The sequence below is a fragment of the Phaeodactylibacter luteus genome, assembly GCF_007993045.1.
GTDB lineage: Bacteria > Bacteroidota > Bacteroidia > Chitinophagales > Saprospiraceae > Phaeodactylibacter > Phaeodactylibacter luteus.
Genome location: NZ_VOOR01000010.1, coordinates 57,672 through 115,342, shown reverse-complemented (window position 1 = coordinate 115,342; position 57,671 = coordinate 57,672). Strand labels below are relative to the sequence as shown.

General features: G+C 54.6%; 43 protein-coding genes, 2 tRNA genes and 1 other RNA gene (1 of these 46 only partly in view). 19 read left to right on the top strand and 27 right to left on the bottom strand.

The genetic code is table 11. The features are described from left to right. Positions 1 to 98: the final stretch of a hypothetical protein gene (locus tag FRY97_RS06885; protein ID WP_147166709.1), read on the top strand. It extends 358 nt beyond the left edge of the window; only the last 98 of its 456 coding nucleotides appear in the window; the start codon falls outside the window, past its left edge; its stop codon occupies positions 96 to 98. Between the two features lie 144 nt (positions 99 to 242). On the opposite strand, the gene FRY97_RS06880 is transcribed toward FRY97_RS06885, so the two are convergent. The 7 genes from FRY97_RS06880 to FRY97_RS06850 form a co-directional block, all read right to left on the bottom strand. Continuing rightward, positions 243 to 1,196 carry an endonuclease/exonuclease/phosphatase family protein gene (locus FRY97_RS06880; RefSeq protein ID WP_147166708.1) on the bottom strand — a complete coding sequence of 318 codons (954 nt, stop codon included), beginning with the start codon at positions 1,194 to 1,196 and terminating at the stop codon, positions 243 to 245. A gap of 64 nt (positions 1,197 to 1,260) precedes the next feature. After that, positions 1,261 to 2,196, bottom strand: coding sequence for a restriction endonuclease (locus tag FRY97_RS06875; RefSeq protein ID WP_147166707.1), 936 nt, complete (start codon positions 2,194 to 2,196; stop codon positions 1,261 to 1,263). Between the two features lie 840 nt (positions 2,197 to 3,036). After that, positions 3,037 to 3,109, bottom strand: a tRNA-Gly gene (locus tag FRY97_RS06870). A 154-nt stretch (positions 3,110 to 3,263) separates the two neighbouring features. Then, positions 3,264 to 3,339, bottom strand: a tRNA-Gly gene (locus FRY97_RS06865). Between the two features lie 484 nt (positions 3,340 to 3,823). After that, the gene (locus tag FRY97_RS06860; protein ID WP_147166706.1) at positions 3,824 to 5,383 is read right to left on the bottom strand and encodes a DUF4836 family protein; all 1,560 of its coding nucleotides are present in this window, start codon (positions 5,381 to 5,383) and stop codon (positions 3,824 to 3,826) included. Positions 5,384 to 6,021: 638 nt separating this feature from the next. After that, positions 6,022 to 8,895: a cytochrome c biogenesis protein CcsA gene (gene ccsA / locus FRY97_RS06855; protein ID WP_147166705.1), complete on the bottom strand. Its 2,874-nt coding sequence runs from the start codon at positions 8,893 to 8,895 to the stop codon at positions 6,022 to 6,024. Positions 8,896 to 8,986: 91 nt separating this feature from the next. Beyond that, positions 8,987 to 9,382 (bottom strand): cytochrome c maturation protein CcmE domain-containing protein, encoded by a 396-nt coding sequence (locus FRY97_RS06850; RefSeq protein ID WP_147166704.1) that lies wholly within the window; start codon positions 9,380 to 9,382, stop codon positions 8,987 to 8,989. A 261-nt stretch (positions 9,383 to 9,643) separates the two neighbouring features. Here FRY97_RS06850 and FRY97_RS06845 point away from each other — a divergent pair, with 261 nt between their 5' ends. Further along, positions 9,644 to 10,333, top strand: coding sequence for a cell division ATP-binding protein FtsE (locus tag FRY97_RS06845; protein WP_147166703.1), 690 nt, complete (start codon positions 9,644 to 9,646; stop codon positions 10,331 to 10,333). A 23-nt stretch (positions 10,334 to 10,356) separates the two neighbouring features. Here FRY97_RS06845 and FRY97_RS06840 read toward each other — a convergent pair whose 3' ends face one another. From FRY97_RS06840 to FRY97_RS06810, 7 genes are all read right to left on the bottom strand, one after another. Next, positions 10,357 to 11,841 carry a cryptochrome/deoxyribodipyrimidine photo-lyase family protein gene (locus FRY97_RS06840; RefSeq protein ID WP_147166702.1) on the bottom strand — a complete coding sequence of 495 codons (1,485 nt, stop codon included), beginning with the start codon at positions 11,839 to 11,841 and terminating at the stop codon, positions 10,357 to 10,359. A gap of 773 nt (positions 11,842 to 12,614) precedes the next feature. Beyond that, positions 12,615 to 15,488 carry a WD40/YVTN/BNR-like repeat-containing protein gene (locus tag FRY97_RS06835; protein ID WP_147166701.1) on the bottom strand — a complete coding sequence of 958 codons (2,874 nt, stop codon included), beginning with the start codon at positions 15,486 to 15,488 and terminating at the stop codon, positions 12,615 to 12,617. Between the two features lie 372 nt (positions 15,489 to 15,860). After that, positions 15,861 to 16,385, bottom strand: a complete 525-nt coding sequence (locus FRY97_RS06830) for a DUF4252 domain-containing protein (protein WP_147166700.1) — start codon at positions 16,383 to 16,385, stop codon at positions 15,861 to 15,863. A 90-nt stretch (positions 16,386 to 16,475) separates the two neighbouring features. Further along, entirely contained in the window at positions 16,476 to 17,036 is a 561-nt protein-coding gene (locus tag FRY97_RS06825; RefSeq protein ID WP_170254535.1) for a DUF4252 domain-containing protein, read from the bottom strand. 287 nt (positions 17,037 to 17,323) lie between these two features. Beyond that, positions 17,324 to 17,875, bottom strand: a complete 552-nt coding sequence (locus FRY97_RS06820; RefSeq protein WP_147166698.1) for a DUF4252 domain-containing protein — start codon at positions 17,873 to 17,875, stop codon at positions 17,324 to 17,326. Positions 17,876 to 17,936: 61 nt separating this feature from the next. Beyond that, positions 17,937 to 18,449: a TraB/GumN family protein gene (locus FRY97_RS06815; protein ID WP_147166697.1), complete on the bottom strand. Its 513-nt coding sequence runs from the start codon at positions 18,447 to 18,449 to the stop codon at positions 17,937 to 17,939. Continuing rightward, positions 18,434 to 18,940, bottom strand: coding sequence for an RNA polymerase sigma factor (locus FRY97_RS06810; protein ID WP_147166696.1), 507 nt, complete (start codon positions 18,938 to 18,940; stop codon positions 18,434 to 18,436). Before FRY97_RS06810 ends, FRY97_RS06815 begins: the two co-directional genes overlap by 16 nt. A gap of 793 nt (positions 18,941 to 19,733) precedes the next feature. Between FRY97_RS06810 and FRY97_RS06805 the strand changes: the two genes are divergently transcribed. Genes FRY97_RS06805 through FRY97_RS06795 form a run of 3 tightly spaced genes read left to right on the top strand, consistent with a single transcriptional unit; the run spans position 19,734 to position 23,084 of the window. Beyond that, on the top strand, positions 19,734 to 21,389 hold the full coding sequence (locus FRY97_RS06805) for an LptF/LptG family permease (RefSeq protein ID WP_147166695.1): 1,656 nt from the start codon (positions 19,734 to 19,736) through the stop codon (positions 21,387 to 21,389). Between the two features lie 28 nt (positions 21,390 to 21,417). Next, positions 21,418 to 22,068 carry a phosphatase PAP2 family protein gene (locus FRY97_RS06800; protein ID WP_170254534.1) on the top strand — a complete coding sequence of 217 codons (651 nt, stop codon included), beginning with the start codon at positions 21,418 to 21,420 and terminating at the stop codon, positions 22,066 to 22,068. Positions 22,069 to 22,100: 32 nt separating this feature from the next. Next, on the top strand, positions 22,101 to 23,084 hold the full coding sequence (locus tag FRY97_RS06795; RefSeq protein ID WP_147166693.1) for a GNAT family N-acetyltransferase: 984 nt from the start codon (positions 22,101 to 22,103) through the stop codon (positions 23,082 to 23,084). 71 nt (positions 23,085 to 23,155) lie between these two features. Here the strand turns inward: FRY97_RS06795 and FRY97_RS06790 are convergent, their stop codons facing one another. Further along, positions 23,156 to 24,697, bottom strand: coding sequence for an alanine/glycine:cation symporter family protein (locus FRY97_RS06790; RefSeq protein WP_147166692.1), 1,542 nt, complete (start codon positions 24,695 to 24,697; stop codon positions 23,156 to 23,158). A 359-nt stretch (positions 24,698 to 25,056) separates the two neighbouring features. Between FRY97_RS06790 and FRY97_RS06785 the strand changes: the two genes are divergently transcribed. Both FRY97_RS06785 and FRY97_RS06780 read left to right on the top strand, forming a co-directional pair. Beyond that, entirely contained in the window at positions 25,057 to 25,635 is a 579-nt protein-coding gene (locus tag FRY97_RS06785) for an RNA polymerase sigma-70 factor (RefSeq protein WP_147166691.1), read from the top strand. 200 nt (positions 25,636 to 25,835) lie between these two features. Beyond that, positions 25,836 to 26,717 (top strand): FecR family protein, encoded by an 882-nt coding sequence (locus tag FRY97_RS06780; protein ID WP_147166690.1) that lies wholly within the window; start codon positions 25,836 to 25,838, stop codon positions 26,715 to 26,717. On the opposite strand, the gene FRY97_RS06775 is transcribed toward FRY97_RS06780, so the two are convergent. The 4 genes from FRY97_RS06775 to cysC form a co-directional block, all read right to left on the bottom strand. Further along, positions 26,707 to 27,807, bottom strand: coding sequence for a lectin-like domain-containing protein (locus tag FRY97_RS06775; RefSeq protein WP_170254533.1), 1,101 nt, complete (start codon positions 27,805 to 27,807; stop codon positions 26,707 to 26,709). The genes FRY97_RS06780 and FRY97_RS06775 overlap by 11 nt on opposite strands. A gap of 322 nt (positions 27,808 to 28,129) precedes the next feature. After that, entirely contained in the window at positions 28,130 to 29,389 is a 1,260-nt protein-coding gene (gene cysN / locus FRY97_RS06770) for a sulfate adenylyltransferase subunit CysN (RefSeq protein ID WP_147166688.1), read from the bottom strand. Between the two features lie 55 nt (positions 29,390 to 29,444). Then, positions 29,445 to 30,353, bottom strand: coding sequence for a sulfate adenylyltransferase subunit CysD (gene cysD, locus FRY97_RS06765; RefSeq protein WP_147166687.1), 909 nt, complete (start codon positions 30,351 to 30,353; stop codon positions 29,445 to 29,447). Positions 30,354 to 30,400: 47 nt separating this feature from the next. Continuing rightward, on the bottom strand, positions 30,401 to 30,997 hold the full coding sequence (gene cysC / locus FRY97_RS06760; protein ID WP_147166686.1) for an adenylyl-sulfate kinase: 597 nt from the start codon (positions 30,995 to 30,997) through the stop codon (positions 30,401 to 30,403). 506 nt (positions 30,998 to 31,503) lie between these two features. Between cysC and FRY97_RS06755 the strand changes: the two genes are divergently transcribed. The 3 genes from FRY97_RS06755 to FRY97_RS06745 all read left to right on the top strand — a co-directional run bounded on the left by FRY97_RS06755 (position 31,504) and on the right by FRY97_RS06745 (position 36,717). Beyond that, positions 31,504 to 32,688, top strand: coding sequence for a trans-sulfuration enzyme family protein (locus FRY97_RS06755; protein ID WP_147166685.1), 1,185 nt, complete (start codon positions 31,504 to 31,506; stop codon positions 32,686 to 32,688). Between the two features lie 74 nt (positions 32,689 to 32,762). Next, positions 32,763 to 34,169 (top strand): glycosyl hydrolase family 18 protein, encoded by a 1,407-nt coding sequence (locus tag FRY97_RS06750; RefSeq protein WP_170254532.1) that lies wholly within the window; start codon positions 32,763 to 32,765, stop codon positions 34,167 to 34,169. A 22-nt stretch (positions 34,170 to 34,191) separates the two neighbouring features. After that, positions 34,192 to 36,717 (top strand): PIG-L family deacetylase, encoded by a 2,526-nt coding sequence (locus tag FRY97_RS06745; protein ID WP_147166683.1) that lies wholly within the window; start codon positions 34,192 to 34,194, stop codon positions 36,715 to 36,717. Between the two features lie 102 nt (positions 36,718 to 36,819). On the opposite strand, the gene FRY97_RS06740 is transcribed toward FRY97_RS06745, so the two are convergent. The 3 genes from FRY97_RS06740 to FRY97_RS06730 form a co-directional block, all read right to left on the bottom strand. After that, positions 36,820 to 37,695 carry a UDP-2,3-diacylglucosamine diphosphatase gene (locus tag FRY97_RS06740; RefSeq protein WP_147166682.1) on the bottom strand — a complete coding sequence of 292 codons (876 nt, stop codon included), beginning with the start codon at positions 37,693 to 37,695 and terminating at the stop codon, positions 36,820 to 36,822. 210 nt (positions 37,696 to 37,905) lie between these two features. Beyond that, positions 37,906 to 38,325: a hypothetical protein gene (locus tag FRY97_RS06735; RefSeq protein ID WP_147166681.1), complete on the bottom strand. Its 420-nt coding sequence runs from the start codon at positions 38,323 to 38,325 to the stop codon at positions 37,906 to 37,908. Between the two features lie 410 nt (positions 38,326 to 38,735). Next, positions 38,736 to 39,599: an AraC family transcriptional regulator gene (locus tag FRY97_RS06730; RefSeq protein ID WP_147166680.1), complete on the bottom strand. Its 864-nt coding sequence runs from the start codon at positions 39,597 to 39,599 to the stop codon at positions 38,736 to 38,738. 521 nt (positions 39,600 to 40,120) lie between these two features. Here FRY97_RS06730 and FRY97_RS06725 point away from each other — a divergent pair. Further along, positions 40,121 to 41,287: an MFS transporter gene (locus tag FRY97_RS06725; protein WP_170254531.1), complete on the top strand. Its 1,167-nt coding sequence runs from the start codon at positions 40,121 to 40,123 to the stop codon at positions 41,285 to 41,287. Positions 41,288 to 41,305: 18 nt separating this feature from the next. On the opposite strand, the gene ggt is transcribed toward FRY97_RS06725, so the two are convergent. Together ggt and FRY97_RS06715 are read right to left on the bottom strand one after the other, a co-directional pair. Then, positions 41,306 to 43,042, bottom strand: coding sequence for a gamma-glutamyltransferase (ggt, locus tag FRY97_RS06720; protein WP_147166678.1), 1,737 nt, complete (start codon positions 43,040 to 43,042; stop codon positions 41,306 to 41,308). A 482-nt stretch (positions 43,043 to 43,524) separates the two neighbouring features. Continuing rightward, a complete protein-coding gene (locus tag FRY97_RS06715; RefSeq protein ID WP_147166677.1) occupies positions 43,525 to 44,334 on the bottom strand; it encodes a hypothetical protein in 810 nt (269 codons plus the stop codon). Positions 44,335 to 44,446: 112 nt separating this feature from the next. Between FRY97_RS06715 and FRY97_RS06710 the strand changes: the two genes are divergently transcribed. From FRY97_RS06710 to fsa, 6 genes are all read left to right on the top strand, one after another. Beyond that, a complete protein-coding gene (locus FRY97_RS06710) occupies positions 44,447 to 46,588 on the top strand; it encodes a heavy metal translocating P-type ATPase (protein WP_147166676.1) in 2,142 nt (713 codons plus the stop codon). 74 nt (positions 46,589 to 46,662) lie between these two features. After that, the gene (locus FRY97_RS06705; RefSeq protein WP_147166675.1) at positions 46,663 to 47,589 is read left to right on the top strand and encodes a DUF4249 domain-containing protein; all 927 of its coding nucleotides are present in this window, start codon (positions 46,663 to 46,665) and stop codon (positions 47,587 to 47,589) included. A 101-nt stretch (positions 47,590 to 47,690) separates the two neighbouring features. Beyond that, entirely contained in the window at positions 47,691 to 48,371 is a 681-nt protein-coding gene (locus tag FRY97_RS06700; protein WP_147166674.1) for an oxidoreductase, read from the top strand. A gap of 128 nt (positions 48,372 to 48,499) precedes the next feature. Further along, positions 48,500 to 48,853, top strand: coding sequence for a gliding motility protein GldC (gene gldC, locus FRY97_RS06695; protein ID WP_147166673.1), 354 nt, complete (start codon positions 48,500 to 48,502; stop codon positions 48,851 to 48,853). A gap of 58 nt (positions 48,854 to 48,911) precedes the next feature. Then, an RNA gene (gene ffs / locus FRY97_RS06690) (signal recognition particle sRNA small type) lies at positions 48,912 to 49,007 on the top strand. A gap of 222 nt (positions 49,008 to 49,229) precedes the next feature. Beyond that, positions 49,230 to 49,886, top strand: a complete 657-nt coding sequence (gene fsa / locus FRY97_RS06685) for a fructose-6-phosphate aldolase (protein WP_147166672.1) — start codon at positions 49,230 to 49,232, stop codon at positions 49,884 to 49,886. A gap of 435 nt (positions 49,887 to 50,321) precedes the next feature. Here fsa and FRY97_RS06680 read toward each other — a convergent pair whose 3' ends face one another. From FRY97_RS06680 to FRY97_RS06670, 3 genes are all read right to left on the bottom strand, one after another. Next, positions 50,322 to 51,386, bottom strand: coding sequence for a sensor histidine kinase (locus tag FRY97_RS06680; RefSeq protein ID WP_147166671.1), 1,065 nt, complete (start codon positions 51,384 to 51,386; stop codon positions 50,322 to 50,324). Between the two features lie 158 nt (positions 51,387 to 51,544). Beyond that, positions 51,545 to 52,228, bottom strand: a complete 684-nt coding sequence (locus FRY97_RS06675) for a response regulator transcription factor (protein ID WP_147166720.1) — start codon at positions 52,226 to 52,228, stop codon at positions 51,545 to 51,547. Positions 52,229 to 52,383: 155 nt separating this feature from the next. Continuing rightward, the gene (locus tag FRY97_RS06670) at positions 52,384 to 54,801 is read right to left on the bottom strand and encodes a heavy metal translocating P-type ATPase (protein ID WP_147166670.1); all 2,418 of its coding nucleotides are present in this window, start codon (positions 54,799 to 54,801) and stop codon (positions 52,384 to 52,386) included. Positions 54,802 to 55,192: 391 nt separating this feature from the next. Here FRY97_RS06670 and FRY97_RS06665 point away from each other — a divergent pair, with 391 nt between their 5' ends. Together FRY97_RS06665 and nhaA are read left to right on the top strand one after the other, a co-directional pair. Continuing rightward, complete coding sequence (locus FRY97_RS06665) at positions 55,193 to 56,011, top strand: serine O-acetyltransferase (protein WP_147166669.1); 819 nt, start codon at positions 55,193 to 55,195, stop codon at positions 56,009 to 56,011. A 163-nt stretch (positions 56,012 to 56,174) separates the two neighbouring features. Continuing rightward, positions 56,175 to 57,509 (top strand): Na+/H+ antiporter NhaA, encoded by a 1,335-nt coding sequence (nhaA, locus tag FRY97_RS06660; protein ID WP_147166668.1) that lies wholly within the window; start codon positions 56,175 to 56,177, stop codon positions 57,507 to 57,509. Positions 57,510 to 57,671 lie beyond the last annotated feature (162 nt).

Here is a 57,671-nt window from a genome sequence, read left to right as displayed (position 1 = left end):
GCGATTATGTCTCCCCGAGTATCGACAGCCTCCGTGCATTGGGGAGCACAGCAGTCAGCCAGGATGATGAGGGCTGGCGGGTGGTGGTGTTTTTATAGCAGGAGTGCTTCGCCCCTTTGTGCAGGACAGGGGGGGCGTACTTAGACAGCAATACTTTTCAGTACCGGGCTAGGGCTGCCGCTATGTGAACATAGGGATTTGACGCAGGTCAAACGGATACCAGCACACAGCAAGCGTAATGGCTATAATCGAAACGCTGCCCACAAAGGGTAATGGTCTGACAGCATATAAGAGAACTGCAGCTTGGTTTCCGAATCGGCATCCCATAGGGTAGGGACGAAATCAAAATTCCCTCCATCGGAGAAGGTCATGGACAGATGGTCTTTTTCCCCTTTCTTAAACCAGGCAATCTGGTCGTAGTACTTCTCCTCATCAAAGATAGACCTTGTGATCTTCTTGTCGCTCAGGCTTGGGGGGATGTAAAGCCCCTCTGACAGGAAGGTCTGCTCCAGCAAGTCACCTCTGGCATCGATGTTGAAGTCGCCCAGAGCGATCAGGTTCTGGTCAAACGCATTCAAGTTTGTCGCCCACTCTTTGATCCACTTGGCGATAGCCCTCAGTTCGGAAATCCGGTCATCAGATGATTGCCCGTACTTGATGTGCAGCGTCAATAGGATAAACGTACTGGACTCAGATTTGAAGCTCACAGCATAAGGCGACCTCACAAACTGACTGATCAGCTGGCCTTGTTCGATTTGGCCGTGCCATTCGTTGGGGACGACCAATTCGCAGGCCAGCCCGGACAGCTTTACCCTCCGGGTATCAAAAAGGTAAGCCATGCGCTCATCATTGCCAGAGGCCCCCCGGTTGACATCCGTGAGCACAAAGCTCCAGTTTTCCCCTAAAATTTTCAGCGTATCCCGCAATGCCCTGATGTTTGATTTAACCTCCTGCAGGGCAATCACATCAAATCTGGAAATAATTTCAGCAATGTACTGTATTGAAGACAGGTTTCGTCGGGGGCTGTCCTCTGAGGAGGTTTGCCACTTCCTGGTCAGGCTGCCAAAGGCCCTGATGTTCCAGGTAGCGATGAGCAGGTTCCTGCCCAATATTTTCGGGGGGATTTTGTCATTCAGCTCGCTTTTCAGCTGGCTCAGCTTCTGCACGGATGGCTCGGGCATAGAGGGGATAGACATAGTAATAGGTTGTTGGTTAGGAGCTGTCCTAAGGATTGGGGTAAGTTCATGTAAAACAACTTTCTCACCCCTCAAAATAATCCAAATCCACCCGCTTCACTTCAAAAACTTTATGCGGCGAAACGCCCACGTTATGCTCAATCATAAACTGCCCCAGCTGCTCTCCGTCGATCAGTATGATCTTGGGTTCGATGGACTGAATGTACTCGTAGGCAGATTTGGGGTAACTGGAGGTGGTGATGAAGACGCCTTTGCGGGCTTTTTTGCCCAGCAGCGCCCCGGCGAAGTCGCGTACCTCGCGTACGGGCACGGTATTCTCCCAGCGTTTGGCCTGAATGTAGATAATATCGAGCCCCAGGCGGTCTTCTTTGATGATGCCGTCCACACCGCCATCGTTGGAGCGCCCGATGGCGCGGCCGGCATCGGCGCGGGTGCCGCCGTAGCCCATGGCTAGCAGAAGATCGACTACCAGTTGTTCGAAGAATTGCGGGGAGGCATCTAATACGGCTTGCAACAACTCCTGAGCCAGTTCTTCCTGCAATTTTTGATGAGCAAATTCCAGCTGTTCTTCGGGGTTTTGGCCGGCATCGACTTCTTTGGAGTTGTCCGATGCGCCGCCATCTGTTTTTGTAGCCTTCTGCTTGCCTTTCCGGAAAGCAACAAACTCCGGGAACTGGTCCAGAAATGCGACATCAATCCGATCGGGTTTAGTTTCTAGGGTTGATCTTCCCCGCTCCGTGATTTGCAAGGTGCCCCGCTTTTTAGATTCAAGCAGCCCGGCTTTCTTGAGGTAAGTGGAGGCCCATCCTACTCGGTTAGCAAACAAAGTCGCATAACCACTGGGCAGCATCTCTTTCAGCTCTGCCCGGCTCAAAGCAAACCGCTGGGCCAGTAGATCAACGGCATCTCTCAAGCGGTAGGTTGTACCATCACCGGCTAGCTCCAAAAGGGGCAGCATGATGGATTGGTAATCGGGTATATTGGAGGTGGTATCTGGCATTGATTTTTCTTGGCTGAGCACCTAAGATATCCAATTTAGCATGAATTTGATGTAAATAACTCGTCTAACATTGGATGGGCACCCTTTTAAAATCACCTTCCTTCCTCCGACAGCAGATCCAGTAGCCTCTGATTTAAGTAATAATTCCGGCGCCCTTTTTTGATTTTCTCCAAGAGCTGTATCTCCACTATTTGATTAGGCGGCGCGTTTGGTTTTTGAGCCATCAGATTGGCTTCTCCACTTTTTGCAGCGCTAGAAAACAAAAGCGGCCCTGCTTGCGCAGGGCCGCTTTTTGGTACCCGGAGCGGGGCTTGAACCCGCACGGCCACAATGGCCACAGGATTTTCTTACCAGCTACAGCTTTCGCTGCCCCTGACGGATACGGTCAGGCTTTGTGGTCTGGACTTTCTCTTCGCCTTGCTCTTCAAGAAGAGGGTAGGCGCTTCCCGTCAAGTCTCTACACCTTCCCCGGCTAAGGCCAGGGCTTGGCTCGGGATTACCATTCCGATAAAGGAGAAGGCTTCCCCGAATTTGAGAAGTTCTACATCCGGCGTTTCCGCCAGCGCACTCAAATTGCTTTAAGTCCTGCGTGTCTACCAATTCCACCATCCGGGCATTGGATACAGCTTAGCGCCTGTCGGGGCGGGCTTCTAGGCGAAAATCGGCCCCGCTATTTTGCGGGACAGCCCGATTGCTAAAGTCCAAACAGGTGCTAAATGAAAAGGGGCGTGCTAAAGTCAAGGCCTGCTCCGTTGAGCGGCATTTTGTTTAGCGCTTTCAAGATAGCTCAAACGGAGCTACCTACAAACAAAAAAGCCTTCTGCGTACAGAAGGCTTTTGAGCGGATGACGAGACTCGAACCCGCGACCTCAACCTTGGCAAGGTTGCGCTCTACCAACTGAGCTACATCCGCTTGTAAAATGTGCAGCGCTCTATCCCGCAGACTTGCGGGAAGCTACATCCGCTTGTAAATATGCAGCACTACAGCTCCAAAACTAACCAAAACAGCTTGAAGAAGCGGCTCTGCAACAGATAAAATTTAAAATGAACAACGTTTTGCTCCAAATTGGAGCGGATGACGAGACTCGAACCCGCGACCTCAACCTTGGCAAGGTTGCGCTCTACCAACTGAGCTACATCCGCTTGTAAAATGTGCAGCGCTCTATCCCGCAGACTTGCGGGAAGCTACATCCGCTTGTAAAATGTGCAGCGCTCTATCCCGCAGACTTGCGGGAAGCTACATCCGCTTGTAAAATGTGCAGCGCTCTATCCCGCAGGCTTGCGGGAAGCTACATCCGCTTGTAAAATGTGCAGCGCTCTATCCCGCAGACTTGCGGGAAGCTACATCCGCTTGTTGCCATTTCAATTTGAGAAGACGTTTCTTCTCCTCTCTTTTTCTAAGAGCGATGCAAATATAGCGTAATGCTATCCAAAAAAGCAAGCCTTTTGCGGTGATTTTTTCTTTCTATCCTTCAAGTAGTTGAACCACAGCGAGAAAAAAAACAGGCAGCGAAAACCGCTGCCTGCCGGTCTGCTGCGACAGCATAGCGGGCTAAATAAAAATTTAGACAGAAAGCCAGTTCCGTAAAGCATTGATTTGCAATAGGAACGAGCTCCAGGCATTCGCTTACAGTTCGCTCTCTGTTTTTTTGCGCTCAGCAGCCTCTATCAGCTGCCTCAGGCTGTTCTGCCCGGTCTTGTCCAGCTCCACCCGGAAGCTCAGCCCATCACGGTCGGCAGAGGCATCCACAGACTGGAATTTTTTGAGGTCGTCATCCCATTCTGCCAAGGGGAGGGGCGTCCCCAAGGCTGTGAAGATGTGTTTGTTCACCAGGCCCGAAGCCCGGTTGGCCAACTGCCCCCGTATGCCTTGCTCGCCACGCTCCACACGGTCGAGCAGCTCAGGGGTAGTGCTCAGGAATAATAGGCCGTCCTTGATCAGGATCTGAGCATCAATATTGACACCGCTTTCCAATATCTGCCCCAGGGTATCTTTTTTCGCTGCTGTTTTTACCTTCAGAAAGCGGTAACGCCCCGGAGAAAGCTCCTGCAGCCCTTGCTCTTCCTGCGCCTTCGCCAAGTGCTCCATCAGCAAGCTTTCGTCATCCAGCTTTGCCCCGAAAACCATCTGCTCAAAATCATAAGCCGCCAGCATGATGTCGCCATCTAAAACCTCCAGCACGTCGGCTGTAGGCACACCGTAGCCCTCCAACAGCTCGCCTACCAGCCCTTTGCTGTACTTTTCGATCAACAGCTGATTGATGCCGTTCATGTCAAAAGCTGCTGTCATGAAAAATACGGGCTCGCCTGCAGGCGCCATTGAGACAAAGTCCGTGGCTACTTCGTCCCTGAAAAACATATCCAGGTCGTTTTTCAGCGGGCCAGACAGCTCCAGCCCTATTTTGCTGCTGATTGCGCCTTCTTCAAAGGTGATCGTCTGTGTGATGTACTGCCCCCTCAGGTCTGCCTCCTTGTAGTTGAGCATCTTGCCAGACAAAAGCGCCGCCTCATTGCCCAGTATGAAATCGGAAGAGTACCAGGCCATGATGTCATAAGACTCGCCCGCTAAGCTTTTGCGCAGCGACTTGTTCTCTGCCACAGAATTCGCGGGAGGGGTGTCCAAGAGGCGCTCCAAGCGGGCTTTCGCATCCGGCCCGCCCTGAGACAGCCCCACCAGGGCGACTTCCTTGTTCCAAGCTACGGCAGCCTCGCCCAAGCCTCCCGCTATGCGGAAGCCATTGCGCGCGGGCACCGCCTTGGTGTCCATGCTCTCTATCAGTTCGCCAAAGGCTTTTTCGTCTGCCAGCGGCAGTGCCATGACCACAAACATCCCGGTGGTATCGCTCAGCAAAGCCGAAATGTAGGCATTCCCGCTGAGGTCAACCCCAGACGTTGATGGGCGCTCCAATACTTTGGCCAGCACCGCGCTCTCTTCCTCCGCCTCAGCCAGCATTTCCTGGTAGGCCGCCTTGCCCTTCAGCGATTCAAAGCCGGCTTTGTCCATCAGCTGCTGCAGCCGGATGGCGCTCACCATAGCCGTCTCCTTGGGGATGTAAGTCAGGCTTGGGTCTACAGGCGCTAACTCCTCCTGACAACTGCTGGCCAATAGGGCCGAAATAGCGATCAGCAACAGCCCCCACAGTTTTGGGGCAGGTTTCACGAACTGGCTCAGATTCATATTCTCCATGGTTTCATCAGTTTTTTTAGTTCAGCCGGTAGGTTTCCATACCCGCGCAAAGTGGGCAGGGCTGGGGCGCCGCACCATTCTTATGGATTAAGCAGGATGAAATTTCGATTAATGTGCCGAAAGGGGTGGGCTGAGCGGTTTGGGCGCACCCCGCGCACTGTTCGGGCTCATGCAGGCGGGGCGTTATGCTCCGGGCTGACGGCCGCTCCCTATCGGGGCGGCTTGACACCCTGCGCAGCACTTGCGCGCTCCGGGCTGTTCCAAAATAGTAATGTGGCGATACGCCGTAAAATAACTTTACTCAGTTAGTAATTTCTTGCTTTATGAGGCAAGTTTTGACGAGACCAACTGCGGCTCCCAGGTCCCGCCCGGCTTTCCCCAATCCTTGCTGCCACTTGCACTGTGGGCAAGCGCCTGTCTGCACTTTAGTATTCGGGCTGTCCCGCTGAGGCAGCGGTACTTGGCTAAACTCCGGTTTTTGTGCCATATCGGACCAAAAACTGCAAGCGCTTGCCCAGGCGGCCAAGATCCGGGACAGGCTCTAAGCAGGTTCGGTGATCTGGCCCTGCAAGCGGCAAAAAAACGCCGGCTGCCCAGTATCGAGGGCAGCCGGCGCCTGTTCAGCGGGCGGCAATCGGCTAAGCCCTTGCCGTTTGCCGTTGCTGAATCCGGACAAACATGCTGAGCAGTAGCCCCAGCATCATCAGCGTGGACCCTATCCAGAACAAGTTGATGCCCGGGAATTCTATGGCCTCCAATACAATATAATCTGAGCGCAGGGAATCGGTCGCCACCTGAAACGGCAGGGGCTTTTCCCCAGCCTCGGATTGAGCCAGCTGCAGCTCCACCGTCTCCGCCTCCGGGTTGATCCCAGTAAAACGGAAGTGCAGCCCAAGCGGAGCTATCTCGTCCTTCAGGTTGAAGGGGCGGCTGTCGCGGATAAGGTAGAGCGGCTGCGCCATGTAGGAGCCGCCCTTAGCCCCTTGCACGCTGATCATCGCACTGACAGCGATATCCCCGTCTTCTGCCGTGTAGTTGGGGTGCTCTGGGTTTTTATTGAAGCCGGCAAACTGCACTGTGTGCCCGTTGAAGTTGACCTGATCGCCTTCCTTCATGGTAAAGGGGCTGTACTCCATATTCATCTCTCTCCCAAAGACCGCATCGAAGACCTCCTCGTTCAGCCGCACCTTGGCACTGATGTCGTTGATCTGTACCGGGTAGCTGTACAGCATCTGCCCGCGCAGCACGAGCACCGGCTTGATGCGGTAAACGCTGTCTTCATCAGCCCGCTGTATTTCCATATCCAGGCCAATTGGGATATCCCCCTGCTCCTCCTCGTAATCCGGGTGGGAAGGGCTGCGGTCTACCTCGAGTATCCTGGCCCGGAAGTCTTTGACATAAAAAGTGTCCTGATCCCTGAGCGGCACGGTATCCCGGAAAGCAATCAGTTCGCCGAGCTGCCCACTGTGGGTCTTGTAATTGAGGCTGTCCTCTCTTTCTTTGCGGTACTCCATATCGATTTCTACCATAGGCAGAGAGGCGATATGGGTGAAAATATCCCGGTCCACATAACGCTTGGTAGAAGGGTTGGATGCCGCGATCTTAGTGAAAGACTTGTCGTAGAGGATATTGGGCTTGAGGTCAAACTCTTCCACCACCTGTCCGGCGCTATCCCGCTTTTTGTAGTTCACGGTAAAGGTGCGGGTGAACTTATCGACCGTATCGCGCAGGTAAGTCACTTCGTATTCGCCCATGATGAGGGGGGAGCCTTTGAACAGGATCACATTTTTGCGCATCTGCTCCTCTGTAGCCCCCTGTATCAGGCCCTCCATGACAAAAAGGTTGTTAGAGATCACCTGCTGATTGAGCCCGGAGGCCAGGATGCCGATGACCATTACCCCAAAACCCAGGTGAGATACTACGGAGCCGGCCATCTTTAGGTTGCCGCGTGCGGTGATGAAGAGGTAGTCGAGGTTGCTGACTACCGTGAACCAGCTGAAAAAGAGCATCAGCTGATATTGCCAGGCGTTCACTTCTATCCAAAGGGTAGTGAGGTAGCTCAGGAGGGCCGCTGCCAGAAGGGCTGCCCCGCTATGCAAGCTAAAGCGCTTCAGCTGCTTGGCGAAGTGCTGCTCCCGGAACCTGAGGTATTGAGCAGTGCCGGACAGCAGCCCGATGAAGACCGCAATCCAGATTTGGTATTTGTTGTAATGTGGGATGGGGTCTGTAATGACCCGCCCGATGTAGTCCGGGTCAAAGTAGGACATGATTTTGTTGTAGACCGGCAGAGAAGTAGACCAAGTGATGATCATCGCAGAAAACAACAAGACCAGGCTGCCGATGAACATCCAAAACTCCCGGGAGCTTGCAGCCTCTTCTTTTTTAGGGTTGGGGATGCGGCTATAGCGCAGCCCTAAGGCCACTGCTCCCAGCAAGGCGAAAAAGCCAAGAAAAGCTACGAGCTGTGTCTCCAGCCCCATTTCCGTGAAGGCATGCACAGACGTATCGCCCAGTACCCCGCTCCGGGTCAGGAAAGTAGAGTAGACGATAAACACGAAGGTCATCAGGTAAAAAGCATAAGTGCTCCGGATAGAGTGGCCAGTAGCATTGGCAATCAGGTTGGTGTGGATGCCGGCTATAAGGATGAGCCAGGGCACAAGCGACATATTCTCAACGGGGTCCCACGCCCAGTAACCGCCAAAGCTCAACGCCTCATAGGCCCAGGCGCCGCCCATCAGTATGCCTATGCCCAAGATGCCGCCACTGAACAGGCTCCACCTCAGGGCTGGTTTCAGCCAAGATTTGTGCTCGTTCACCCAAAGGCCCGCCACAGCATAAGCAAAAGGGATGGCTGTGGACGCAAAGCCCAGGAACAGAGTGGGCGGGTGGATGGTCATCCAATAATTTTGCAGCAGAGGGTTCAGCCCGGTGCCGGCAATCCGTTCTACATAATCGGCAGAGGCAAAAATTGGCGCATCCACTACCTCCCGGAGGAGCATCAGGGGGTTGCTGCCAAATTTCATCGGGTCATCCCCAAAACCAACGTACACGCCCAGTATCATGGAGCCGATGAACAGCTGTATCAAGGCGAGCACCGAAAGGGTAGGGGCTTCCCATTTCCTGCCCGTAGCCATCAGTACACCGCCCAAGACGACGTGCCAGAACATCCAAAGCAGGAAACTGCCTTCTTGCCCTTCCCAAAAGGCAGAGAAGATGTACTTCATGGGCAGGTCTTCTGAAACGTGAGCCTGCACATATTGGTACTCGTAATACTGGTTGATCATCACGTAGAACATGATGCCAATGATAGAAAAAACACTAACCCCGTGCGCTGCGAAGGACCACCGCCCTATGCGCAGCCACTGCCCGGCTTCAACGGGCGCTGCCCGCCTTTGCGTAGCAAAAAAGTAAGCCACTGCAGACAATAGGCTGGCAGTGAAAGACAACATGATGGCAGCCTGCCCGATTTTGCCGGGAAGCAGGTGCTCGCCTATGTATTGAACTTGTTCCATGTATTCAGGAGGTGAGGTGGTGTCAAAAACCCCGGAGGCCAGTCGTCCTTCGGGGTTTTGGTGGTCGTAAGGTGAGCAGGCTAACGGTAGCTTATTGTGCCTCGCTCTTGATGTAAACTTCTTCGTCCTTGTATTTCGAGGGGCATTTCATCAGCATATCCGTTGCGACGAACTCCTCGCCTTTCATCTGCCCGGTAAGGACAATCTGCTCTGATAGCTCAAAGTCCTGAGGTTTTTCAGAAAGCAGCACGACTTTTTGCTCTTCCCCTACCGCATCCTTGATGTAAAAGCTGAAGTAATTGGGGTCTTCTTCCGGGTTGTAGTACATCTCTTTGTCCTTGGACAGCTGCCCGGCAATTTTCACCCGTTCGCCCGAGCTGGCTGCATCTGCGAAAGTAGCGTAGGTGCTCATGTCTTCAGCTGCGGTGGTCAGCAGCCCAATAGAAACAGCGACCATGATAATGGCAACGATATATATTTTCTTCATGACAGTGATGTTTTCTTCGAGATAAGCGCTCTAACCTGAATACAAATTTAGAAAACCTTTGTTCCAAAGCCTTTGCGGGCGCGGGTCAAAAAGCTGTCATTTTGGCCCGCGCCGCTGCAAGGTGCCGCAAAGGTAAACCATTATAGCCAAGGTACCGCTGATTTTCGTCATAAACCAGCGGCTGGCTAAACCCTGGGGATTACTGCTGAAAGCTCCCCGAGCTTCCCTATCTTTGGGCGGTTGCCAACAGCTTATCGAGATATGAATGACCGCACTATCGTCCATTTGCAAGGGATTAACATTGAGCAGGCCGGCCAACGGGTCCTTTCGGAAGTCAACCTGAATATTACCAAAGGGGAGTTTGTGTACCTGATCGGCAAAACTGGCAGCGGAAAGTCCAGCTTGCTCAAAACCCTCTATGGGGCTTTGCCCCCAGCCGGCGGGCAAGGGCAAGTGGCGGGCTTTGAGCTGCAGGCGCTCAACCGGAGAACCATACCTGGGCTGCGCCGGAGGCTGGGCGTTGTCTTTCAGGATTTCAACCTCCTCTCTGACCGCACGGTAGAGGGCAACCTCCGTTTCGTGCTCGAAGCTACAGATTGGAAAAAAGAGCAAGAAATGCAGGAGCGGATGGCCGAGGTGCTCAGCGAGGTCGGGCTCAGCGGCTCTGCTGGCAAGCGGCCGCATCAGCTTTCTGGAGGGGAACAGCAGCGTGTGGTCATTGCCCGGGCCTTGCTCAACCGGCCGGAGATCATCATCGCTGACGAGCCCACAGGCAACCTCGATCCGGAAACTTCAGATGATATTCTGCTGCTGCTGCGCCGCCTGGCCGATGAACAGGATACAGCCGTGCTCTTTGCAACCCATGATTACCGCATCCTGGAGCATTTCCCGGCCCGCATCGTGCGCTGTATCAATGGCCGCCTTATCGACGATGAAGGGGTGAGCTTATAGGGCTTGCCCAGTTCAAATTAGCGCTATCTTTCCCGCCTTTCCCCCGGGTTGACATGCCGGCTCATGATCTTCTGCCCTTCTGCTTTGGCTTCCTGGCTTTTGCGTACAGCCCAGAGCGTATCCGTAGCCGCTCTCATCTGCTTTTTGAGGTCAACTATGGGATAGGGGTAGTCCACACCGAGCTCGAAGCCGAGGAACTGCCGCTCTAGCGGCGGGATCTCCCAAGGCGCATGTATGTGGTGGTCGGGCAGCGCTTTCAGCTCGGGCACCCATTGGCGGATGAAATCCCCGTGGGGGTCGTGTTTGCGGGAGTTGAAGACGGGGTTGTAAACCCTTACCGTATGTATGCCCGTGACACTAGCCTGCATTTGGAATTGTGGGTAATGAATGCCCGGCTCAAAGTCAAGGAATTGCCGGGCGAGGTGGTGAACGCCGGCTTGCCAAGGCTGCCAGAAGGTATGCGTGAGCAGGGAAACCAGCATGGCCCGCATCCGGAAATTGATGTACCCGGTGGCATTCACACAGCGCATAGCTGCATCGGCTAGTGGGATGCCGGTCTGCCCGTCCTGCCAAGCTTTGACGAGGCGTCCGTCTACCTTCGTGCGCAGATGGTCATAGGCCGGGTTGAAGTTTTCGAATTCGATCCGGCATTCGCTTTCAAATTTTTGTATAAAATGGTCGCGCCACCTCAGCCTGGAAAGGAAATTGTTGAGGTCCCTTTTGTCTCGGGCTGCTGCCTTTTGCTGTAGGGTATATTGATAAGCCTGCTGCAAGCTGATGTTGCCCCATGCCAGGTAGGGCGAGATCCGGCTGCAGCTCCTCCGGCTGGCCTGCGGCTTAGAGATCAGGCGGGAATAACCTTGTATCCGGCCGCCGGGCAGGAAGCTGCGCAGGTATTTCCAGGCCATCCGTTCCCCACCGGGCTGCATGTCTGGGCTTGGCCTTTGCCAGCTTGCTGGCAAGGGCGTTTGCAGGAGCGCAGCCCTTACCTCTTGCCCTGGCTCGAAGAGGGGGAGCGCATCGGTAGCGTATGCCGGCAAAGGGGCACTCATTTTCTGGTACCATTGATCTAGCCAGCCGTCGCGGTTGGGCCTGCCGCGGGCAACCCCCGAGAAGGTAGCTTCTTCCCAGTCTATACCTTGCCCTTTGAACCACTTTTTCAGGTAAAGGTCGCGCTGGAAGGTAAGGTTGAGCCCGACTTCTTCGTGCGACCAGACTTTCCTGATCTGGAAGTGTGCCTGCAGGCGAGCAAAGACAGTCTGGGCTTCAGCGTAAGCTACGCAGACCGGCACGGCAAGGCGGGCAGACAGGTCTTCCAGCGATTCCCATACAAAGCGCCAGTGCCGATCGCTATAAGCCGGGTGCTGTACTAGGGAGGGCTCAAAGATGTAAAGCAGCAGGGTAGGGCGCCCATCCGTTGCTGCACTTTGGAGCACAGGGTTGGCATGTAGGCGCAGGTCGCGCTTGAACCAGACGATGTTGATTGCTTGGTGGCTGCTGGTGTTCATGCTCCTAGTAGTCTGTGCCTGAAGTAGCCCTGCTTTTTGCCGGGCTGGGGCGCTAGATGGTTTTTCCGCTTTAATGGGCGATCGGGGTTTTGCAGTAGCCAAATCAGAGGGCTAGCGGGCATCGGGCGGAGTGGGCCGGGCTACCGGCTCCAGCCCCTTCGGCTGGGCGGGCAGCAGGGCTGCCACAGCACAGGCCAGATGACCTGCCCTCAATACAAAATTTGCGGCTAAGTTGTTGCAAGTTTTTTTGAAGGGCGATCCGCTCAGGTGCCCTTGCGCTGGGCTGGCCCTTTGCGCTCCGATGGGAGAGGGGCGTAGACCAAAATGCCGCTTGCGTTTATGCTTTTCGGGCTCTAGTGCCTCAAGCCATAAATCCTTGCCACCCCAAGTTTCGTTATTTTCCGCCTACTCTTCGTTAAAGAACCGCTCCTTTAGCTCGGGCTAAAGTCGCGAACCTTCGCCTGGATTAGCCGGAAAATAACTTCAACTTAAGTATCAGAGATTTATGCCTTAAGGCACTAGCCTGGCATTGGCCTAGCGCTGCGCAGGGGGGGCGAAGGCCAGACCCGACGCCTGTAGGGCGAGGGGCCGAGCGGACAGCGAGCCCCGGAGCATAGCGGCACCTGCCGGCTGGCAGGGGCAGGCCCCAAAAATGGCAATCGGGTTTGCGCTCCAAGATGATGCCCACTTTGAGGTATGTATTCGGTTTGGCTATGCACAAGCGCCCCGGCAGTTCTGCAACTGACGGGGCGCCGTGTTTGTGCAAGGCTGGCTTATTCTACGCTGAGCCGGGCCTCAGCGGTTTCTCCGCTTATAGCAATGGTAACGGTATAATCGCCTTTGTAAAGATAGGCAGCGCCGTCGTCAGCAAGTGCTACCTTGATGGGCTTTTCCTCTTTGTTAATGTCCTTATTTAGGAAAGTATTGTACTCATCCAGAATTTTCTCACTGATTTTTAAATCATACGGAAGGTAGTTCAATCCTTTATCGACAGCTACCTCAAACCTGGATAGCTCAAGCCCCTCGCCAGCCGAGATGGCGATGGTTGCTGTGCCGTTGGTGCTGCAGTAGATAGGGAAGTGCACTTCCGGTGCAGGCCGTTCCCAAATTGAGGTGCTGCCCCAAGAAGAGCGGTAACGGATTTTTTCGGGGCTGAAGGCGTGCAAAGGCTTCTCCATCAGTTCGGGCGTCAGCTGTTGCAGCTCCTTGACGCTGCCGATGTAGATGGACCTGCCGTGCGTGCCCACGATCAGGTCGTGGTCGCGCGGGTGGGCTACCACATCGTGTACAGCTACTGCAGGAATGCCGTTGTTGAGGAGCATGAAATTCTGGCCGCGGTCGAGAGAGACGTACAGCCCGTGGTCGGTGCCAACGTACAACAAGTTGGGGTTGACAGGGTCTTCTTTGATGACATTGACGGGCTCGAGGGGCAGGCCCTGCCCGATAGGTGCCCAAGTCGTGCCATAGTCTTCCGAGACATAGAGGTAAGGCGTGAAGTCGTCCCAGCGGTAGCCGTTCAGCGAGAGATAGACCCTGGAGGTTTCATGTGCGGAGGCCTGTACGCGCGTCGCCCAAAGGTTTTGTGGCAGCCCTTCTGAGATATTCGCCCAGGAATAGCCCCCGTCCTTGCTGACGTGCACGAGCCCGTCGTCCGAGCCAGCATAGAGCAGCCCAAATTTCAGTGGGGACTCGTGCAGGGTACTGAGCGTGCCGTAGGGCACATCCCCTTTGCGGCCCCCTTTGGTAAGGTCGCCAGAAATTTCTTCGAAGTTATCGCCTTGGTCCATAGAGCGCAGCACTTTATTGGCGCCCATATAGAGGATGTCCTGATTGTGTGAAGAAAGGTGCACAGGCGTCTGCCAGTTCCAGCGGTAGGGGCGTTCGCCCAGCTCTGGCTTTGGGGTGATGTAGGACCGCTTTCCAGTTTGGGTATTGATGCGGAAGTAGTTGCCGAACTGGTAGCCGGTGTACACAATATCATTGGAGCGGGTATCTACGGCAACCTGCATGCCATCGCCCCCCATAATGCTCTTATAGGGATATTGGCCGCTTTGGTGCCACCCATCGCTGTGCTCGTAATCGGAGGGGCCCATCCATACGCCATTATCCTGCAAGCCCCCATAAATGCGGTAGGGCTTCTCCATATCTACTGCAACAGCGTAAAACTGCCCCAGGGCAGGGCTGTTGCACTTGGCCCAGTGGCTGCCATCGTCATAGCTGATGTTGATGCCCCCGTCATTGCCAAGTATAAGGTGCCCGTCGCGTTTGGGGTTGATCCAAAGGGCATGGTGGTCTGCATGTACGTTGTCCTGCATGATATTTTCCCAGGTCTTGCCGCCATCTTCTGACTTCAGGACGGGCACGCCCATGACGAAAAGCTTTTCCGGGTTGCCGGGCGCAGCCCGGACCTGGCCAAAGTAATAGCCGTAGGAATTGTAAACGGCATCGAGGTAGCCATCGTGGGTTTTGGACCAACTTCTTCCCCCGTCGTCAGAGCGGTATACTTCCAGCCCGACCACAGGGGTGTCGAACAGGAGGCTATTGGCGTCTTCGGTATAAGTGACGAGGGCTTCTGGTGTGATTTTGCCACTTTTGACTTGTTCAAGCACCGATTTGGCATCGTACTTCCGTGGGAAGCCATTGCTGCGCAGGTAGTCTTCGATTTGGTAGAGGGGCAGTTGGGCGAAGTCTTCTGCCGACATCGTGCGCAGCACCTCTTTTTCCAGTTGGTCTGCATCGGGCTCCTCCTTCGGGCGGCGGTTGTAGTTGTCCAAAGCAGCAAAGAGGATGGTTTTCCCATCTTTGGCGACTGCGTCCAGGCCAATGCGGCCAGTGCCTTCCCCGGCAGGGAAGCCGCTCCCTTCATTTGTCAGGCGGTTCCAGGTCTCGCCCCCGTCCGTGCTTTTATAAATGGCAGAGGCAGCGCCAGATTCGATGAAGTCCCAAGCCCTTCGCTCGCGGTGCCAGGTGGCGGCATAAAGGGTATTGGCATCGAGGGGATCCATGAGCAGATCTACTGCTCCGGCCTCGGGGGAGGCGTAGAGTGTTTTTCGCCAGCTCTTGCCCCCGTCGGTGGTTTTGTATACCCCCCGCTCAGGGTTGGAAGAGTAGAGGTGCCCCAATGCAGCGGCCCATGCCGTGTTGGGGTCATCGGGGTGGAGCAGGATGCGGCCAATGTGGTGCGTTTCAGGCAGGCCGGCATGGCTCCAGGTTTGGCCCCCGTCCGTGCTTTTGTAAACCCCGGCACCGGCGTAGGAGGAACGGCTGGAATTGACTTCGCCTGTTCCTACCCAGATGGTCTGTGTGGGCCAGTGCACGGCAATGTCGCCTACTGTCATTACGGCCTCCTGATCGAATATAGGAGTAAAGGACAGGCCATTGTTTTCCGTTTTCCAAACGCCTCCTGAGGCATAGCCGACAAAAAAGTGAGTAGGGTCTTCTTCCCAGACATCAATGTCCGATACCCTCCCGCTCATCACGGTGGGGCCGGCATTCCGGAAAGGGATGGCATTCACAAAAGAAGCTGAAGCTAGTGCTTGGCGCTGTGCAAAACTGCCCAGCCGGTCTTGGGCCTTGGTGGCAGCCGGTGGCGTTTGTGCAAACAGGGTGCTCAGTGGGAGCAGCAAGAGCCAGGTAAGTAACCGCATAGTTTTTTCTTTTAAAAGTAAGAAAATTGGCGGTACCCGGGGTGTGCTCCCCCAACTGATTATTGCTGTGCTGCCCGGGGCTTTTACCGGGCGGCGGTTGGGCGCAAACCAGAGTGTCGTTTTTTGAAGGGGCCTGCTCCTGCCCGCGGGCAGGAGCCGCTATGCTACGGGGCTCGCTGTCCGCTCGGCCCCTCGCCCTACAGGCGTCGGGTCTGGCCTTCGGCCACCCCTGCGCAGCGCTAGGCCAATGCTAGGCTGTAAAGCGCGAAACGCTTAGGTGCCTGCGACAATTGGGTTTAGCCCCAAGTGGTTGGATACTTTATAAACCTGCGCCTGCCAAGCTGTATTTTGGTTTGGCAGGCGCAGGTGGGCTTAAGCTCTAGGCGTACTGTTTTTGCTTTCCGGCAATTTTCGGAAATGCTCCATCCCCTCAATATCCAGATCGAGGTCATTGAGGTCGGAAAAATCGAGGCTGCCTTCCAAGCTGAGCATGACGAAATTGTCTTTTCCGTGGAGTAGGAGCATAACGTGCGTAATGCGCTTTTGGTCTTCCCGGATAAAGAAGCTGATGTCATCCCCTTCGTCCCGGGCACTGAAGAGCTCCTCAAAAGAAGTCCGTTTCAGGTCTCTGACGAGCTGCCGGTATTCAGCGGCAGGCACAAGGTTGCCTTCGCTCATGGCCAGTACGCGGAGGTGAGTGATTTTTTGAACCACCTTCCGAGTGTTCTCGTTTTCTGCCTTTTCGGCAACAAGCTTGAGGAGCCACCCTTGCACGTCCACTTCAGTGGCTTCGTCCAATTGGTTGTAGCGCTCGTAAAATTCAGAGATGAACTGCTCTTGAGCAGGCAGGAAAGTGGCTGTGCTGCACAAGGCAGCGATCCAAATGAGGGTTCGCATGGCAATAAAAGGTTTAGGAGGGCCGGGAGCGAAAAAAGGCGGCAGCTGAAATACCGGCCCAATTGCATTTCAGCTGCCGGTGGGCAGGGCTCAGGCCCTGGGGCGGTTATCGGCAGGAGGCTCGTCGGCAGGTGTTTCTTCCTGCTCTTCCGCTTTGTCCCTGTTGAGAAAGAAGTTGATCAGGTCGCTGATCTCATCATATTTGATGCGGCTTTTGAGGTCGATGAAAACAAAGCCATCTTCATCGCTGACCAAGAGCAGCAGGTTCCTGATTTTGTTCCGGCGGTCCCGGGCCAGGATGTTGACGGTGCTGCTCCCGTCTTTGACTTGCAGGAGGTCTTCGTACCCGTTCTGCTTGATGTTGCCCATGAATTGATTGATCTGTTCGGTAGGGATGGGGCGGGCGCCTTCGGAAGCCATCAGCCGCAGCTTGCCGACTTTTCGTGCGATGCGGAGGGCCGCTTTGGTCTCCTCGTTCTTGGTGGAGTTGTAGACGATCCCTCCGGTGAGCCATACGGCCCACCCCGGCAGTTGGAAGTTGGTCACCCCCGGCCTTTTTTTGTGGGCCTGGTAAAATTGGGCAGTTGTTTTTGGGGAGCTGCAGGAAGCGAGCAGCAACAGGGCAGAACAGAACAGGAGTGTGGGTTTCATAAGCATACTGATCGAGTGGGTGATGTGGATAATGGCCGGCACAGGGGGCAGCGTTTTAGGTATTCCCAAGCAAAGCCCGGGCCCTGTGCCGGCTGCAAACAGTCGGGTGATCGGGCTAGTGCCTCAAGCCATAGATCCTTGCCACCCCAAGTTTCGTTCTTTTCCGCCTACTCTTCGTTAAAGAACCGCTCCTTTAGCTCGGGCTAAAGTCGCGAACCTTCGCCTTGATTAGCCGGAAAATAACTTCAACTTAAGTATCAGAGATTTATGCCTTAAGGCACTAGAGGCTATTGCTTGTTCTGCTGCTCGCCGGGGGCTTCCTTATCGTCATCAAATTCATTGATAAGGGTAGAGATTTTGTTCATGTCAATATTGCCGACAAAGCTCATGAGCACGAATTGTTCGCCACCGCCCACCATGAGCAGGAGCTCTTCAATGAGGTCTTCCCCATTGTCTTTTACAAGGAATTCCACGTTTTCTTCATCCTTATTACGGACAGTCATCAGGATTTCGTACTCTCGGGTATCGATTTTTTGTTTGGCTTCCTTATAAAATTGGTTTGGAGTTTCCTCGGTAACGAGAATGCGGATGCCCTTCAGGTCGCTGGCGAGCTCCATGATGGCCTTGGTCTCGGCATCGTCCATTTCCATAGATTCTATATCGAGCTTTCCGAACATGCTCATGAGCTTGGAGCTGACGTAGACCACGGTGAACCGCTCGTCTTCGAGGTACTGCTGGAAGTATTTGTCAATGGCACTAGTCGTTGATTGTGCTTGTGCAGAAAGGATGCCGAAGAAGCCCAGCATCAAGGCAGTCAATATCCACTTTGAAGATTTCATGTTGAAGGTTTTGTGATAAACAATCGGATGGAGCGGCCCGCAGGCCTATGAATGGGGTGAATTAATACCGCATGAATTTTTTGATCTGCCCCAGGTTCTCGTCAAAGCCTTGAGCTGCCACAGAGGTGCCTTCATTGAGCTTGGAAGAGACGGTGCGCAGGGCAGAACGGGTTACCCGGAAGGCTTCTTCAGGTGTTTTTACTTCGTACTTTGACCAATCTACCACCGCGACTTCTTGAGCGGGGGCAGCAGGCTGATAAAGCCAGAAGGCGCCCAGGGCAAGGGCGAAAGCTGCAGCAGCCCGCAATGCCCAAGAGCGGTAGGGCAGCTGCCGGGTTTTGGCTGCTGCTGCATGGCGGCCGAGCTTGGCCAGCAGCTGCTCGTCAAAATCACTGGAGAGTGCCGGTTCGGCCTGTTGTTGTTCGCCCAGATAGCGGAACAAGGGGCGGTAAGCTTGCAGCTGCTCGGGCCAAGGGCCGTGGAGTGCCGCCTGGCGCAGGCGGTTTTCCTCTTCAAGGTCAGTTAGCCCCTCGAAGTACTTATCGAGCAGCGGCCCTATCATTTGATGGTCCATAAGGCAGTCAGTTTTTGTCGTAGGCTCTTCCGGGCCCTAAAAATATTTGTTTTCACTTGTGGCATCGGCATTTGCAGCTGATCGGCAATTTCTTGGTAGGTCATGCCTTCGATATCCCTGAGCTGCATGGCTTGCCTTTGGTTTTCTGGCAGGTCCTGCATTAGGCGGCTGACCTGCTCCATGTCGTCTGCGAGCTCGGCTTGCTGCCCGGGGTGGTGCTGCGGTGTGCTCAAGCTGTAAGCGCTTTCCAAGCTTTCTGCGTGATTGAACCGTAGGCGCCGCTTATCGATGGCCCGGTTTTTGACCATTTGGGTACACCAGGCTTCTATGCTTTTGATGCCGCTGAGCGAACTGCGCTGTTCCCAAACTTTGATGAAGGCTTCCTGTACTACATCTTCAGCTTCCTGCGGGTTGTTGGTGATCCGCAAGGCGACCCGGTACAGCTTGTGCTTCATGGGCAGGATGTCAGTTTTGAAAGTGTTCAGGTCCATTCGCTTTTTGTTCGCTGCATTTGGAAGGATGACGGATGTGGTTTTCCTAAAGTTACAGCCGGCAAGAAAAAAATAAAAAATAGTGTTTTTCTCATGGGCTCGCGCTATTGGCTTGCGGCGCTAATGCACACCTTTTAGGGGCTATGGCTTCAGCGCAGCCAATGCCGCTTTGCCCAGTCTGCCCGGGCGTAAGCCAAAATGCTGCTGGCGTTGATGCTTTTCGGGCTTCAGCTTGGCATCGGCCTAGCGCTGCGGAGGGGTTCAAGAGCTGTTCGGATTTTACCCTTCGGGCTGCTCTTGCCAACTTTTGTCCTGCTCTTCGTTGTTATTCGGTCACGTAGCTAGGCTATGTTCCCTCAAAACGCCTCGATCAGGGCAAAATTTGGCTGCGTTCGCTCCAAAAGCAAAATCTGAACAGCTCTAAGCCCGGTAGGGCCGAGCGGACAGCGAGCCCCGTAGCATAGCGGCACCTGCCATCAGGACCCCTCCTTGCGGCAGGGGCAGGCCCCTATCCTTGCGGAGGGGGCAAGCCCATCTTGCAAAGCAGGCTGGGCAGGCCCAAAGGGCAATCCGGTTGATGCCTTTATGTCAAGGAAAACCTAAACACCGGTCTTATTTGGGCGATGCTTGGCGCAGCCCTTATCTTTGCGCTCAGATTAAACTTGCCGTTGGGCTGGGGCGTATAGTAAAAGGCGTTTACCTTTGCCCATCAGCTGCCTGGGGCTGGAACCGCTGCTCAAGCGGGGTGTGCCCTGGCTTTTAGGCGAAAGCCGTAAAACCTGTATGATAGCCTATGAAGACCATTGACCGGTTGTTGGTCACCAGTTTTGTCCCTCCGTTTATCGTCACCTTTATGATTGCCATGTTCGTGCTGGTCATGCAGGTGCTGTGGCTGTATATCGATGATATTGCGGGCAAAGGGCTGGGCTTTTTCCTCATCATGGAGCTGCTGACGTACAAAAGCCTTTCTCTGGTGCCTATGGCCTTGCCCTTGGCGGTGCTGATCTCTTCGGTCATGGTGATGGGCAATATGGCCGAGCGGTATGAGCTGTCCAGCCTCAAATCTGCTGGGGTCTCACTGGCCCGGGTGATGAGGCCGGTGATATTTTTTGGAGCGTTCACCGTTCTGTTGTCTTTCTTCTGCTCCAACAACCTCATCCCGGTAGCCAACCTGAAGTTTGGCAGCCGGATGTACGACATCCAAAAGCAAAAGCCTGCCCTTCGGCTCGAGGCGGGCATTTTTAATGATGACTTTGATGGGTATGCGATACACATCGGGAGCAAGAAAGGGGATGGCCGTTCAATAGAGGATGTGCTGATTTATGACCATTCTGAAGCGAACAAAGGGCGCTTGTCTCAGATACTGGCAGGGAGCGGGGAGATGTACGCAACGGCAGATGGGCGCTATTTTGTCATGAACCTCAGGGATGGGCATCAATACATGGAGGCTGACCCATCTGGCAGCAGTGACAGCCGCTCTTATCCATTTATACGGACTAATTTCGAGAGCTGGTCAAAAGTGTTCGACCTCAGCGAGTTCAGCCTTAACCGGACCAATGAAGACTTGTTCAAGTCGAACCGGAGCATGATGACGAGTGGGCAGCTTGGGGAAGCCATAGATTCTTTTGCGATGAAAATAGACCGTCGTGCGGTGGGGATCTCCAATCAGTTCAGCAGTTATTTCACCTTTATGCCCTTGGACAGCACTTACCTGGCGGAGGAAGACGAGGAGATCCGCCTGGAAAAAGAGGCAGTGGAACGGGAATTGGAGGAAAAAAACAAGCAGGACACCGTGTCGCTCAATTTGAAAGCGGGGCAAGGAGAGCGCCCGGCTGACATACCCGAGCCGGAGAAAGGGGCGGTGCCGAATAAGCTTGCGCGGCCGAACCGGTTTGAGGGGCGGCCATTGCTGCAGGACGTTTCCAAGCCCCTGCCTGAATACGCGACTTTGCTGGAAACTTTTGCTGCTGGAGAGCGGCAGCGTTTGCTGAGCAAGTCCAAGTCGTTTGTCCGCAGCATACAAGCCCACGCTGAATCTGCGGTAAGGTCTATTGACCGCCTGAAGGAGAACCGGGTGAAGTACATTTATGAGCTGCACACCAAGTACAGTATGGCTGTAGTCTGCTTCATTTTTGTGTTTATCGGTGCTCCGATGGGGGCGATCGTCCGCAAGGGCGGGTTTGGGTACCCGATATTGATCTCCATTATTTTCTTCATGATTTTCATTGTACTGACCATCTTCTGCCGGAAGATAGCAGAGACTTTTGTGATCCCTGCTGCGCTGGCGGCATGGATACCCTGTCTGGTTTTGTTCCCTGTCGGCGTGCTGTTGACCCGCACGGCCATGAACGACAGCAAGCTGGTGGACCTGAGCTCCTACTTTGGCGCTATCCGGAAATGGGTTGGGCGGTTAAAAAAGGCAAAGACAGCGGATGAGGCAGCTGCATAAGCTATACTTGGAAAATGCTTGGTTTTTCATGGGGTACCTGTTGTTCCTGCTGATTGGTGGTGGGCTACTGGCGCTGATGGAGACGGGGGATATGGTCTTGTGGTTCAGTGCGAGGCGCAGTGAACCGGCCAATTTGCTGTTTACATTCGCCACTCAGCTTGGCGAGCCTATTGCTTTTATAGGTGTTCTGTTGCTGCTGTCGGGTATAGCGCTGCGGCCAGCTCTATATTTGCCCGTGTTGGGCTTTTGTGTTACGGTGGTGGCCTTTTTAGCCAAAAAAGCATTTCGCCACAGCCGCCCTTTGGCCTACTTTGAAGATGCAGGGCTCGCTGCTCAGCTGGTATTGGTGCCCGGGGTAGAAGTCCATTCAGGGGCTACGAGTTTCCCTAGCGGCCATACAATGGCTGGTTTCGCGCTTTTCGCTTTTTTGGCTTTCGCCCTGCCCTATAAGAAATGGGCTGGGCTGGCGTGTTTGGCTTTGGCGGCAGCTGTGGGCTTGTCCAGGGTCTATTTGGCACAGCACTTTTTCAAAGATGTCTATTTTGGCTCGTTTTTAGGGGTAGCCCTTTCTGCCAGCTGCTACCTGCTCATGCAGCGCCCGAAGAAGCAGTGGCTGGACCTCAACTTATGGCAGGCCTTGCGGTCTTTGCGCAAGGGGGAACTTCCCGGGGCAAGCTGAGGTTTTGAACTACAGCAACACCCCATTATGCCATGCCTTTTAATTTGCCCGAGCACCAGACCTCCCGCCTTACGCTGAAGCTGTTCAACCCTGGTATTTCCATCCCGCTATTTGCCGCCTATCCAAAGGAGGAGCTCTCTGCCTTATTGGGGTGCAGGAATGAGGAAGAATACGAAATGATGCGGGAGCGTTTTGCGGTCTTTGCCACCCACACCCGCAGGGTCAGTATGTGCAGCTGGCTGATTTATGAAAGGCAGGCCGGCGAGCTGATTGGCGATTGCTGCTACCACATCCACTTCCTGCGCCACCGGCGTGCCGAGATCGGCTACAACCTTTATCAGGAAAAGGATAGGGGCAAGGGCTATCTTAAGGAGCTCTTGCCTTATGTACTGAAGTACGGTATAGAAACACTAGAGCTGCAACGCATTGAAGCGCTGACGGCTACGGACAACTACCCCTCGATGTCCTTGCTCCGGCGTTTCGGCTTCCGCAGGGAAGGCTTGGCCCGGAAGCATTACCGGGTGGCGGGGGCCAATGAAGATTCCTTCCTTTTTTCGCTTATCCCAGAGCATTTTGAAGAGGAGCCTGTACTCAGCCCGGCAGAAAAACTGGTCCGTGGTTTTGAGCGGCAAACCTTGCCTGCTAGCCATTGGACACACGAAGCCCATCTCACCGTGGGCCTTTGGCACGTTTACCATTATGGGGCAGACCGGGCCCTTTGCCGGTTGCGGCCAGGCGTCATTCAGTTCAACAGTGGGGTGGGAGGGGCGAATGATGAAAAGGGGGGCTACCATGAGACCCTTACAGTGTTTTGGTGCCTGGCCCTCCAAGCGGTTATAGCCGGGGAGCCCGCAGCGGCTTTTGATGAGCTGTTGCCAAAGCTCCTTGGCAGCGAATTGGCTTCGGCTGCTTACCCCGAGCAATATTACAGCCGGAGCGTGCTGCGCTCCCTCAGCGCCCGGGCTAGGTATGTGGCCCCGGATAAAGCCCCCTTGCCAGCTGTTCTGCCCCTGTAAACCTCAACCGGCCGCCCCTCATGATTGTGGGCGGCCGGTTGGGGTATAAGAAGGTTGGAGCGGGCAATCCGCTATTTTGTCGCAGCGATTTCGCCCGACTTAATACGGCGCATATAATCCTTGTAAGCCCGCATAACGTTGGGGATAAGGATATAGAGCCCTAGGACATTCGGGAAGCACATGGCAAAAATCATAGCATCGCCGAAGTCAAATACGCTCTTTGCAGATATGGCAGAGCCGATGATGACAAATGCACAGAATACCGCCTTATAAATCAGCTCATTGGTTTTGCTTTCGCCAAAAAGGTAGGTCCAGGCTTTGAGGCCATAGTAAGACCAGCTGATCATGGTAGAGAGGGCAAAAAGGATAACCGCCATAGAAAGGACGGGCGGGAACCAGGCCATGACCGTTTCGAAAGCAGAAGAAGTGAGGGTGATGCCATCGAGGTCTCCGCCCTGAGCGTTGGCCAGGACATCCTCTGCACCTGCCCCACCATAGTTGGTGATGACAATGACCAAAGCCGTCATGGTACAAATGACCACGGTGTCAATAAAAGGCTCAAGCAAAGCAACGATGCCTTCTGAGATCGGCTCGTCGGTACGCACTGCAGAGTGGGCGATGGAAGCGGAGCCCACACCTGCTTCGTTGGAGAAAGCTGCCCGCCGGAAGCCTTGGATCAGTACGCCGATGATGCCGCCGTACATGGCGTCAGCAGAGAAGGCACCTTCCAGGATCAGGCCAAAAGCGCCGGGGATTTCCGAAGCGTTGGCCCCGAGCACCACCAATGCCCCCAAAACATAAACCCCTACCATGAAGGGCACGATTTTATCGGTCACCCGGGCAATAGACTTGATCCCGCCAATGATGATGACCGCCACAATTACAGCCATGACCGCCCCGAATATCCACGACTTATTGTAGAGGAAGCTTTCTGTGCCGCCGGTGACATCAATGAACTGCTGCGCGGCCTGATTGACCTGTACCATATTGCCCCCGCCGAAGGAGCCGCCGATACAAGCGATGGCGAACAGGACTGCCAGTACTTTGCCGATAGGCCCCCAAGCGCCCCCTTTTTCTTTGAAGCCTTTGTCCAGGTAGTACATCGGCCCCCCAGATACAGAGCCATCCGCGTTGTAATTGCGGTACATCACCCCCAGGGAGCACTCCACAAACTTGGAGGTCATGCCGAAAAGCCCCGCGATGATCATCCAGAAAGTCGCTCCGGGGCCGCCCAGGGAAACTGCAATGGCAACCCCTGCGATATTCCCAATACCGACCGTGCCCGAAAGGGCTGCTGTGAGCGCTTGGAAATGGGACACCTCGCCCGCGTCATTGGGGTCGTCATACTTGCCCCTTACCACGTTGATGGCATGCCCAAAAGCCCTGAAGTTGACAAAGCCAGTATAGAGGGTGAAGATGAGCGCCCCGGCAATGAGCCAGACCAGGACGAAAGGGATGGTGAACCCTGCAACCGTGATGGGGACGAAGACTACGCTCTCCACTGCCTCGGTGAGGGGCTCCATAACAGAGTTGATAGCTTCATCAATGCCCGACTGGGCCTGCAAAAATAGTGGGGTGATCAAACTGGCAATAGCTAAAAAGTATCTTTTCATAATGGTGAGTGATTGGCCGGGCCCGGGCCTGAGCGGTAAGGTTTGGTATCAGGCTTCCCGGTCATGTTGACTTTGAGGTTTGTTGTATGGTTATCGGATTCAAAACATGGGGTGGCACAAAAGAAGCGTTAAGGTATTTTTTTATTTTTATTTATTCAAAGGATGTGCCCCAATATTTGGAGGGGCAAATGATTCCCGTTGGGATGTTTGGGGTGAAATAAAAGGTAAATCCTATATTGTCTGCCCTAATTGTCAGGCCGGCGGGCAGCACTTGCCGGGATCAGGTAGGAACAAGGGGCGCAGCCGCCCTCTTTATTGGGTTTTATTTTGCAAATTGGCATTAAAACAAACCGTAAGCCTTGCAGCAGGGAACAGGCGATCAGGAATTACTCAGGCAGCTACAACGAGGGGAGGAAAGCGCCATAGAGGCGGTCTTCAGGCAGCATTACGCCTGGGTGTGCCGTTCTGTACTGCGGATCATTCCGGACGAAGGCATAGCTGAAGATATTGCCCAAGATGTTTTTTACGAGCTGTATCGGAAAAGGAGGGATTTGAATATACAATCTTCCCTAAAAGCTTACCTGCGCAGGGCTGCTGTGAACCGTGCCCTCAACCATCTGCGCGACCAGAAAATCCGCTTTGCGGAGGAAGATGCCGCTCCGGTACAGGAAAGCTATCTGGCGGGTGCACAGCAGCTCATCGAAGCCGAACAGCTGCAGTCGCGCATCGATCAGGCTATTGACGGGCTGCCCGCGCGTTGCCGGGTCATCTTTGTCCTCAGCCGCTTTGAAGAGCTGAGCTACAAGGAGATTGCCGAACACTTGGACATTTCGCCGAAAACGGTCGAGAACCAGATCGCCAAAGCGCTCCGGCTGCTCAGAGAAGCCTTGGCAGCATACCTGCCAGCCCTCCTGCTGCTGTTGAAGGCTGCGCAATAAGGCCGAAAAGCCATCTGGCTGACATTTACGGCATTTTGCAAGGCTACAGGGCATCCGGCATGGGGGGGAGTCCTTATAATTGGTGTCCTGATAAATGAGAATGAAAACAAGCCCATCTTTAGGGGGACTAGAACAAAAAACGCTGGCTACCGGCATGGCAATACTTCCGGGGCAGCGCCCGTAAAAACCGCTAACCAGGCATGGATAAACACGATCAGGAAATTTGGAGAGCAATAGAGGGGTATAAGTCTGGCTTTCAGCCTAACACGGAGGCTGCCTGGCAAAAAATGCGCACCCGTATGGCGGCTGATGAAGCTGCTGCTCCGGTACGCAGCCTGCACCGCTTCTGGCTCAGGGCTGCTGCAGCTATTGTCCTAGGTATTGGCGCATTCTGGGCGTGGGAAGCCTCCACCGCCAGCGAAATGGCATACGCTACAGGCCCAGGCGAAAGCCTATCTGTTGAGCTGCCCGATGGCACTCAGGCATGGCTCAATCAAAATTCCTCCCTGGCCTTTAAATCCGAGGAGGGCGCACGCCGGGCTCTTTTTTCCGGAGAAGCTTTCTTTCAGGTAGCCAAAGACAAAGAGCGCCCCTTCCTGATCGTTTCCAAAGGGACAGAAACGCGGGTATTGGGCACCGCTTTCAATTTGCGGGCCTACCCAGAAGAGCCTACCGTAGAGGTAGAAGTAGCAGAAGGGAAAGTCCGCTTGTCTGAGCCGGAAAATGGCAAAGCGGTAGAGCTCACCCCTTTTGAGAAAGGCACTTATAACGCCAATGAAGGGGTGCTCGGCAAAAAACAAGCCCCCAACTTGAACGGCTTGGCTTGGCGTACCGGCAAACTTTCTTTCCGTCAGACTCCCCTGAGCACTGTACTGACCGACTTGGAAAGGTTTTATGGCGTAGATATCCTCCTGACAGACGCCGCCCTTAGCCATTGTACGCTGACGAGCACATTTGAGGGGGAAGCACTCGAGGAAGTATTCTTGGTCCTTTCTACCATCTTCGAGTTCAAGCTCGATAGCTCGGCGGGCCAATATGTCCTCAAGGGGGGGCGCTGCAACGGAAAAGAGCTTACACAATAGGCTTGATGAGCCTGAACTCTACTCTCCTGTTCTTTTTCCGCCCTTCAGGCGTCGAATTGGTGTGTGTGGGGTAGCCTTCACCTGCGCCTTCCGGCTTGAGCCGCTTGCCGGGAATGCCCTTTTCTCTCAAGTACTTTGCTACCGCGTTGGCTCTACGTTTGGACAATGCCAAATTGGCATCTGCATCTCCTATGCCATCGGTATGCCCAATGATATCAAGGTGGAGTTTGGGGCGCCCTTTCATGATGCGCGCCAGTTCGTCTAGCTCCTGCCTGCCCTCGGGCGTCAGTATATCACTACCGCTTTCAAATTGTATGCGCTCAAGGGTGATGAACTCCCCTTGCTTGAGCTGCTGCAGCTTGAGGCCCCTGAGCTCGAGCTCCTGCCGGTCGTCGGAAAGCGTAAAATCCAGCTTCTCTACACAGACTTTGTGGGCGTTGTTGTAAGCGCCGGTGGCGGAGGTGATGCCCCAGTATACATCGGGGTTGCCGTTGAATACTTCTGCGATCAGGTTTTCGCGGTAGGATACGACCGTCCTGCCGTCAATTTTCACTTGGAAAAGCATCTGCTCGGCGTCCCAGGTGATCCGCAAGGGGTGCTCCCGGCAATCCTCCAGGTTCGCGATAGCTTTTGGCGGGGTGAGGCCGTAGGCATGATGTACATTCCCATCCCTGAGCAGCGCAACGTGATCGGCGGCAGGGTCTCCTAAGTGCCCGTTCTCCCAAGTATCAACTTCTAGCCCAAGGGAAGGGTAAAGCCCCGCAAAACCCATGCCTTCGCCCCGGTAGCCAGTCCGTTCTGCATGGGGGTGGAAAACAAAAACCATACCGTCCGCTCCTTTTTCATCTTTGCAGCCCAGCATGAGGCGGAGCTCCATATCAAAGTTGGCCTCCAAGCTAATGGCTTTTTGGTACCAGATGCTGCCTGAAGACCACTCGAGGTCGGGGGTGAGCTGAATACAATCGCCCCCTGAAGGGCGTGCATCGCCGGCAAGGCGGAAGTCTTGTAGGGCAGCTGTGCTTTGTGCGTGCAGGCGAGCAGCTGTCAAAAGGTATAGTGCAATAATGCTTAGGGTGAGTTTGTTTTTCATGGCCAGGAGTTGTCCGTATTTGATACTGTGCAAACGGAGCTGCCTGATAAAAAGTTTGCTGGCCAGGGGTTCAAGGTGGGGCGCCATTCAGGTGGCCGATGGGAGTATAGCCTGGCATTGGCCTAGCGCTGCGAAGGGGTGGCAAGCCCGACAGGGCCGAGCGGGCAGCGAGCCCCGTAGCATAGCGGCACCTGCCCGTTGGCAGGGGCAGGCCCCTTCAAAAAACGACACTCTGGTTTGCACCCAAACTGCTTTAGGAGGAAAGAAAAAAGCGGCGGCACAACCGTATGCACCGCCGCTTTTAGCCTTGGGGCGAGCCCTGTTAAATGATCATTCCAGCACCCACCGTCTCATTGGTAGACTCGTCCACAAAAATCACGCTTCCGGTCACTCTGTTTTTCCGGTAGCTGTCGTGGAACAGCGGCTTGGTGGTCCGGATGACCACCCTTGCAATATCGTTCATGCCGATTTGCTTGTCCTCCTCGTTTCTGTGGAGGGAGTTGATATCGAGCTTGTAGCGCACCTCTTTGATGATGCAGCGCACATCTTGAGTCGTATGAAGGATGGCATACTTGCCGCGCACCTGCAGCGGGCGCTCGTTGAACCAGCAAACCATGACCTCGACATCTTGGTCGATTTCCGGGGTGTTGTTTTCTCGTACGATCATATCCCCCCTGCTCAGGTCGAGGTCGTCTTCCAACAGCATGGTCACAGACATAGGCGGGTAAGCCTCCTCTACCTCTCCGTCGAAAGTATCAATTTTTGCAATCTTGCTCGTGAAGCCAGAAGGCAGCAGCATGACCTTGTCCCCTTTCTTGAACACCCCGCCGGCTACCCGGCCTGCATAGCCCCGGTAGTCATGGTATTCATCTGTATTGGGGCGGATGACATACTGCACGGGGAAGCGGCAGTCGATGAAGTTGTAGTCGCTGCCGATATGTACGTTCTCCAGGTAGTAGAGCAGGGTGGAGCCGCCATACCAAGGCATGTTTGCTGATTTGTCCACCACATTATCGCCCATTAGTGCAGAAATGGGGATGAAGTGCACGTCATTGACATCGAGTTTGTAAGAAAACTCTTCGAAGTCAGCTTTGATCCGCTCAAAGGCCTCCTCTTTGTAATCGACGAGGTCCATTTTGTTTACACAGACGACAAGGTGGGGGATTTGCAATAGGGAAGCGATGAAGGCGTGGCGGCGGGTTTGTTCTACCACACCATGCCGGGCATCGATAAGGATAAGAGCGACATTAGCCGTCGAAGCCCCCGTCACCATATTCCGGGTATATTGTATATGGCCGGGGGTGTCCGCTATGATAAACTTGCGCTTGGGCGTAGCAAAATACCGGTAGGCCACATCAATGGTGATGCCTTGTTCGCGTTCTGCTTTCAGCCCATCGGTGAGCAGGGCAAGGTTCACACCCTCTTCGCCCCTGCGCTCTGTGCTCTGGCGCACCGCTTCGTACTGGTCTTCAAATATAGATTTGCTGTCGTACAACAGGCGGCCGATGAGGGTCGATTTCCCATCATCTACGCTGCCTGCGGTAGTAAAGCGCAAAAGCTCCATGTTTTTATAGTCAGTCATGCTGCTGTTTTGTCTTGTTTGGAAAAGGAGGTCAAGGAAAATGGATGGGGGCAACCTAGAAATAGCCCTGTTTCTTCCGGTCTTCCATAGCCGTCTCAGAGCGTTTGTCATCGGTCCGCCCGCCGCGTTCTGTTTTCCGGGCGATCGAAACTTCTTTGATGATGTCCTCAATCGTAGCGGCCTCAGATTCCCAGACGCCGGTGCAGGTCATGTCACCGATCGTCCTGCAGCGGACCATCTTCTCTTCCACTGCGGCTTGTTCTTCAGGCCGCTTGGTGATGTATTCGCAATCCGCCAATAGGGTGCCTTCCCTTTCGAAGACGGGGCGCTTGTGCGCGAAATAGAGGCTGGGGAGGGGCACCTTTTCCATGGCGAGGTACATCCAGACATCCAGTTCGGTCCAGTTGCTGATGGGGAAAACGCGGAAGTGCTCGCCGAACACCTTTTTGCCATTGAACAGGTTCCAAAGCTCAGGGCGCTGGTTTTTGGGGTCCCACTGCCCAAATTCGTCCCGATGAGAAAAGAAGCGCTCCTTGGCACGGGCTTTTTCCTCATCTCTGCGGGCACCGCCCAGGGCAGCGTCGAATTTCCCTTTCTCCAGTTCCTCCAGCAGCACATTGGTCTGCAGGTAGTTCCGGCTGGCGTTAAAACCTTTCTCTTCCACCGCCTTCCCCTGATCGATGGCCTCCTGTACCGAGCCTACAATCAGGCGGGCCCCCACGCTTGCTACCAGTTCATCCCGGTAGGCTATCGTTTCCGGGAAGTTGTGCCCGGTATCGATGTGCAATAGGGGAAAGGGGATGTTGGCAGGGTAGAACGCTTTGCGCGCCAAGTGTACCATGAGGATGGAGTCTTTTCCGCCGGAGAACATCAGTACCGGGCGCTCAAATTGGGCAGCGACTTCCCTGATGATGAATATGGACTCGGCTTCCAGCTCCTTCAGGTGGTTCAAGTTATAGCTCATAAAGATGGATAGCTTTGGCCCGCCCGGATGGCAAGGGCGGGCATGGATTAGTATTTTATGATGGGATGGATGAAGGCATACAGTTGGCCTACCGCTTCATCCAGGCTCAGCTGGTCTGTCCGGATTTCGAAGGCCGGCGACAAAGGCGCTTCGTAGGGCGCGTCTATGCCCGTGAAGCCCTTGATCTCTCCAGCTCTTGCCTTTTGGTAAAGCCCCTTTACGTCCCGCTCTTCGCACACCTCTATTGGGGCGTTGACGTAAATTTCGATGAAATCCTCTGCTCCGATAACGGCCCTGGCCATATCCCTGATCTCCCGCGTTGGGCTGATGAAGGAGTTGATGGTGATAATGCCGGAATGCAGATAGAGGCGGGCGACTTCCGCTATGCGCCGGATGTTCTCCTTGCGGTCTGCATCGCTGAAGCTGAGGTTGCTGTTGATGCCGGAGCGGATATTGTCCCCATCGAGCACTTGAGGGAAGAAGCCCTCGTTGTAAAGCCTGCGCTCCAGGTGCTGGGCAATAGTGCTTTTGCCCGATCCCGACAGCCCGGTCAGCCAAAGGGCTTTGCCTTTCTGCTTCAGCCTGCGCTCCCGGTCTTCCCGTTGCAGCAGGCGGTCAAAAATAGGGTGGATATGTTCAGCCAATGTTTTTGTTTTTTCTGCTGTGCCAATGTTGAGCAAACGAAGGTACAAAGAAATGAAGATTATCAGTGCGCGCAGCGGGCTTGTCTTAACGCATCACTCCCCAAGGGGCAAGCCGCAAACCCAGTTGCTGTTGTTTTTGGGAGGGGCCTGCCCCTGCCTCTCGGCAGGTTGCCGCTATGCTCCGGGGCTCGCTATCCGCTCGGCCCTATCGGGCTTGTACCCCTTCGCAGCGCTAGGCCATAAAATCTCCGGCAGATGCGCCCAAGCAACAGGGCAAAGATAAAGCCATGAAATAATTATACTAAATCTATAGGAAAATAGTTTTAATTAAATTGGCGGGCTATCTGGTGTGGGAGAATGCCTCAAAGTTTTACCTTTAGCGAAAGCGGACAGGCTGGGCAAGCGCCTTGCGCCCTACAGTAGAAAGAGGCGATAACAGGGCAGCGGGGGGGAGCCCCTATTGCACGGCCTGCCATTATATCGATCACACCGCAAAAGCGAAAAAAATGAGCGAACCAACCGGCCCACTGCATTTCGAGACCCGTGCTGTACGCGAGCAAATGGAGCGCACCGGCTACCGGGAGCACAGCATGCCGATGTTCCTGACCTCCAGTTTTGTTTTCCCCGGGCCAGAGCGCATGGAAGAAGCTTTTACCGGGGGCAATGACGACATCATCTATACCCGCTACAACAACCCCAACAACGACGAGCTTATCCGAAAGGTGTGCAGCCTGGAAGGCGCTGAGGATGGGTTCGCTACAGCTTCGGGCATGGCCGCTGTCTTTGCCAGTATGGCTGCTTTCCTGGAAGCAGGCGATCATGTGCTGGCCTCCCGTGCAGTTTTTGGCTCAACCCATCAGATTTTAGCTTCCCTTTTCCCCCGTTGGGGCATTTCGTATACTTATGTAGACCCATTGGACATCGACACCTGGGAGGCCCATATCCGGCCGGAAACCAAGATGATTGTACTGGAGACGCCCTCCAATCCTGGCCTGCAATTGATTGACCTGGAGAAGGCTGGAGCCTTGGCGGATAAGCACGGGCTCATTTTAAATGTAGACAATTGCTTCGCAACGCCTTACCTGCAGCGCCCTGCAGCCTATGGGGCAGGCCTGGTCGTGCATTCCGCTACCAAGTGGATGGACGGGCAAGGCCGGGTCTTGGGCGGGCTGATCGTGGGCAAAGCAGAGCTGATTGAGCAAGTGCGGTTTTTCTGCCGGCATACCGGCCCTGCCATGTCGCCCTTCCATGCATGGGTGTTTTCTAAAAGCTTGGAGACGCTGGCGGTGCGTATGGAGCGCCACTGTGCCAACGCGCTGCAGCTGGCAGGCGCATTAGAGAACAGTGCACTGGTAGAGCGCGTGTTCTACCCCCATCTGCCTTCCCACCCACAGTACGAGCTGGCGAAAAGGCAGATGTCTATGGGCGGCGGTATCGTAGCTTTTGAGCTGAAGGGCGGGCTGCCTGCGGGGCGGCGTTTCCTTAGCCGGCTCAAGCTCTGCTCCCTGTCCTCCAACCTCGGCGATACCCGCACTATTGTTACCCACCCGGCTTCTACGACCCACAGCAAGCTGAAAGAAGAAGAGCGCCTTGCGGTTGGCATAACCCCGGGCATGGTGCGCGTATCGGTAGGCCTGGAGCACCCCGAAGATGTCATCGCCGACTTGTTGCAGGCACTGGGCGAAGGATAGGGGCCGCTGTAAAGGTTAGGGGCTATATGTATGCAGATAATTATTATATTCGAGCCAAGTCAAATCACTCCCCCATGAATCGGATCGGCTATCTGCTGCCTGCTCTTATCTTCTGCCTATTTACCGCCAAGCTTGCTCTGGCGCAGCGGGTGGTCGGTTATCTACAGTTTCAGCGGGAGCCCATTCTCCATCAGGTAGAGATGGACAAGCTCACCCACCTCTGCATAGCCTTTGCCAACCCGGATGCCCATGGCAACCTTCAGACCAGCAATGTGGATATTTCGCCCATCGTAAGGGAAGCCCAGCGCCATGGGGTCAAAGTCTTGATCTCCCTGGCCGGCGGTGCTTTACAGGAAGACTGGCAGCAAGCTTGGTCGCATTACCTTCAGCCGCAGCAGCGGGCCGCCTTTGTTGCCCGCATCATGGATTACGTCCGCATCCACAGCCTGGATGGGGTAGATGTAGACCTAGAATGGAAAATGGTCGATGCCAACTATAGCGGGTTTGTCTTGGCGCTCAAGGCAGCCCTGGACAGAGAGCAGAAGCTCCTGACTGCTGCATTCCCTGCCAAGACGCGGTACCGGCATGTGAGTGATGAAGCGCTCCTTGCTTTTGATTTTATCAATATCATGGCTTACGACCTCACCGGGCCTTGGACTCCAGACCGGGCGGGGCAGCACGCACCTATAAGCTTGGCCAGGGCTTCCCTGAGTTATTGGGAAGCACAGGGCGTGCCCCGCGGCAAAATCGTACTGGGCCTGCCTTTTTACGGCTGGGATTTTACCGACCGCAGCCGCATCCGCTCGGTCAATTATGGGGCTATTGTGAGCCAAAACCCAGCCCATGCTTATCTAGACCAAGTGGGGCAGTTGTATTTCAATGGGCTGGCCACCATTAAAGCTAAAACTAGGCTCGCCTTGGAAGAGGCTGGCGGTGTCATGTTATGGGAACTGGGCCGGGATGCCTTCAATGAATATTCTCTTTTGAGGGCTGTGCATTATGAACTGAAGGGAGGCCCGGCCCTGGCAGCAGACCGCCCTCCGCAGCCTAAGGCGCTGTCTGAAGGGGCAGCTGTTGAAAGCCCTGGCCAGGCCGCTGCCCGCCGCCCCATCGTGCCGGCGGCTGCTGCAAGAGGGTTTGGCGAAGGCCGGCTGCTGTCAGCCCAAAATGACTACCGGTTAAAAGTAGAGCCGGTGCCTAACCCGTTCCAAGATTCTGTAGCGATCATCAGCCACGAGACAGAGCCGCTTGAGCTGGTTTTGATAGACAGCCGGGGCAAGGTGCTCCGGGAGGCTATCCTTCAGCCCTATGCTAAAGTGACCTGGGAAACATCCAGCTTCCCATATGGTTATTATACTTTGACTGCTATGGTCGGGGAACGACAAGCAGCCCGGAAACTGGTGAAGCAAATCAGGGCAGGCGCAGGCCCCCGCGAGGAGCAGGGGCAGCAAGATATACTCGAGGGCTGGCCCGTTCATTAACCAAAACGAAAAGTTGAATTTTATGCAAAATCTACGCTTACCGCACTTGGCTGTGCTATTTGCCATTGTGTGCCTGTCGTGGCATGGGCTGCAAGCCCAAGCCCCAAAGCGGTGGACTACAGGCGACATTTACCAAGGAATACAACAATTGAACTTCCTGGGCTCGGCTTTGTACGTGGCTGCCCACCCCGATGATGAGAACCAACGGCTGATCGCTTACCTGGCCAACGAGGAGAAAGCAGAGACCGCCTACCTTTCCCTGACCCGGGGCGATGGAGGGCAGAACCTGATCGGGCCTGAGATCCGGGAGTTGCTTGGTGTCATCCGTACGCAGGAGCTGCTCGGTGCCCGCCGTACGGACGGGGGGGAGCAGTTGTTTTCCCGCGCCAATGATTTTGGCTACTCCAAGCACCCCGATGAGACCCTGAAAATCTGGGAAGAAGATGAGGTGCTGGCCGATGTGGTCTGGGCCATCCGGAAATGGCGGCCAGACGTGATCGTCAACCGGTTTGATCATCGCAGCCCGGGCCGTACACACGGGCATCATACTTCCTCGGCCATGTTGTCCTACGAAGCTTTTGACCTGGCAGCGGACCCTTCCGTCTTTCCCGAGCAGCTCAAGTATGTAGCGCCTTGGCAGCCCCGCCGGCTGTTCTTCAATACGTCGTGGTGGTTTTATGGGAGCCAGGAAGCATTTGACGAGGCAGACAAGTCTAGCATGATGAGCGTAGACATAGGGGTGTATTACCCCATGAGGGGAAAGTCCAATAATGAAATCGCGGCTGAAGCCCGCAGCATGCACAAGTGCCAAGGCTTTGGGGCCACCCTGAGCCGAGGTGCTCAACAGGAATACCTGGAACTGTTGAAAGGGGATATGCCGGCTCGCAAAGAACGGCTGTTTGAAGGGATCAACACCACTTGGTCCCGGGTGGAAGGTGGCGAGAAAGTAGGCGAAATCTTAGAGGAGGCCATCCGGGCTTATGACTTCACAAAGCCGCATGCCTCTGTGCCCAAGCTGTTGCAGGCTTACAAAGCAATGGCCTCGCTCGATGGTTTTTGGCCGCGGAAAAAAGAAAAGGAGCTGCAGGAGATTATCCTCGCCTGCATGGGGCTCTATCTGGAGGCTACCGCTGAAGAATATTCTGCAACCCCGGGCGAAGCAGTGGAGCTGAGCCTCGAAGTGGTCAACCGGTCTGAGGTAGCGGTTGCGCTTTCAAGTGTAGCCTACCTGCCCTTTGACCGCGACACTGCCTTGGCTCTTGTTTTGGAAAACAACCAAGAGTACAAATGGTACAAAACGGTCACGATACCAGAAGATATGGCGTATACCAACCCCTACTGGCTGAACGAGCCCGGCAGCTTGGGCATGTACAAGGTAGAAGCGCAGGAAATGCGGGGTTTGCCAGAAACGCCACGGCCCCTGCATGTTGTGTTCAGGTTGAATGTAGATGGGGTTGCCCTGGCAGTACAAAGGCCAGTTGTGTTCAAGGAAACGGACCCTGCCAAGGGGGAAGTGTACCGGCCTTTTGAAATTACCCCCCCAGTTTTTGCAAACCTCAGCGAGAGCGTTTATGTGTTTGCCAGCGAAGCAGCGCAGCCGGTCAGTGTCCGCGTCAGGGCAGGAGCGGATAGCATATCTGGCAAGGTAAGGTTGAGGGTGCCTGAAGGTTGGAGGGCCGAGCCTGCTGCACAAGAAGTTTCCCTTGCGGCAAAATCAGCAGATCAGGTTTTTAGTTTCACCTTGTTCCCGCCCAAAGAACAGTCGGAGGGGTATATCTCCCCAGAGGTAGAGTTGGAAAACGGCAAGGCTTACAGCCGCGGGCTAGACCTCATCAGTTATGACCACATCCCTGCTCAGACGGTCATGCTGGAAAGCCGTGCCCGGGTAGCTCGTGTAGACTTGAAAACTGCGGGCCGCCGCATCGGCTATCTTATGGGGGCTGGGGATGTAGTGCCCAACAGCCTTGAGCAGATGGGCTATGAGGTAGAACTGCTGGAAGATGACGACCTCTCTGTTGAGTACCTCAAAAAGTTTGATGCTGTGGTGCTGGGCGTCCGGGTATACAATACCAATGAACGGATGGCTTTTCATCAGGATGCGCTGATGGGGTACGTGAAGCAGGGCGGTACCGTGGTCGCACAGTACAATACCTCCCGTGGGCTCAAGGTGAAATCCGAAGACATTGGCCCTTACCCCTTTAAGCTGTCCCGAGACCGGGTCACGGTGGAAGAAGCGCCGGTTGAGGTTTTAGCCCCCGGCCACCCGGTTTTGAACTGGCCCAATAAAATAACGGAGCAGGATTTTGAAGGCTGGGTGCAGGAACGTGGGCTGTACTTCCCAAATGAATGGTCAGAAGAGTACACCGCGGTCCTTTCTTCCCATGATCCGGGCGAAGACCCCAAAAAAGGCGGCCTGCTCGTTGCCCAGTATGGGGAGGGCTACTATGTTTATAGTGGCTATAGCTGGTTCCGTGAGTTGCCGGCAGGGGTGCCGGGCGCGTTCCGCCTCTTTGCTAATTTGGTCTCCTTGGGGCAGCAGGAGCGTTGACCCCCAGCCAAAAGCCGCTTTGGAGGCCTTCTCCAAAGCGGCTTTTGGTTTTCTGCAAGATAGTATCGGCAGCGGTGGGCATACCGCAAAGGTGCTGCCGCCCTATCTGCCGCCCTGTTGAGTGATCTGCTGGAAGATGTCTTCTGTACTGATATGGCCAGCCAGGTCTTCATCAAGGAGTTCCGCGTTTTCGGTATGCTGCCCTTTCACCTGTAGCTTAGGGCTGACCACTTCGTAGTCTGCTTCATCATACTCGTAAATGGACCAACGGCCCCAATTGTACTCAAGGGCGGTCAGGCTTTCTACCCAATCGCCAGAGTTCAGGTAAGAGACCTGCCTGCCGTTGACGGTCTCCGTCCGCATTTGTGCACGGTGGATGTGCCCGCAAATGACATAGTCGTACTCTTTTTCTGCTGCGAGCTGTATAGCGGTGTCCTCAAAGTCCCCTATGAATTTAATGGCTTCTTTGACAGAAGCTTTGATCCGCTTGGCAAAAGACATCCGGGGCTTGCCCATTGCCATACGTGCTTTGTTGATAAAGCGGTTGAGCACAATTAGCCAGTCATAGCCTTTGCCGCCCAGCTTAGAGATGAAAGGGGAGTACTGAATGAACAGGTCGAATATGTCGCCATGGAAAATCCAGTAGGTCTTGTCTTTAAGCTGCAGCAGCAGCTTGTCCCGAAGATGTATGTTGCCCGAAGAGAAATCAGAGTACCGCCGCAGCGCATCGTCATGGTTGCCCGTGATGTAGTACACCTTAGTGCCCTTAGCAGCCATTTTCAGGATGCGCTGAATGACCTGTATGTGCTCTTTGGGAAAGTACCGCTTCCGGAACTGCCACATGTCCACGAAATCCCCATTGAGGATAAGGGTTTCTGGCTTGATGCTCTTGAGGTAATTGAGGAGCTCTTTGGCATGGCAGCCATAAGTGCCCAAGTGTACATCAGAAATGATAACGATGTCAAGTTCCCGTTTCATAAGCGCTCTTCAACGGCGATGCCGGATTTTTATAATGAGCACAAAATCAATACTTTTTGTAAAGTGTATGTAAAACGGGAATTACGATTGGTTTAACCTTTGGAGGGGGGTATCAAAAAGCCCGGCTGGGGGCATTCCAGCCGGGCTTTTTGCGCACAAGCGCTTATCTAAGCGCCATTGGGCACAGGGCAATTTGTGGGCTTTGCCACACTATTCCACGCGCTTAAAGATACGGGGGAAGTTGAGGCGGCCCTCTTTGGCGATAGGCTCGAGCACCAGCTTGTTGCCGCTGATCGACAAAATCTTGCTGGGCTTCCCTTTGGCGCCGAGGTTGATGGTCAGTTCACTGCCATCTGCGTTGAGCTCCCAAGTGCCGCTCAGTGGAGAGCCGGCAGCAGCGTTGAGCAAAAGCTGCCCATCTTCCTGGAACACAAAGACGTCTCGGGAATACATATCGGCAAACTGTTGCACATTCAGGATTTCCTGGTCTGAGACAGCTTCGCGCTCTTTTACGGCCTGTACCATAGCATCTTTGTTGTACTGCCAGTTGCCGATCAGTTGCTGTTTGGCCGCTTCATTGCTGGTGCAAGAAACCAAGGCTACCAGCGCAAGAAAGAGTAATTTCTTCATGGGATATACAGTTCTTTTGGTCCACGTTTCTGCTCCCGGTTTTGAATGGGGAGCATTTAGAGCTCGTTGAGATTTTCTGCTAGGTGACAAAATGCCAGCCAGCTCTGAATTCAAACAGGGCAAAAGTAGGATTTGAACAGCAAATCCTACTGTTTTTGCGCTATATTTTTCGCAAGTGCCAGGTGCGTTGGAAAAGGGCGCGGACCAGATTGTCGTTTTTGGAGGGGCCTGCCCCTGCCAGCAGGCAGGTGCCGCTATGCTCCGGGGCTCGCTATCCGCTCGGCCCCTCGCCCTACAGGCGTCGGGTCTGGCCTTCGGCCACCCCTGCGCAGCGCTAGGCCAGTGCCAGGCTAGATAAACGCCTGCGATGTTTTGGTTCGCACCTTGGAAAACAAGGCCGTTGCTTTTTCTCAGGATACGACCTTTTTGATGCCTTTTCGGTATTCCCTGGGGCTTTGCCCAGTGATCCCCTTGAACTGCCGGTTGAAGTGAGATAAGTTGTTGAACCCACTTTCAAAACTGACGGCCGCGATGGTCAGCTGATCGTCGCCCAGCAGGCGGCAGGCATGTGCAATACGGAATTCATTGACAAATTGGCTGAAGGTTTTTCGCGTCAGTTTCTTGAAGTACCGGCAAAATGCGGGCACCGTCATGCTGACCAGCTTTGAAGCTTCATCCAGGTTGGCCTCTTCCTGGAAGTTGTCCTGTACATATTGGTAGATCGCTTCCATGCGGTCTTGGTCCTGTGCATTGACCTCCAGCGCAAAGCCACTGGCATTCAGCAGCTGATACTCCTCCGAGCCTGCCAGGCCCTGCAAAATGGAAAGGAGGGTCATCAGGCGGTCAAAACTGTTTTGAGGCCCCATGCCCTTCAGGCGTTCCCCTACTTCTTTTTTGGTATTGCCATGGAAGGAAAGGCCCTGCCGGGAGCGTTCGAACAGCTGCCTGATGCGGGCCATCTCTGGCTTGTTCAGGAAATCAGGGCCAAGGAAGTCTTCTTTCATCTGGACAACGATCTCCACGTGTGCCTCGAATACTTCCTCTGTAAAGCCGAAGTGGGGGAGGTTGGGGCCGAGGAATATCAGGTCGCCATCTTCAAAGTAGGAAATGTGGTCCCCGATATGGCGTTTGCCCCGGCCATTGGAGATGTATACGATTTCGTATTCTGGGTGGAAGTGCCAGCTAGGCCGGTTGCAGGCTTGCTTGTCGTCAAACCTCCGGAGGGTAAATGAGCTGCCGAATACGGGCTCGATTTTTTCAAGGATTGCTTTCATAGGGATTATCGATATAGCTGCCGGATGTTGCCCGGGCCTATTTTTTTTAAAAAAACATCCACCTCCATGCAGCGGGGCAAGCTGTGCCCGCCCTCCTTGATCAGGAGGTGAAACTTGTGCCGTATATAATTTGGTATTTGGCAGGCTCAGGGGGTGGTTTGTGCCCCTGTCTAAGGGTTGGGTAAATAACTTTTGGCAAGGTTTTCCATGCCCTATCTGCTTGAGAATACAATAGTTAAGCCAGAAAAGTTCACCTGCTCAGGAAGGGTTAATATGGTATGACAAAGGGTCAAAATAAAGGAGGACTGTTGCCGCGAGCAGGCCTACCTTTGCGGTGTCGTAAAAGAATATATTGAGTTTCATACACTACTATTGAGATGTGGTAGCTGTCCTGGTAAGGGGCGGCTGCCTTTTTTTATGGCAGCTCCGGCATGAGGCCGGGGGATTAAAAAAAACAAGGCCGGATTATCGTGCAGGCCGTTTAGCTTTGCACCATGAGCCGGCCTGAATTGAAAAAGCATATGATTCGGACTATCCGTACCCTGGCGTTCCACACGCCAAGCTTATCGGTTGGGATGACCTTTTTTACGTTGAGCCTTTTATTCGGCAGCTGGCTGGGGCGTTTGCCGGAAGTACAGCTGGCCCTCTCGCTTTCGGAGGGGCAGCTGGGCTTTGCCCTGCTCGGGCTGCCGGTAGGTGCCCTGATCATGATGCCGCTTTCAGGCTGGCTGGGCCGCAGGCTCAGCACAGGGCAGGCCATGACGTTTTCTACCCTACTGTTCTGCAGTTTGTTCCCGCTGCCTGCATTCGCGCAGGGAGCATGGGGCTTGTTTTTCCTTTTGTCCCTAGTGGGCCTTAGCAATAGCTTCATGAACATTTCGATGAACGCCGCTGCCGCTGCAGTGGAGCGGGAGTACAGCGTGGCCATTATGTCGGCCTGCCATGGCATGTTCAGCCTAGGGGCCATGTTGGGCGCGGGGTCCTCGGGCCTGATCGCCTCTATGGGCGTGCCCCTTCAGGCGCATTTGATCGGGGTGTCGATATTGATGGTGGGGCTGCATTTTTATTTCCGCGCGGCCATACGCCACCTGCCTGCGCAGCCCTCTGGCCCGTTGAAAAAGCAGGCTTTCGAGTGGCCTTCGGGGGCGTTGCTGGGTTTAGCTTTCATCGGTTTTTGCATCATGATAGGAGAGGGCGCGGTAGCCGATTGGGGCGCGATTTATCTGCGGCAGGACTTGGGCGCAGACCCCTTCCTTGCGAGTATGGGGTATGCCGGTTTTTCACTTTCCATGGCTATGGGCCGCTTTGCAGGGGACTCCCTCAGTTTGGCACTGGGCAACCGGAGGGTCATTATCGGCGGTAGTTTGATTGGTGCGCTGGGCGTGCTGCTGGCTATACTGGCCGATATGCCCATTCTGGCTATTGTCGGGTTTACGGTAGTAGGCATCGGCTTTTCGAGTGTGGTCCCTTTGCTTTTTGGCGCAGCTTCCCGTGTGCCTACTGGTTCTGTGGGCGGCAATATTGCGACAGTCGCGACATCGGGCGTCATCGGCTTCCTGATCGCCCCGCCTTTGATCGGGATGGTCAGCGAGCACTTTGGCCTCCGGTCCGGCCTGCTGATTGTCCTTTGCCTAGCTGTGGCGGCAGGCGTTGTCGCTTTCCGGAGCACGGCAACGGCAAGAAGCTAAACATGCGCTCCTGCTGCATCAATAAGCCCGGGCATCATCGTCTGGATTTCGGGGGTCTCCCGCAGCATGAAGGCGCCCCTCCTCATCCTTCAGCACGGCTTTGATAACGGCCATACGGTCAATCTCCCGGATTTCATGCCCCATAGCTTTGAGGGCTTGCTGTACGCTGTCTGGCAGCCCGCCTTTTTCCAGCAAAATCTGGTCGGGCAGCCACTGATGGTGGAAGCGCCCGGCATTGATCGCCTCGGGCAGTGGCATCCCAAACTCAGCAACGTTTAGGAAGACCTGGAAAACTGCAGTGATGATGGTGCTCCCGCCCGGGGCCCCAAGGACCAAAAACAGCTCCCCGTCTTTTTCCACAATAGTGGGGGTCATGGAGCTGAGCATGCGCTTGCCTGGCGCGATGGCGTTGGCCTCAGCCCCTACCAGGCCAAATTGGTTGGGGACGCCTGGCTTGGCGCTGAAGTCGTCCATTTCGTTGTTCAAAAAAAAACCCCCTTCGCGCACAAAGACTTTGCTGCCGTAGTTGCTGTTGAGGGTGGTGGTGACGGAGACCGCCTGGCCCTCGGGCGATACCACTGAGGTGTGGGTGGTCTCAAAGCTCTCTTTGACCAGGGTAAAGTTGCCGGCAGCCAACTGGCCCGAGGCGGTGGCAGTATCCGGCGTGAAATCGGCCATACGGCTAGCCAGGTAAAGGGAGTCCATCAGCTTTTCCATCGGCACATCATAGAAGTCAAGGTCTCCAAGGTGCTGCGCCCGGTCGGCGAACGCCCGCCGCTCCGCTTCCACCATGAGGTGTACGGCTGCCGTGTGGTGAAAACCCATTTCCCCAATCGCGTAGGGCTCCACCATCTCCAACATTTGCGAAAGCGCTACCCCTCCGCTCGAAGGGGGCGGCATAGACCATACCGTGTAGCCTTTGTAGCGGGAAGCTGTGGGCACCCGCCATACTGCTTCATAAGCCGCGAGGTCGGCTGTAGTGATCAGCCCGTCTTTCTCATCCATGGTTGCAGCGATAGCCTGGGCCACTTTGCCCTTGTAAAAGCCTATTGCACCTTGATCCCGGATAGCCCTTAGGGTCGATGCCAGCTCAGGCTGCCGGAACCAATCTCCACGTTCAAAATGGTTTTTTATGAATGGTATACCTGGCTCGTTGTGAGCAAGGAATTCCTCTTGGAAACGATTGAGCCGTTCGGCCTCTGCTTGGGAAAGCTGAAAGCCCTGTGCTGCATAATCGATAGCAGGCTGTAGCAGGGCAGACCAATCTTTGAGCGCACTGTATTTTTCGAAAGCAGCTTCCATTCCAGCTACTGTGCCCGGTACGCCAACAGCTAGGGCGCCCGATCGGCTCAGCCCGTCAATGACCTGCCCGGTGCTGTCCAGGTACATGTTTTTATGGGCCTGTGAAGGCGCTTTCTCCCTGTAATCCAGGGCATGCACTTCTCCTTCGGGCTGCCTGATGACCATAAAGCCTCCGCCGCCCAGGTTGCCAGCTCGCGGGTAGACTACAGCCATAGCAAATTGAACGGCGATCGCTGCATCGACGGCGTTCCCTCCTTGCCGGAGGACTTTTAGCCCGGCCTCAGTTGCAAGCGGATGAGGCGAAACGAGGGCTGCTTGCTCACCTATTGCGGTTTTTTGTGCCGTATAAGTAGGTGCGCCTATCTTGTTTTTACAGCTTAAAGCATTGATTATCAAAGTAATAAGTATGAATAGGGCCAGTTTATCCTGAAGAAGGAGGTTCGTTGGTTTCATTTTTGGCACGGTTGTTGGATATAGGTAAGTGTCCTGAAAAAGGAACTACATCAAAATCAAAAGATGGTTTTGGCGGGGCAACGCCCCGCACCAAGGCTGTCAAAATACAAAATCTCCGGTACCTATGGGCAGCCATTGTGCCGGACTGATTTCGCCAACTTCGAAAGGGAATTTTAACTGTGCAGCCTGCATCCTGAACTTCAAAAGGGGAGGGGGCAGGTAGGGGTAATAAAACTAACTGCTTTGCAGGCTGCACTTTTTCCGCTCAAGCGGAGCCCTTCACAAAATAACCGGGGCGGCAAGCCGGCCCTGAAAATTTAGTTTGTTTGTTAGTAGCCAAAGGGCTACTGGTTTACTGGCTTTTGGGTGCTGCCGTGCAAGTTCGCGAGCAGCACTTTTTTATTTTTATCGCATATAAAAAATGCAGGCTGCGCACTTTCGCAGCCTGCATTTTCTCAGGTATATAAAGATACAAGGGCAGTTTATCCGGCCGGCTGCTCTTCCTGAAGGGTGAAAGTCCGGGAGACCGGATTGAGCGGGGTGTCAATTGCATTGCCCGCTTTGTCCACAAGCGTCAGCTTGATGGTGTTTTCGCCCATAGGCATTCCTTCGATATAATAGGGCTGCCAAGTATCTATCTTATGGACTTCCCCGTTGATCTCTGCCATTACGAAGTGCTCTGTGCCGAAGCCGGGCACATTAGCGAGGTAAAAGTCGAGCATGACTTTTTCGGTTTCTGCAGCTCCGGTGTAGGTGCCTTTAGGGCGGCTGTAGAAGAGCATAGGCGCCTCAATGTCCGAGGTAGCCTCAAAGCCGTTGTCTTTTACCGTAACCGCTTTGGCGACATGGGCAGCATCTGTTTTGATGCTCTCGTGGTAGGAGCGCGATAGGAAAGCGAGCATATAGTGCTCCCCGTCTGGGATTTCGTATGCAAAACTTGATTCGTACTTTGCGGCATACGGCTGATCGTCAATAATCAGGTGTATATGCTGCCCTTTTGCACTGTTGGCGCACATTTTCGCGCCTGCGTCCGGAGTCTGCACGCCGAGCTCGTAGGTTTCTCCTTCTATACCAAAGTCAAATTGCCCGGCAGCGTAGTTTACTGAGGCAATTTTGGCATCGGGGTAAGCTGTAGATGCAGTGAAAGGGGTGAGGGTGTACTTCAGTTCAGGAGCTGCAGTTTCCTCCATTTCGTTGGTTTCGTTCGAAGCCTGCTGCTCCCCTCCTGCGTTGTTCTGGCAAGCTGCCATTAGTACAGCGAGCATGAAAATAAGGCTCAGTGTTCTCATCATTAATCTGATTTAGGTTTCTACTTGTTATAAGGTAGCTGATTGTGGCAAAATTGCCTTGACCTGCCTATAAAAAGGATTGAACAGGTTTGGGGTTCAATATAAAGGATAAATCATGGATGAAAATATTAAGGATGACTTGGTAGAGCTCAGGGTATCGGGCATGACCTGCAACAATTGTGCAGCAAGCTTAAACCGTTACCTTGAGCGCAAAGGGCTGGAAGGCGTTTATGTCAATTTCCAGACCGAGGAGGTCCGTTATCATCAAGGGCAGGCTAGCATAGGGCTGGAAGAGGTCAAGAAAGGGATCCACAAGCTTGGGTTTACCGTTGAAGAGGACGCGCCTGGCCAGCAAGGCCCTTGGTGGACGTTGGAGCGCAAGCTTTTCATCAGCGCTGTGTTCACTGTGCCTTTGTTGCTGCAGCACCTGCTCATGATGGCAGGAGTGGAGGTCCCATTCCTAGAGGATTATTGGGTGCAGATGGGGGTGGCGCTGCCGGTATACCTCATCGGTTTTTTCCACTTTGGGCGCTCTGCCCTTAGCTCCCTGAAAGGAGGCGTGCCCAATATGGATGTGCTCATCTTCGTAGGCAGCACCGCTGCATTTGGCTACAGCTTGACTGGGACTATATTGGGCGAAGCCAACTACATTTTTTACGAGACCAGCGCTACCATTATCACCTTGGTGCTGGTAGGCAATTGGTTGGAAAAGCGGGCGGTGCAACAGACGACCACGGCGATCGGGGAGCTGGCCAAGCTGCAGGTAGAAACAGCCCGTAAGCTGATGCCCTCCGGTACGGTGGTGACCCTCAAAAGAGACGAGGTCAGGGTAGGGGACATCCTCTTGGTGAACGAAGGCGATAAAGTGCCTTTGGATGGGGTCATTTTGGAGGGCCAAGCCGCTATTGACGAATCTATGCTTACCGGGGAAAGCCTTCCGGTCGAAAAAGCTGCTGGCGACCGCGTCATAGGGGCTTCCTTGGTCGCCTCGGGCAACCTGAAAGTAGAAGTGTCGGCTACAGGCCGGGATACGGTGCTCGAGCAGATGATAGAGCTGGTCAAAACTGCACAGCAGGATAAGCCAGACCTTCAACGGCTGGCCGACCGCATCAGTGCGGTCTTTGTGCCTGTCGTTTTGGGCATTGCGTTGTTGACCCTGCTGCTTGGGCATTTCGCATTTGGGCTGGCTTTTGGCAAAGCCCTGATGAATGCCATTGCTGTGCTGGTGATCTCTTGCCCCTGTGCCATGGGGCTGGCTACGCCTACAGCCGTTATGGTCGGGGTTGGCCGCTTGGCGCGCAATGGGATTCTGGTGAAGGGTGGTGCTACGCTCGAGCTTTTTGACCGGGTAGAAGCTATCGTCTTCGATAAAACAGGCACCCTTACGACCGGGCAGTTCAAAATCAAGGAGATCACCTACCCTACCGGCGAATCTGCTAAAGCCAATGCGCTGATCTATCAGATGGAGCGGCATTCCTCCCATCCTGTGGCCCAATCTCTAGTGGCAGAAATTGGGCCGAGGCTCAATGGCGTGAAGGCGGAGCTGCACAACGTCAGGGAGCAAAAAGGCTTGGGGATGTGGGCGGAAAGCCCCGAAGGGAAAGTGTACCAATTGGGCTCTGCCCGTTTGCTAGAACAGGCAGGGCTGAGCCCCGTGCCGGGGAACCTATTTCTTCTGGAGGGGCAGGTGCTGCTTGCTGTCATCACTTTGGCAGATGATATACGGCCTGGGGCCAAAGGCCTTGTTGACTACCTTAAAGCTCAGGGCAAGGAGCCTGTAGTACTGAGTGGTGACCAAGAAGCTAAAGTAGCAGAGGTAGCTGGCGAACTGGGCATTTCAACATACTATGGCGCTCAGCTTCCGGCCCAGAAACTAGAACGGGTAGGGGCCTTGGCTGCTGCTAAGCCCACTGCTATGGTCGGGGATGGGATCAATGATGCACCCGCTTTGGCAAAGGCCACGGTAGGGATTTCCCTCAGCAATGCTTCCCAAGCGGCCATACATTCCGCCCAGGTCATATTGCTGAATGGGCAGCTGCCTTACTTGGAGCGGGCTTTCCGTATCTCTCGGCAGACTGTGAAAACCATAAGGGAAAATTTGTTCTGGGCATTTGCCTACAACGTGGTGGCCATCCCCATTGCCGCAATGGGCTATCTCAACCCTATGTGGGGGGCCCTGTTCATGGCGTTTTCAGATGTGATTGTCATCGGCAACTCAATACGGCTGAAGTACAAGCGTATCGGCGGGGCAAAGTAGGGGGCGGCAAAACAATTCGGGCAGCGGCAAGGTTCCTATCCATGCCGGAACGGCTTGAATAACGCAAATACCATATGAAAAACTTTGGTTTCGCCTTGCTGCTCTTATTGTTTTGGGGTTGCGAAAAAGAATTCCTGCCAGATGTGGCCAATGTCGAGCCTGCCCTTGTCGTCGAGGGGTATATCGAGGCTGGGAGCGAGCCCCGTCCTGCATTTGTGGTCTTGTCCAAAGCCCTGCCGTTTTTCAGCGAATTTAATGCAGACGACTTCAGCGGCAATTTCATCCGGGGGGCAGAGGTCAGGGTTTCTGATGGGCAGGATACGGTGACCCTTACGGAAGTCTGCCTCGAAGACCTTACACCGGTGCAGAAATCTGCGGCGGGCGAGCTCCTTGGGCTTAACTTGGACAGCATTGGGTTCAACTTTTGTGCCTACCTTGACTTGGGGCTGCAATTGCCTGGCCAGGCTGGCAAGACTTATACGCTGTGGGTCGAAGCGCCCCCTTTCCGTGCTCAGGCCGTGACCACCATCCCTTTGCATGTCCCTATAGATTCTTTGCGCTTCCGCGAAAACCCTGGCGAGCCAGTGGATACGCTTGCACAGCTGGTCGGCTATATTCAGGATCCCCCTTCAGTAGCCAATTTTTACCGTTATCAGGTCGGTATCAATGGAGGGGCAATAGCCAGCCCGGCTGCATCGGTCGTAGATGACCGGCTGTTCGATGGGGATTTGGTGGAGTTCCCTCTGCTGCGGCCACAGCCACGGGGGGAGACCGAGTTCGATTTTTCAACCTTTGGGCTTTACGAAACCGGCGATACGGTCACGGTGAAATGGATCACCCTTGACGAGGCCCACTACAACTTTTGGAATACGGTAGAGTTCAACACCGCCAATCAGGGGCCTTTTTCGAGCTACACCCTCATTGAGTCCAATGTGGAAGGCGGTTTTGGCATTTGGGGCGGCCTCTCCGCTTCTTACTACACACTGGAAGTAAAGAAGTAAGCCGTCAATCCCTGCAATCGGCAGCAGGAAGTCTTTATCTTTGCCGCCCTGCTGCTGTAAAAGGGCAGGGCAACAACAAAATAACAGGGGATACCCGTAACATGGAAATTACCCAACATCAAAAAACGGCCGTGGTGCTTGGCGCTTCGGGCCTTGTCGGCGGGCACTGCCTGCAGCAACTGCTCGGGCACAGCGCTTACGGGAAAGTGGTAAGCCTTGGGCGCCGCAAGCTGGGCTTTGCCCACCCCAAACTTTCACAGGAAATCGTCGACTTTGCGCGGCTGGATGATTTTGCACCGCTGTTCGAGGGGCAGGATGTCTTCTCTTGCTTGGGGACCACCATGGCCAAAGCGGGGAGCAAGGCTGCTTTTTATGAGGTAGACTTCACTTATGCTTATGAGACTGCCCGCCTTGCGCGGGAAGCGGGGGCTAATCAGCTGCTGCTGGTCTCTTCTGTTGGCGCAGATGCAGACTCCCTCTTTTATTATTCGAGGGTAAAGGGGGAGCTGGAAACTGCAGTGAAGGAGCTCGGTTACTGGGGGCTGCATATTTTCCGCCCCTCCCTTTTATTGGGGGAGCGTAAGGAAAAACGGTTGGCCGAACAGCTGGCCGTGCGCCTGAGCCGGGGCATAGCCCCACTGATGCAGCGCACAGCCTTATCGCCTTACAGCCCTATTGAGGCTCAAGATGTTGCCCAGGCTATGGTGCGCACTGCGCAGCGCCTCGAGCCTGGTGCATTTGTATATGACTCTGGCACTATTTACAACCTGGCTCATGCCTGAAAAATACACTTGATGTGTTGGGCTAGTGTAGCGGGAGAATAAGCCATTCTTGCCCTGCAATGATCCCCGGCGCATCTCGTCTGATAAGTGCTGGGAAAGACTGAATTAAAACTGAAGACCAAATCAATATGGCACACGAAGTCAAAAGAAAATCTGATATCCACATCAGCGTCGGGCTAGATGAGGAAAATATGCCTGTCGAAATCGAATGGGCATCAGCTGACGCGCCTGCCGGGCCTGCGCCCCAAGATGCAAAAGCGTTCCTGCTGTCTATCTTTGATAAAGATTCTAAGGACACCCTGCGCATAGATCTATGGACGCGGGATATGCAGGTCATTGAGATGGACCGGTTCATGTTCCAAACCCTGCGGGCCTTAGCGGATACCTATTACAAAGCAACGCAAAATGCGGCCCTGGCTTCTGATATGCAGCGTTTTGTGCAATACTTCGGCGAGCAGACAGAGATCATCCCGAAAAAATAAAAAAAAACTGCCGGGGAAGGGTTTGGAAATTTCTAAATGGAAATATACCTTTGCCGTCCGGCGAGCGCACATGACTAGCTCCCGCTGAATCCCCCCAGGTCGGAAACGAAGCAAGGGTAGGCAGGTTGAGCGGTCGATGTGTTGCTCGCCTTATTTTTTAAGGCGAACTTCTCCTTTCCAACATCCCCACATTTTTGTTGTCCTCCAAGATAAATGCAGCGCTACAGATAGGCGTAATGCCTAACAAGGTCTTATCTTTGAGCTGTTTTACAGCTATTCAACCACAAATGTAGCCTGTTTGGAACGGTTTGCAATTGGAACGAGCTCCAAATATGCTCTTGGCCCGGGCTCCCGGGCACAACAAAAATTAAATACCATGAAGTTCTTCGTTGATACGGCGAGCCTTGATCAAATCAAGGAGGCTAATGAATTAGGCATCTTGGATGGCGTGACCACCAATCCGTCCCTTATGGCCAAGGAAGGCATCCGCGGGGATGAGAATGTCATCAACCATTATAAGGCGATCTGTGAAATCGTTGACGGGGACGTCAGCGCGGAAGTCATCTCCACTGAGTACGAGGGCATGGTGGAAGAGGGGCGCCGGCTCGCTGGCATTGCTCCCAATATTGTGGTTAAAGTCCCGATGATAAAGGATGGGGTTAAGGCGCTCAGTTATTTCCGAGACAATGGCATCCGTACGAATTGTACCCTTGTGTTCTCGGCAGGGCAGGCAATCCTGGCTGCCAAAGCAGGGGCTACCTATGTTTCCCCTTTTATTGGCCGCATCGACGATATTTCTTGGGATGGCATGGCGCTGATAGAGCAAATTGCAGAAATTTATGCCATTCAAGGTTTTGAAACAGAAATCCTAGCAGCTTCTATCCGTAATGCCAAGCACATTGTGGATGCAGCCCGTGCCGGTGCTGATGTGTTCACTTGCCCGCTGAGCGCAGCATTGGGCTTGCTCAAGCACCCGCTCACAGACATAGGGCTGGAGCAGTTCTTGGCGGACCACAAAAAAGCCAACAGCTAAATTTTACAACGGTAATGCCCCTTTGGGGCTGATTGTGGATCAGTTGCAGAGGGGCATTACCGTTAAACAAACGGGCCCGGCTTGGGCATGAATAGGAGGGGCTAGAGGCTAAAATCTCAAGGGCATGAACCCTCAATACCGCAGTCGTTTAGAGAGCCTGTCGGGACTTTACGCTGGCATTGGCCTAGCGCTGCGAAGGGGTGGCCGAAGGCCAGACCCGACGCCTGTAGGGCGAGGGGCCGAGCGGATAGCGAGCTCCGTAGCATAGCGGCACCTGCCTTCACGGCAGGGGCAGGCCCCTATCCTTGTGGAGGGTGCAGGGGCAAGCCCCAAAAAGCGGCCATCTGGTTTGGGCACCAACCCCAATGCCCTCGAAATGCGATATCCTGAAAATCCAGGGTCCAAGGGCCTATGCCACAGCATTCAGCCCAGTGCCTAGTCCCCCTTTGATTTTTTCAGGGTAAACCCAAAAGTTGACCCCAGCTGAGGGGCGCTGCGCACATTGATGGTTTGCTTGTGCGCTTCGATGATGTGCTTGACGATAGACAGGCCAAGGCCCGACCCGCCCCGCTCCCTTGAGCGGCTTTTATCCACGCGGTAAAAGCGGTCGAAAACGTGGTTGATGTGTTTTTTGGGTATGCCCAGCCCATTGTCCGCAATTTCGATCAAGATGTTGCTGTCCATATCATAAAAGCCCACCCGGGTACGGCCATTCTCCTTCCCGTATTTTATGGAATTGTGGACGAGGTTGGTGAGCACCTGCCGTATGCTCTCCCGGTCGGCTTGGACTTTGAAGCCCTGTGCAGCTCCATCTTTAAGCTCTAGCCGGATATTCCGTTGTTCCGCCTTGAACTCCAAGTCTTCAAACACCTCTTCTGTCAGTTCCCGGATATCAAAGGTTTGGATCTCCAGCATGAGCGCCCCCGACTCCAGGCGTGAAATGGCCTCTAAGTCTTCCACGATTGTGTGCAGCCGTTCAAGGTTCTTAGCTGCCTTGGTCAGGAATGTCCGATTGACTTGCTCATCTTCCAGGGCGCCGTCGAGGAGGGTGTGAAGGTAGCCCTGTATATTGAAGATAGGCGTCTTGAGCTCATGAGAGATATCGCCTACAAAATTGCGGCGGTACTCAGCCCACGCTTTATATTTATCGAGCTCTTCCTGCTGCTTTTCAGCCCATTCTGCGACCTGCTTCTCCATTTCATCGATGATGTTCACCGTCACATCGATCTGCTTGGTCTTTTCCTGGGAGGTCAGTTTGTGCTTGTGGATGGTTTTGTAAATGAGCTTGATTTTGCGGTAAATATACTTCCGCAGGTAATAAATGGTAGTGAAATAGGCCGCAGTGAAGATGGCTATGCACATCACGATGGTGGCCACGCCCCAAGGGAAAAGGACCATAGTGCGCAGCCATTCAATGCCGAGCCATACGATTACAGCGCTGCCTGTGATGTAGAGGGCAACGACTTGGGCGATATGCTGGGGTGTCGGGTTCTTTAACATATGATCAGAATAGGAAAGCGCATTTATGGAAAAGCCTGCCCCATCAGCGCTATTTGTCAGGTATAAGAATCAGTGCAAGCCCGTCAGCAGGCCATGCCAACAATTGGAACCTTGGCGTGCAGACCGCATAGGAGAGGTAGGCACAAGCAGGCGGAGCATCAAAACTCAAATTTGTAGCCTATACCTTTAATCGTCTTGATGTAGTGGTCGCCGATCTTTTCGCGCAGCTTGCGGATATGCACGTCTATAGTCCGGTTGCCTACGATGACATCGGTGCCCCAAACCTTATTGAATATTTCTTCTCTGGAGAAGACCTTGCCCGGCTTGGACACCAGAAGGTAAAGCAGCTCAAACTCTTTTTTGGCCAGCTCGATCACCACATCCCCTTTGGTCACTGATACCCGGTCCCGGTCAATGAGCAAGTCCCCCACTTGAACGGTATTGGGCGATTCTTCTTCTACGGTGCGTTCTGACCGCCGGAGGAGGGCTTTGATCCGGCTGATGAACACCCGGGGGCGGATAGGCTTGGTGATGTAGTCATCACCGCCCACTTCAAGAGCTGCGATTTGGGAGTAATCCTCTTCCCGTGCCGTAAGGAAGGTGATAAGGGTGCGTTCGAAGCCCGGGCGGCTGCGCAGCTGCCGGCAAACTTCCACGCCATCCATTTTGGGCATCATGATGTCCAAAATGATCAGGTCCGGGCGCTCCTGTTCTGCAGTTTTTATGCCTTCTTCACCATTGGGTGCGGTGTAGACTTCAAAACCCTCTTTGAGCAGGTTGTACTTTAAAAAATCGAGGATATCCGGTTCATCGTCAACGATGAGGATTTTAGCGCTCTCCATGAGGTTGTGTAGGTTAGTCATTAAAGCCGCTGTGCCTATAACATAAGCAATAATCGGGGGAAATATGGCCCGATAATCTGCAAGGCGCGCTCAAAGTTAACCCTTCTGTCTACCGGGGTCCGGATACCTGCATTAAAAAAATGTTAACAATACCCTTAGAGCCCCATCCGGTGTGCGGTCCAATTGCTGGACAGGGTGCCGAAGAGCACTATGCTGATGGAGCTGAGCGGCATCAGTATGGCCGCAACGATAGGGGAGAGGGCGCCCTGTACTGCAAAGCTCAGCCCTATGGTATTGTAGACTAGCGCGAACGCATAGGCATAGTACACTAGGCGGATGCTTTTCCGTGCAAATGTGGTAAAAACAGGCAGTTGCTGGAATGCTTTGGCGTCTAGTATGCCATCGCAGGCCGGGGTGAAATTGTTGGTATCCTCTGTGAGGACAATGCCCGCTTCGCTCTGTTTCAGTGCTCCGGCGTCGTTGAGCCCGTCGCCCAGCATCAGCACCTGCTGCCCTTCGTCCTGCAGCTGCTTGACAAAGGAGAGCTTATCTTTGGGGGCTTGATGGAAGTGGAGCGCAGCTTCTGGGAAGAGGGGCGCAAGGTGCGCCCTTTCTCGGTCGTTGTCGCCTGAAAGCAGGTAGATTTCCGCTTTTTGCTTGAAGAACTCGATGACCTGGCTCAGCCCTTGCCGGAAACGGTTGTGGGAGATGAAGTGGCCGCGGTATTCGCCATCAATGGAAAGCCAGGTGCCGGTGCCTGCCGATGTGCCGCGCACGGCAAAGGCAGGTTTCCCGATCCGTATCTCGTGGCCGTCTGCCCAGCCTTTCACCCCCTGCCCGGTCACTTCTTCCCAGCCTGACAGCCCAGCCGGCTGCTTGGCTCCCCACAGCTGCTGTATCTGCTGGCTTACGGGGTGGCTGGAAGGGGCCGCTGCTGCTGCTGCCCAGCCAGCTTCTGTGGGGGTAAGCGGCGCTCCGTGGAAGGTGATGTGCCCGTTCCCCCTTTCCGTAAGGGTGCCGGTTTTGTCAAAGACCACTGCTGTGGCCTGTGCCATGCGCTCGATGACTGCTGCATTCTTGAGGAAAAAGCGGTGGCGGGCGAGTACGCGCAGCGCATTGCCAAAGATAAAGGGCACTGCGAGGGCCACAGCGCAAGGGCACGCAATGATGAGCACGGCTGTGAAAGCATTGACCGCCATGCCGGTGTCTTTTGGCAGCCAGTAAAATAAAGTGCCCGCCCCGATCAGCAATATCGCAATGGTGAAGTATTTGCCTACCCGGTTGGCGAGTTCGGTAGTGGGGGAGTCCTGGCTCTTGGTAAAGGCCTCGTCGTTCCAGAGCTGGGTGAGGTAGCTTTGCGATACCCGCCGGGTAAGGGCAATCTCTAGCACAGGCCCGGTTTGCCGGCCGCCGGCGTAGACTTTGTCCCCAGAAGCAGGGGAGACGGGGTCGGACTCGCCCGTGACAAAGCTGTAGTCGATGGCGCTCTCTCCACTGATGAGGATGCCGTCTGCCGGGATGAGCTCCCCATGCCCAACGCGGATGTGGTCTCCGGGCTCTAGTTTGTCTAGTGTTACGTTTTCTGTCGCCCCTTCCCCGTCAAGGCGGTGGGCGGCAATCGGGAAATAAGATTTGTAGTCCCGCTCAAAAGAGATGTTGTGGTAGGTGCGCTGCTGAAACCATTTGCCTGCAAGCAGGAAAAAGACCAGCCCGGCTAGGCTGTCCAGGTACCCTGGGCCGCTGTGGGTAAGGATCTCAAAAGCCGAGCGCCCAAAGAGGGTCAGTACGCCAAGGGCGATAGGGACGTCAATATTGAGGTTGCCCTTCCTCAGCCCAGACCAGGCAGAGAGCAGGTAGTCTTTGCCCGAGTAAAAGACCAAGGGGAGGGCCAGTAGCAGGTTCAGGTAGCCGAACAGTTGGAAAAAGTCGCCTTCTAAGGCTTTGTCCAGCCCCAGGTATTCCGGAAAACTGAGCAGCATGATGTTGCCAAAGGCAAAGCCGGCCACCCCAAACTTGTAGTAAAAGCTACGGTCTACCACAGGCTTTTCGCCCCCATCGAGGTTGCTGAGGTTGATGGCAGGGGTGTAAGCGATGCTGTCGAGCAGCTCTACCACCTGCCTCAGGCTCATCTCGCTTTCGCGGAAATGAATGAAGACTTCCTTGCTGACAAAGTTGACCTTGCTCGCAAGTATGGCAGGGTTGAACTTGTAGAGGTTCTCCAGCAGCCAAAGGCAGGAGGCGCAGTGAATGGCGGGGATGTAAAAAGTGGCCCGGGCCTGCTCCCCGTCCCTGAAGTCGATCAGCTTCTCCCTGACCGCTTCGTCATCGAGGAAAGCCCAAGTGGCCGACTTTTTCCCTTTGAGGTTGAAGCCGGCTTTTTCATCGATGTCGTAATACCGGCACATGCCATTCTCATTGAGTATGGTATAAACGGTCTTACAGCCTTCACAGCAGAAGTGATGGCCCTCGAATTGGATGTCGGTGTGGCCGCAGGGCTCCCCGCAGTGGGTGCAGGCCGTTGGCGTGTCTGCGCTTCTTGGCTCAGCCTCTAATTTTGTTGTGGCAGCAGGCATAGGTTTGGTCAGTTTGCGATGTCGGATAAATAAGCCAGTACTACGGGCACAAAGCTATAGAGCTGAGCTCCCCCCGGCGGTGACTTTTGTCAGCTGCGCCTCTGATAGGTGTCAGGCTCTGGCGGCAATGCCCAATTGGGCCTTATTGGTTTTGGGCAGGGCAGCGGGCTAGCGCTGCGGAGGGGTGGCAAGCCCGTCAGGGCCGAGCGGACAGCGAGCCCCGCAGCATAGCGACGCCTGCCGCTAGGCAGGGGGAGGCCCCAAAGCATAGCCTCCGGCCTTTTCGCTCAAATATGGAGCTGCTTCCAAACTTTTGGGCAGTAAATGCAATTGATAACAGGGCACCCGCCTTGCGGGCCTTGCCACGAACCGAACACAGACTACCACAATTATGGATGAGCAGCAATTTATCGAACGTTTGTTCAAATCGCATAAGGATTCGCGTAAAATCCCATCTCCCAGCGAGGTGTGCAACTGGCTGAACGGCCTGTTGTCTGTCATGTTCCCGGAGCTCTCTAACCACCGGTACCGGAACGAACGGGAGCTGGCGCAGTATTATCAGCAGCTCAAGCTAGAGCTGTACACGCTGCTGGAGACCATAGAGGATATGCTGCCTGGCAGCGCCCGTGAGCTGGAAGAAGCCTTTCTGGAAGAGCTGCCGCTCAACTATGAGCGCCTGCGCATGGATGCAGAGGCGATATTGAAAGGCGACCCCGCTGCAGTGAGCCAAACGGAGGTGATCCGTACCTACCCAGGGTTCCGGGCCATAGCGGTGTTCCGCCTGGCGAACACCTTCCACCGGCTCGGCGTGCCCCTCATCCCCCGTGTCCTGACAGAGCATGTGCACGGGCTTACCGGCGTGGATATCCATCCCGGTGCGACCATCGGAGACCGCTTCTGCATTGATCATGGCACTGGCATAGTGATAGGCGAAACGGTAGAGATCGGCAATGATGTGAAAATTTATCAAGGGGTGACCCTCGGTGCGCTCAGTGTCCGGAAAGAATACGCCAAGACCAAGCGGCACCCGACGATAGAGGACAATGTGGTCATTTACTCTGGCGCGACTATCCTGGGCGGGGAAACGGTCATCGGCTCGGGCAGCATCATTGGCGGCAATGTTTGGATCACCAAGAGCGTTGCTCCGGGCTCAAGGGTGTATTACAAAAGTATGGAAGAGGCTGCTGCGCCTTCCGGCGCAGCAGGGTAGGGCACTGCTGTAGGGCAGAACGATACTCAGGCTTGGGGTGTGGTGAGGGTTGCCGGCAGGGGGAACCTGTGCACACCAGGGAGAACATGAGCGGGCAGGGGCTTGTTTTATGGTGGGAGAAAATTCTTTCAGCCTAAAAATCAATGTTTTACGCCCAATTTATATGAACGAACCTGCACCACTGATCCACAAAATCACCCGCCCTTTCCGCCAGATTATCCGCCAAGAGTCTTCCAGCGGCGTTTTGCTCATCATCAGCACCCTGATCGCTTTAGCTTGGGCCAACTCTCCCTTGGCGCCATCCTACTTCGGGCTCTGGGAAACGCCGGTATCCATAGCCATAGGCACAGAAGCATTCACCAAGCCCCTGCTGCTTTGGGTCAACGACGGCCTAATGGCTATTTTCTTCTTCGCTATCGGGCTTGAGATCAAAAAGGAAGTGCTGGATGGTGAACTGTCGAGCCCCGCACAGGCTGCGCTCCCCCTCCTTGCTGCAGTCGGCGGTATGCTTGCACCGGTGGGCCTGTTCTTCCTGCTCAATGGCAACGGGGTGGGCGCAGAGGGGTGGGGCATCCCGATGGCCACCGATATCGCCTTCTCCATCGGGATACTCGCGCTGCTGGGCAGCCGCGTGCCACTGAGCATGAAGATCTTCCTGACGGCTTTTGCGATAGTAGACGACCTCGGCGCCATACTGGTCATCACACTTTTCTACTCCCATGAGGTACACTTGCAGCCGCTGCTCACCTCCGTGGGCGTGCTGGGCTTCCTCTTCCTCTGCAATTATGTGCTCAGTGTAAAGCGCAACTGGGTCTATCTGGTAGGGGGGCTCTTCGTCTGGTACTATATGTTCAAGTCGGGCATTCACCCCACTATTGCAGGCGTGCTCGTTGCGATGTCGGTGCCAGCCCACAACCGTATGCGTGCCCGCCGTTTCGCTGGCACGATAGAAGAGTTCCTTGACAACTTCCGGATGGAAGCAGCAGAAGAGGGCGGCCCGTTTATCCCTGAGGAAGAGCTGCACCGGATCCGGCATATCCGCCGCACGGTCCGGTCTGTACAGCCTCCCCTTCAGCGGCTGGAGTATCAGCTCAGCGACTTTGTGGCCTTTTTTGTGATGCCCCTCTTCGCCCTGGCCAATGCGGGCATAGTCCTCAGAGGCGGGCCAGCGTTGCTGGGCGAGCCCTTGTTGGCGCACATCGCCCTAGCTCTGGTAGCCGGCAAGGTATCCGGTATCTTCTTGTTTTCTTGGGCAGGCGTGAAGCTGGGCATAGCCACCTTGCCCCCTGCATTCCGCTGGGCGCACCTGATCGGGCTGGGGCTGCTGGGCGGCATTGGGTTCACCATGGCTTTGTTCATTGCCAACCTGGCGCTGCAGGATGCAGCCTTGCTGGCACAAGCCAAGCTGGGCATCCTGATTGGGTCTGCTGTAGCCGGTACTTGCGGTTACTTCCTGCTTTCTGCTACCCTGCCCAAAAAACGCCCGGAAAAAGGTTGATGCACTGGCCGGCTTGGGTGCAGCCATCTTCCAAAGCCCTTTCAGATACCTGTATTTGGGGCCTCCCCCTGCCTAGCGGCAGGCGTCGCTATGCTGCGGGGCTCGCTGTCCGCTCGGCCCTGACGGGCTTAGAGCTGTTCAGATTTTGCTTTTGGAGCGAAC

Bases quoted from the DNA above. Each gene is read 5' to 3' on its own strand.
- FRY97_RS06880 (WP_147166708.1), bottom strand. From the start codon at position 1,196: ATGTCTATCCCCTCTATGCCCGAGCCATCCGTGCAGAAGCTGAGCCAG.
- FRY97_RS06805 (WP_147166695.1), top strand. From the start codon at position 19,734: ATGAAGACCATTGACCGGTTGTTGGTCACCAGTTTTGTCCCTCCGTTT.
- FRY97_RS06725 (WP_170254531.1), top strand. From the start codon at position 40,121: ATGATTCGGACTATCCGTACCCTGGCGTTCCACACGCCAAGCTTATCG.
- FRY97_RS06775 (WP_170254533.1), bottom strand. From the start codon at position 27,807: ATGAAAAACAAACTCACCCTAAGCATTATTGCACTATACCTTTTGACA.
- FRY97_RS06670 (WP_147166670.1), bottom strand. From the start codon at position 54,801: ATGCCTGCTGCCACAACAAAATTAGAGGCTGAGCCAAGAAGCGCAGAC.
- FRY97_RS06740 (WP_147166682.1), bottom strand. From the start codon at position 37,695: ATGAAACGGGAACTTGACATCGTTATCATTTCTGATGTACACTTGGGC.
- cysD (WP_147166687.1), bottom strand. From the start codon at position 30,353: ATGAGCTATAACTTGAACCACCTGAAGGAGCTGGAAGCCGAGTCCATA.
- fsa (WP_147166672.1), top strand. From the start codon at position 49,230: ATGAAGTTCTTCGTTGATACGGCGAGCCTTGATCAAATCAAGGAGGCT.
- FRY97_RS06825 (WP_170254535.1), bottom strand. From the start codon at position 17,036: ATGAAACCCACACTCCTGTTCTGTTCTGCCCTGTTGCTGCTCGCTTCC.
- FRY97_RS06850 (WP_147166704.1), bottom strand. From the start codon at position 9,382: ATGAAGAAAATATATATCGTTGCCATTATCATGGTCGCTGTTTCTATT.
- gldC (WP_147166673.1), top strand. From the start codon at position 48,500: ATGGCACACGAAGTCAAAAGAAAATCTGATATCCACATCAGCGTCGGG.
- FRY97_RS06665 (WP_147166669.1), top strand. From the start codon at position 55,193: ATGGATGAGCAGCAATTTATCGAACGTTTGTTCAAATCGCATAAGGAT.
- FRY97_RS06735 (WP_147166681.1), bottom strand. From the start codon at position 38,325: ATGAAGAAATTACTCTTTCTTGCGCTGGTAGCCTTGGTTTCTTGCACC.
- ccsA (WP_147166705.1), bottom strand. From the start codon at position 8,895: ATGGAACAAGTTCAATACATAGGCGAGCACCTGCTTCCCGGCAAAATC.
- FRY97_RS06845 (WP_147166703.1), top strand. From the start codon at position 9,644: ATGAATGACCGCACTATCGTCCATTTGCAAGGGATTAACATTGAGCAG.
- FRY97_RS06750 (WP_170254532.1), top strand. From the start codon at position 32,763: ATGAATCGGATCGGCTATCTGCTGCCTGCTCTTATCTTCTGCCTATTT.
- FRY97_RS06755 (WP_147166685.1), top strand. From the start codon at position 31,504: ATGAGCGAACCAACCGGCCCACTGCATTTCGAGACCCGTGCTGTACGC.
- FRY97_RS06780 (WP_147166690.1), top strand. From the start codon at position 25,836: ATGGATAAACACGATCAGGAAATTTGGAGAGCAATAGAGGGGTATAAG.
- FRY97_RS06860 (WP_147166706.1), bottom strand. From the start codon at position 5,383: ATGGAGAATATGAATCTGAGCCAGTTCGTGAAACCTGCCCCAAAACTG.
- nhaA (WP_147166668.1), top strand. From the start codon at position 56,175: ATGAACGAACCTGCACCACTGATCCACAAAATCACCCGCCCTTTCCGC.
- FRY97_RS06810 (WP_147166696.1), bottom strand. From the start codon at position 18,940: ATGGACCTGAACACTTTCAAAACTGACATCCTGCCCATGAAGCACAAG.
- FRY97_RS06680 (WP_147166671.1), bottom strand. From the start codon at position 51,386: ATGTTAAAGAACCCGACACCCCAGCATATCGCCCAAGTCGTTGCCCTC.
- FRY97_RS06875 (WP_147166707.1), bottom strand. From the start codon at position 2,196: ATGCCAGATACCACCTCCAATATACCCGATTACCAATCCATCATGCTG.
- FRY97_RS06745 (WP_147166683.1), top strand. From the start codon at position 34,192: ATGCAAAATCTACGCTTACCGCACTTGGCTGTGCTATTTGCCATTGTG.
- FRY97_RS06715 (WP_147166677.1), bottom strand. From the start codon at position 44,334: ATGATGAGAACACTGAGCCTTATTTTCATGCTCGCTGTACTAATGGCA.
- FRY97_RS06830 (WP_147166700.1), bottom strand. From the start codon at position 16,385: ATGCGAACCCTCATTTGGATCGCTGCCTTGTGCAGCACAGCCACTTTC.
- FRY97_RS06730 (WP_147166680.1), bottom strand. From the start codon at position 39,599: ATGAAAGCAATCCTTGAAAAAATCGAGCCCGTATTCGGCAGCTCATTT.
- FRY97_RS06820 (WP_147166698.1), bottom strand. From the start codon at position 17,875: ATGAAATCTTCAAAGTGGATATTGACTGCCTTGATGCTGGGCTTCTTC.
- FRY97_RS06835 (WP_147166701.1), bottom strand. From the start codon at position 15,488: ATGCGGTTACTTACCTGGCTCTTGCTGCTCCCACTGAGCACCCTGTTT.
- FRY97_RS06840 (WP_147166702.1), bottom strand. From the start codon at position 11,841: ATGAACACCAGCAGCCACCAAGCAATCAACATCGTCTGGTTCAAGCGC.
- FRY97_RS06710 (WP_147166676.1), top strand. From the start codon at position 44,447: ATGGATGAAAATATTAAGGATGACTTGGTAGAGCTCAGGGTATCGGGC.
- FRY97_RS06795 (WP_147166693.1), top strand. From the start codon at position 22,101: ATGCCTTTTAATTTGCCCGAGCACCAGACCTCCCGCCTTACGCTGAAG.
- FRY97_RS06675 (WP_147166720.1), bottom strand. From the start codon at position 52,228: ATGGAGAGCGCTAAAATCCTCATCGTTGACGATGAACCGGATATCCTC.
- FRY97_RS06800 (WP_170254534.1), top strand. From the start codon at position 21,418: ATGGGGTACCTGTTGTTCCTGCTGATTGGTGGTGGGCTACTGGCGCTG.
- FRY97_RS06815 (WP_147166697.1), bottom strand. From the start codon at position 18,449: ATGGACCATCAAATGATAGGGCCGCTGCTCGATAAGTACTTCGAGGGG.
- FRY97_RS06790 (WP_147166692.1), bottom strand. From the start codon at position 24,697: ATGAAAAGATACTTTTTAGCTATTGCCAGTTTGATCACCCCACTATTT.
- FRY97_RS06705 (WP_147166675.1), top strand. From the start codon at position 46,663: ATGAAAAACTTTGGTTTCGCCTTGCTGCTCTTATTGTTTTGGGGTTGC.
- ggt (WP_147166678.1), bottom strand. From the start codon at position 43,042: ATGAAACCAACGAACCTCCTTCTTCAGGATAAACTGGCCCTATTCATA.
- cysN (WP_147166688.1), bottom strand. From the start codon at position 29,389: ATGACTGACTATAAAAACATGGAGCTTTTGCGCTTTACTACCGCAGGC.
- FRY97_RS06700 (WP_147166674.1), top strand. From the start codon at position 47,691: ATGGAAATTACCCAACATCAAAAAACGGCCGTGGTGCTTGGCGCTTCG.